Genomic DNA, 56,710 nt, shown 5'->3' on the forward strand with positions numbered 1-56,710 from the left:
GTCCAGGGACTGAGCGAAGCCCGCATCTGCAAGGGTGGCAGAAAGACCAAGGGAGACTTCCTGAACAGCTTCGCCCTCTGTGATATTGGCAAGGGTAGAGCTTTCCACATCCGCATACTCGTCCAGCACCGCATCAACGATAATTGAGCTGGTTGTAGATGATGAATTGGTGTCAATGTGGGTATCCCCAAAACAATTTACGCCTGTGTCTTCCACATAGACAGCTACACCCAATTGGGAGAGGTCATAATCACTGTCTTCTGGTGGAGTGACAGAAATAGAAGATGTAGAGAATGTTTCTACACCATCAACAAATGTGATGGTGAGCGTAGCACCATTGAAATCAATAGTGTCAATATCAGGATTGCCGTTCAATTCAGTTGTGTTGACATCCCAGCCTTTCAGGCCCGTGATAACAACAGATGTGAGGTTTTCAGAACCGTCCGCATCTTCACCACTTTTCGCATATTCACCTGTGGAGGCTTTAAAGCCAATATCAACAGAGTTGTCTTCTTTAACTAGATAAACACCAGATTGAAGATCTACAGTTGTCGTACCAGTGAGTTCAATCACCGGAGTGTCTGCAACTACAGTTATATTGAGGTCAATATTTTCTTGAACAACGGCTTGGTTGTTGGAAAGTGAGAGTTCTTCGTCAGAAGCAGTTTCAGAGGCTGTCGCAGTAACAGTAACCGTCTCAGAACCGGAGTAGTCTTCTGGTGCGGATAGAACAGGAGAGACATTAAGGGCACCTGTTTCGCCAACACCAACTGCAACGTCATATGTTAAAGTGCCGCCAGTACCATCCCCGCCAGGTGTCCAAACACCGCCTTGTGAGTCCACTACAGTCCAACCAGCGGGAACTGTCGCCGTGACAACATGCGTTTCTGAGCCATCAACATTGTCGCCAAACTGAACGTTGATGTCGAAACTAATGTTGGTATCTTCAGGAGTACAAGAGATGTTCATCTCAGGATATTGAATAAGGCGTTCTTCTTGTGAGAAGTCACTTTCAATATCGTCACCATACATGAAGTTGCCATCTACATCGAGATCCGGGCGGTCTGCTGCCGCATCGATGATTGCAGTACCACTTCCAGAAATAACACCGTCACCGCCCTCAGGGTCAGTGATATCTGCTTGAATGTTTAAGGTGATATCGTTGTCTGAATCTGCCGGAGGTAGCAGGAAGAGATCAGGAAGGACGCCGCCCGGTGCCAAGATGGTGATTTCACCATCAATTATGGTACCTTCATTGGCTGCCCCTGTGCCGCCGATGAAGATTTTAGCGCCTTCAGGAATATTTGAGATAGTGATGAAGTTTAATACTTCATTGTCATCAGGCGTAAACTCAACAACCATCTGCATGGGGACAGTATAACTGCTGCCTTCATTTTGATATGGTTGCCAGTCTTCATAACCACCTTCGATTGGGCCCAGTTCCCCTTCAGGATCGTCTGAGATAAATGTAACTGTGATTGTGCCGTCCGGTGTGTCGCCGGAGCGTTCTTCGAGTTCTTCAGGTTCTGTGAATTCCAGGTCAGTAGGAGGGAGCAGATCTTCGATGCCGATGCCATCACCGATACCATCGTCAGCATATGGGTCAAATGACGCGCCGCCGCCGTCACCGCCACCAGCACCACCAGCAGCAGGAGCGATTGCCGCTGGATCAAAGTTTTCCAGATTTGCGATGATTTCTTCGACAGACAGGAGAGTACCATTTTCCGAGAACTGAATTGATGAGCCTGCGTCTCCCTCCTCACGTACGAAGAAGTTTTCTAGCACAATCTGGTTGTCCCCTCCCAACGGGGTTATAACCAGATTGCCAGCGTTTTGAGTGAAGATGACTTCCTCTGCTCCAGAGTAGGGGAGTTGGACAATTGCTCCAGCTTCAACGCTCACTGTTGAGTTTGAATTTGATACTGTGATGAGTTGCTTGTTGCTATCACTAGCCATCTTAGTCGCTCCTGACTTAATCACTCCAACCACACATTATGGGAATTTCACTGGTACTTATTCAAATGTGGTAGATCTCTATCTCAGAATTTTAGCGCTTCGGAATAAAAGGCTTCATCACCTATATGTATGACGAAGAGAACATCCAATTTGCTTAAAATCCTCTGATATCGCTCAAATAGACTATGGCACGTTAAAGAACGCATAAAATGTATAGTAAACAAATACTTAACGATTGTTTTGTTAAGGGTTTATTAACCTTATTTGGCTTTCTGGGGAGGCTTTTTTCTGCCATTTTCAGGATTTTGGGAAGTTGATACGAATCACAGAAAATTTTAAAAAAATTGACCGGGAATTTGCGATTAGAAGGCTTCAAAAGTTACGGACACAGTGTATATTCATCTGCATGTTTTTGAGGCAGGATTTTTCTGGGAGTTAGCAATGTCAAATCAAAATCAACTGGAATTGGAAGCAGCAGCCTTTAGAAGGCTTGTAGCCCATCTTCAAGATAGGACAGATGTACAAAATATAGACCTCATGAACTTATCGGGATTTTGTAGAAACTGCTTGTCCCGCTGGTATCAGGAAGCGGCAGACGAGAGAGGGATACCAATGGATAAGGAAGCGGCTAGAGAAGTAGTGTATGGAATGCCCTATGATGACTGGAAAGAAAAATACCAAATAGAGGCGTCAACAGAGCAGATGGAAAAGTTCAAAGAAAGCCATCCAGATCACAAATAAGACTTTACCATTTATGTGTTGGGCAGGCGGATTTTTGACCTCTGGTGAAAGTTGTGGTTGGAAATTGCCAAGAATGTCTAGTTTCCACTGAAAAATAGTGGAGATTTTTGCAAAATAAGGCTACACGATAGCCAATCATTTACTAACCTGAATTCATGAGGTGACTTATGCCCGACGTTGGTGGCGTCGCTGCAGATCATTTGCGCTCCTACATTGAGCGGATCGAGCGCTTGGAAGAAGAAAAAAAGGCTATTGCTGACGATATTAAAGAAATCTTTGCGGAAGCAAAAGGGACGGGTTTCGATGTCAAGGCGATGCGGGCCATCCTCCGTCTTAGAAAAATGGACAAGGCGGATTACCAGGAGCAGGAATATATGATCGACTTGTATAAGCACGCTCTGGGGATGCTGGAAGAAGCCGGGCCATCAGAACAGGATGACATGCCTCCAGAAGGTGATGCCTTTTAACGAAGATTTTGGAGTCCTCCTGCGCTAGACAAGAGGCATTGACAGTTTTTCAGTTTGAATGAGATATGCAAAAACACCCCGTATCAGATCAATTACAGATATTTGTAATTAATCGCAAAAAAGATGCTGAACGGCGTGCAAACATGTCCAAACGATTGGGGGACTTAGGTCTTGAATTCGAATTTTTCGAGGCTGTTGATGGTCATCAAATAGACGCTTATTCTGTTCCAGAATATGATGGGGAAAAGCGCAGACTTTATTTTGGGCGAGATTTGTCTATTGGCGAGATCGGCTGCATACTCTCCCATCGTGCAATCTATAGAAAAATAACCGATGAGCGAATACCTCTAACGCTCATATTGGAAGATGATACTCACTTTAAAGAAGATTTTCCGGACGTTTTAGAAGCGCTAGTTCGAGAATCCAAGAAATGGGATATGATCCGATTTCTTGATAGAAAGAAGATTTTCAAGGCTCCGTATCGCATTCTCAAACAGTTGACAGAGACTTATTCACTGGCGAGAGTGAGGGGGATCCCCGGGGGAGCGTACGCTTATCTGGTAACAAGCAGAGCAGCTGAAGTTCTCTATAACAATACGAAACGCAACTCTGTTCAGATAGATATTATACACGGAAGACATTGGGAGACGGGTCTTGATGTGCTCGTGACAAAACCGTCTCCGGTCTCCCCAGATTTGGAAATCCCTTCCACGATCGGAGAAACGAGATTTGACAAAGAAATAACAGTGTCAGGCTTTAAACGGTTAATATTTCCGGTTTTCCGGTTTTGTTTCAAAGTTAATTCATCCATTCGCTCGAGGTGGTATTTTGCTAAAAAGAAGCAAGCAGATCGTCGAAACTGGAGAATATGAATTCTGACAGTGGACCTTTTTAGAGAAAATGATTAGAAAAGGGCAAATTTCTTTAAATTGACGATGACCTGTGACAGCTCTATTGCCTGCTGAGAAGCAAGTATAAGTCACTAGATAGCTGCGGCGACTGCCGAAAAACTAAAATATTTAGCGCACCCGTTTGGTTGATGCGCATTCAGTTGTGAGAAGAAGAGGATTAGAAACGTGAGCTTGAAATTACCTGCTGGTGTGGTTTTTGGTGAAGAATATCAAAAGCTTGTCAAGAACTGTAAAGACAATAACTTCGCGTTGCCTGCCGTTAACGTTGTGGGCACAGATTCCATCAACGCCGTGATGGAAGCAGCCGCGAAAAACGGTGGTGATGTTATCATCCAGCTTTCCAATGGTGGTGCTGGTTTCTACGCAGGTAAGGGCGCTCCAGATGCTAACGAAGCGATGATCCTGGGTGCAGTTTCTGCCGCGCAGCATGTTCACTTGCTCGCAAAGCATTACGGCATTTGTGCTGTTCTACACACTGACCATGCTAATCGTAAACTTATCCCTTGGGTGGATGCGTTGATCGACCGCGGTGCAGATTACAAAAAGAAAAACGGTGTACCACTGTTCAGTTCTCACATGGTCGATCTGTCTGAAGAACCACTTGAAGAAAATCTTGCAGAATCTGCGCGCCTCCTTAAACGTGCCGTTGAACTCGACATGAGCATTGAAATTGAGCTTGGTATCACTGGCGGTGAAGAAGATGGTGTGGGTAGCGATATCGACACTATTGATAACAGCAAACTCTACACGCAGCCAGAAGACGTGCTGGCTGCATATGACGCGCTTAATGAAATTGGTCATTTCTCGGTAGCGGCCTCTTTCGGCAATGTCCATGGCGTCTACAAACCCGGTAATGTCAAACTTCGCCCAGAGATTTTGAAATCTTCTCAGGAGATGGTCGCAAAAGAGCGTGGCCTTGGGGATAAGCCACTTGATCTTGTTTTCCACGGTGGATCTGGATCCGAGCTTTCTGCGATCCGTGATGCGATTGAGTATGGCGTGTTCAAAATGAATATCGATACAGATACTCAGTTTGCTTTTGCGGAAGGCGTTGGCAAGTTTGCCGAAGAAAATATGGTGGCTTTCAAGCACCAGATTCACCCTGAAACAGAACAGCCGCTGAAGAAGCTTTATGACCCTCGTAAATGGCTGCGCATGGGTGAAGAAAGCATGGTCACGCGCCTTACTCAAGCATTTGAGGAGCTCAACGCAACTGGCAAGTCTGTCGCTGAGTAAATCTGTTTTTGGTAAAAATTTGAAAAGGGGTGCGAGATGTGCCCCTTTTTTTATTGGTATTAACTTTACTGTAAAACTTGGGGCGCTATATGGATGCTAATCCAATAGCTAACAGCGGAGTTTGAAATGGCTAAAAAAGCCCCAGAAGGGATTGCTGATCGGCAGGCACAGCTTGCGAGGGCACCTTATGAAGACATGCTTTCTTTCTTTGATTATAAGCATCTGCCAGAAGGGCTGCAGGGCATAAGTATGCCGTTTAATAAGCTGGCAAATTCTCTGGTTGAGCAATTACCACATCACCCACAGAAAATGGTGGCCCTTCAAAAACTGCTGGAGGCGAAAGATGCAGCAGTGCGGATCGCTGTCGCGAAAACCCGTATTCGCCGCAAGGAAATTCAAAACCTGATTTTGGAATGTCATGGAAATGGGGATAACGCAGAGCAGATCCTAGAGAAAGTACAAGGTGAGTTCCCTTCCTCTCGGATTACTCTGGAGATTTTGAAAGACTTTTTGGAAACCGTAAAGGCTGAAGCAGAAGCCTAATCCATTGTCCAGATGAAATTAAAGCCCGTCATTCTTTGGCGGGCTTTTGTTTTTTGAACTCAGCGGGTGTGTGGCCGGTAATCTGCTTGAACGCACGTGAGTAGGTGGGGGCATCATGATATCCAATCAGCTCCGCTATGTCGGCAATAGAAAGTGGTGTGTTCGCCAAATACTCTTTTGAGATGTGAACCAGTAACTCTTTTTGAATGTGCCTGAAACTGGTCCCAAGGGTGGTTAAGTGTCGCCGCATGGTACGACTGCTCATCCCAAATTCTGTCGCAATTGTTTCAAGGTCTGCCCTGCCGGAATGGCCCAAGAGGCTATGCCTGACCTTCTCAACGAGGGTGCTTTCTTTTTTCATACCGCCAAGCAAGACATCGCAATGGGAGTAAAAAGAGGGAGAATGAAAAAGATGCGTGTCAGGAAAGGTTTCTCTTACTGTTTCCTTCTGCAAAATTAACAAATCCGTTTCTGAGTTTCCAATAACTTCAATTCCCAGTTTTTTTGAATAGGTGGGAGGAATGTGTTCCGCTGGGCGTTTCAAATATAATACGGCACCATCAAGGTTTTTTCTTGAGAGTTCTCGCGATTGGTGGAGAAGAGCGGAGAAGAATAGGTCTATGTAGAAGTAAGGGACTTCAGGCCAGTGAGGAGGGTTCTCGTAAGAGATTACATATCGACCTTCAGGTTGTGACAATTTCAATGCGTTCTTTTCTGTTGGGTCAAGCACCCACATGTTTTTTTTGACCTGTATATATAGCTCCTCAAGGCTTCGGCTTTGCATGAAGCTGTAACCCAAAATACCATAGGAGGCGAGTGAAACGAGCTGACCTGTGTCTATTGCAAGGCATGGATCGTCGGTCAGTTTTACAGCTATTCCAGCGAGATAGCGTAGTCTTTCCAACCGATTGGGGGATATGTGCTTCAGATGTCTCCTGATCTTACCTCCATCCTCCCCACGAGAGACAAGCACCTGAAAAAGCCTATGTTCAAACGCTAAATATTTAATTTTGTCCGTTTTTGCCAACAATTTTGTCCGTAAATGCCCTGTTATTTTAAGAAGTATATGAAGAAACTATTTTTAAAAACAAGAGGGAGAGGAAAATGTCATTCATCAATCTGGTGGAACCATTAGCCGAAGAAATAAAAACAAGGGCTGGGGAGTTTGAAAAGCAGGGCTATGTCTCTCAGGATATCGTTCGTAAGCTCGCCGAGCAGGGTCTGTATCGTTTATGTAATGAAGAGGCTTACGGCGGTCTTTCAGGGACTGCAGAAGATTATGCGCAGCTAACTGAATATGTGGCGACCCTTGATGGGTCTACCGCATGGGTTTTGTTTATCGGGATCACTTCAGCCCTCTCCTACATGAACCTACCGACGGAAGAAGTAAATGTTGTTTTCAAAGAACAAACAGATATAACGGCCGGAGTCTTTGCCCCGATGGGCCGGGCTTTTCCTGATCAGAAAGACGGAGTGAAAGGATATCGCCTGTCAGGGCGTTGGCAGTGGGGATCCGGTATCCGCAATTCCACTTTCATTTCGGCTGGCGGGTTCGTTGTTGACCTGGACGGAAGAATACAGAAAACGCCACAAGGTCTGCCGGACCAGAGAATGTTCCTGTTAGATGTGAAGGATGTGGATGTTCTTGATACTTGGCACGTGTCTGGTTTGAAAGGAACCGGATCTACGGACTTTCAAACTAAAGATTTATTTGTATCAGAAAGCCGCGCCTTTACACTTTTTTCAAAGCACACACCGGATACACCGGTACATCGCTTTCCAGCCTTTGGTTTCCTCGCCATTGGGATTGCAGCCGTAGCTCTTGGGCTTGCAAAAGCGTCGCTTGATGAACTGACAGACATCGCAATCGCCAAAACCCCGCAAGGCAGCCGCAAACCTCTTGCCATGAGGTCCAGCACGCAGATTAGGATGGCGCTTGCAACGGCGAAATATCGGGCGGCCCGCAGCTTGATGTATGAGGAAATTCGAAAAATCTGGAGCGAAGCAGAAACCTCATCTGAGCTTTCCGTAGAAGCGCGAAGAGATCTGCGTTTGGCGCTGACGTACACGGTCATGCAATGCGTAGAGGTCGTCACTGAAATGTATACATTGGCCGGGGGAAGTTCTGTCTACGAGACAAGTCCGCTACAGCGATATTTCAGGGATATTCACGTAGCACAGCAGCATATGATGGTGGGGGAGATGACATTGGAACTTACAGGGCGATTGTTCCTTGATGTGGAAACAGATACGTCACAGCTTTAATACATAATATTTCTGTTTAAATGTTTGGCTTCAAATGTTAGTCATGACATCGAATTTTGGCTGCTTGTGCGGTCCTATTTAAGTTTTGAGGTTAGACATGACACGTGAAGTAAAATCCGTCGCGGTACTCGGTGGCGGTACTATGGGTCTTGGTATTGCGGCAGCATCTGCTGATGCGGGTGCTGATGTTCTGTTGTTGGATGTTACAATGGAAGCCGCAAAAGCATCTCTGGATCGTATGAAAAATATTCGTCCGCCGGCATTTGAAAATCCTGAATCTGCTAATCGTATCAAATTGGGTAGCTTTGGCGATGATTTGGCGAAAATCGCGGATTATGATTGGATCTGCGAAGCCATTATCGAAGATGTAGACACTAAACGTGATTTGTTTGCCAAACTGGAACCCCTTCGCAGCGAGGGTTCTGTTGTCTCCACAAATACATCCGGTATCCCACTGAAAGATATTAGCGAAGGTATGCCAGAGCGTCTTCGCAAAGACATTGTAGTTACGCACTTCTTTAACCCAGTAAAAATCATGCGCCTGATGGAACTTATTCCGGGTGAAGATACGACGGAAGACGTGACAACAGCACTGGCAGATTTCTGCGCTCAGAAGCTGGGCAAAGGTGTTGTTTATGCCAAAGACACTGTAAATTTCATCGGTAACCGGATCGGCTGTTTCTTTATGTTGTCCGGCCTGCATAAATCCCGTGCGGCGCTCCAGTCTGGTATGCAGATGGAAAAAGTTGATGCGCTTCTCAGCAAACCTGTGGGCCTTCCGCCAACCGGTCTTTATGGTCTGATCGATTTGATTGGTTTGGATATCATGGACCTGGTCGGCAAAAACCTTGAAGTAAACCTGCCAGAGGGTGACGTTGGACGTGGCTTTACCTCTTTCCCACCGGAAGAGCAGGCAATGCTGGAACGCAAGCAGCTTGGCCGTAAAGTTAAAGGTGGTTTCTACCGTTTGAATATTGCCGAAGATGGCACCAAAAGCAAAGAGATCTTTGATCTGGTGAAGCAGGACTGGCGCCCTCAGGAAGCTGTCGAATTGACTACTGAGCAACAAACAACTGAACAGGTATTCTTCGGCGATGATGCTGAAAGCAAGCTTGTTTGGGATGTTATGGGCGGAACATTATTGTATGCAGCGGATCTGATCCCTGAAATTGCAGATGATGTTGTGAACATCGACCGCGCTATGCGTTGGGGCTTTGGATGGGCGAAAGGTCCATTTGAACTTCTTGATCAACTTTCACCAGCAAAAGTTATTGCGAAACTTGAAGCAGAAGGCAGTGAATTGCCAGCTATGCTGAAAGTACTGAAAGATGCAGGTGCTGAAAGTTTCTACCGCAATGATGGATCTGAATATCTGACATTGGATGGTAAATGGGAAGCTGTTCCTGCAGAGTAGTTCTTGAAATTATTTCTGCAACTATTAAGTGAAGAAGGTCGCCTCTTAAGGGCGGCCTTTTTTATTGACCGACATGCAGAAATTTTCAGTTGATACAACCGGCTTTGCCGCATTGACCATCACCGAACTCCTACTGCAGGAGTGTGTGATGAAAGGCGTGTTGAGCGAAAAGGATGTGAAGCGACTACTGAAAGCTGCGGCTAGGCGTCATGAAGATGCCGCCACAGGAAATCTGGATCGGATCCAGATGAATATGGAAACAGCCCGTCTTATCCGCAGCTTATCTGTTGGGTTGGAGCCATTGTTCAAAAAACAAAGGAAGAAAAAGAAGAAGGCCAAGAAAAAAGCGGCGCAAGCACAAATCAGTGAATAGCACTTTGGCTTTGATAAACCTTTGGGCTGACCCCTACCTTTTTCTTGAACAGCCTGGAGAAATACTGCGGGTATTCAAAACCGAGTTGATAGGCCACTTGAGAGACAGAGATATTGGGTTGTAGCAATAGGTTCTTCGCTTCATCCAGCAGGTATAAGTGAATATGTTCCTGCGCGGCCATTCCAGTTACAGATTTCAACGTATCACTTAAATAGCGTGATGAAATTCCCATTCGGCTTGCGATATCATCAATTTTAGGAACAGCAACTTGAGAACTTGATGTGGGTTCAAACAGCTCAGCCAATACCTGCTCGAAGCTCACCAATATCTCGTTAGATAACTCCTTGCGGTTTAGGAACTGACGGGAGTAATAGCGCTTTGCATATTTTAACAATGTATCCAATTGAGACAGGATAAGGTCCTTACTATATTCATCCTGATTATTTTGATACTCATCATTAATCCCATGCATCAACATGCGAATTTGGCTCTCTTCTCGCGGTGATAGGTGCAAAGCTTCGTTGACGGCATAAGAGAAAAATCCGGCGTTTTTGAACACATCCCGCATTTTGTGTCCTTGAAGATAGTCTTCATGCACCAGGATCATTCCCATATGAGAGGAGATCACCACGTTGGACATTTTCAGTCTTTGACGGGGGGCCAGAAACATCATTGATCCGTTAGAGAAGTCGTATTTGGTGCGCCCATAATAGACATCACCCGCAATAATGTTTTTTACCGCGATCATATAGAAGTCAGTGGAATAACTCACCTCTCCCATGCAGCCCACTTGACACGCAACATTGGATACTTGCTCGTCCTGAAATTTGACGAACAGATGCGGGTTCTCTGGTTTGTTGCCCCCCATAAACTCACAGAAATCTGCGATATTGTGGAAATGAAAATGCTGATCGGACATGGCTACCTCTGCATGAGTAACTTTGAACACTGTATATGGTGACGGGCGCGGTGTAAGCCACGTCCGTCACAAAAGGCCTAAATAAACTCGAAGCCAGCCTTGGCAAATGGTAGCTCCGTAATCCGTTTGCCAGTGATTGCGTAAATAGCATTCGCGACTGCCGGGCCAGTAGGTGGCACGGCAGGTTCGCCCACGCCGGTCGGTGCCTCCGTAGAAGGAACGATATGCACGATAATTTCAGGCATTTCGTTAATGCGAAGGGTTGGATAGTCCGGGAAGTTACTTTGATCTACTTCTCCGTCACTTAAGGTGATTTCACTGTGGAAGATCGCCCCCAGGCCATAACCAACGCCGCCTTCCATCTGTGCTTTAATCACATCAGGATTGATGGCAGTGCCGCAATCGACGGCGACATGGATACGGTCCACATGAACCTGATTATCCGTAACGGTTACATCGGCCACAGCAGCCACATAGCTGTTGAACGAGAAATGAGCTGCAAAACCTCGTTTGTTTCCTGAAACCCACCCTGATTTCTCTTTCAGTGTTTCGATGACATTTGCAAATCGCGCCTGCTTAGGGTCTTGCTTATTCAGAAGTGACAGACGCAGATCAATTGGATCTCTCCCGGTTTTCTCCGCGACCATATCCATCAGGCTTTCCATAGCGTAGGCTGTATGGGTATGGCCTACTGATCTCCACCAAAGCGTTGAGACTTGAGATTTCACATCACTGAGGCCGACAGCAAAATCAGGGATCTGGTAAAGGGAATCTGCAATGCCCTCGACTGATGTATGATCAACGCCTTCGTGGACCAACGCGGCTTCAAAAGCAGTACCTTTCACGACAGATTTGCAGGCGACCCGATGACTCCATCCTTTGAGACTACCGTCTTTATTCAATGCAATCTTTGCTTCGTGGCGCGCGACAGGGCGATAGTAACCACCGCGGATATCGTCTTCTCTGCTCCACACAAGTTTAACTGGCGTAGTTTGCCCCAAAAGCGCGAAGGCCAACGCAGCTTCCATATGATAATCCGACGTTGGGTTTGCGCGGCGCCCGAAGGAACCACCGGCATAGACAGTGTTAATTTCAACCTGTTCAGGTTTCAGCCCCAGAACCTGCGCGACAACTGGCTGAGTAAGGGCAGGGAATTGGCACCCATCATGGATAAGAACACCATTGTCAGTTGGTTCAATCACACAATTTTCCGGCTCCATTGGTGCATGGGCAAGGAAAGGAAATTCAAAGGATGCTTCGATAATGTCGTCTTCGCCAGTAAAACCGGCTTCCACCTGATCGTTCGTCATGCCTTTGCGGACATTATATTCTGGTGTCGCCGTCAGTTTTTTCATGTCGGCGGAAATAGCGTCACTGCTGCGGGTTTCTGCGTTTGAAAAATCCCACTCCACAGTTAGGGCATCTCTGCCTTGAAACGCTGCCCAGGTATTTTTCGCGAAAACGACAACACCCGCTTTGTTTGGAAGTTCTTTCGCGTCAATGAAACCGCCAACAGATTTTGCCTCGTTGTGGTCAAATGATTTGACGGTGCCCCCAAATTTGGGACTTCTTTTAATGGCAGCGTAAACCATGCCTGGAACTTTTACATCAATGGCAAAAGTCGCGGTGCCGTTTGTTTTTGAGTGGGAATCTTTCCGACCAAGATTGGGGTTTCCAATCAGTTTGAAGTCAGCGCTACTTTTCAGAGTAGGCTTTTCCGGGGCAGTCATTTGCGCTGCCATACCGGCAAACTCACCAAAATGGGCTTTATGATTACCATGCATCAAGATGCTGTTTTCAATGCGCACTTCAGCAGGGTTTACTTTCCACATTTTCGCTACGGCTTCGATCAGCAAGTGGCGCGCCGCAGCCCCGGCTTGGCGATATTGCATGTAGGAGTTGGCAATCGCTGTAGATCCGCCAGTACCTTGCATACCGAAAAACAGATTTGCGTATTTTGTATTATCCGCAGGGGCAAACTCAGTTTTCACCTTACTCCAGTCAGCGTTCAACTCTTCTGCAACTAGTGTGGTTAATCCTGTTGTCGTACCTTGACCCATTTCAAAATGTTTTAGAAGAACGGTAATTGTTCCATCCCCGTTTATTTTGACGAACGGGTTTATGTCAGTTGTTTCATTTCCTGCCGCCAGAAGACCTTTGGCATTCAGGCCAACAACAAGAACAGCGGAACCGGTTGCAGCAGATTTCAGAAAGCCGCGACGTGAAATATTTGTTTTCATGACTTAAGCCTCCAATTTCTGTGATGCGCGTTCAATAGCTCGGGTAATGCGAACATATGTAGCGCAGCGACAGGCGTTGCCGTTCATATACTCGTTGATGTCGTCTTTTGACGGTGAAGGGTTTTCGGTTAGCAACCCAATGGCGGACATAATCTGTCCTGATTGGCAGTAACCACATTGAACAACATCTTCCTCACGCCATGCGTCTTGAACAGCTTTTGCAACTTTACTGTTTACGCCTTCAATTGTTGTTACTGATTGTTCGGAGACATCTTCGATCGCGGTTTGGCAGGATCGCACGGGCTCCCCATCCAGATGAACAGTGCAAGATCCACAAGATGCAACACCACACCCAAATTTTGTACCCGTGAGATCCAGTTCATCCCGGATCACCCACAGAAGCGGCGTGCCTGGCTCGGCCTCAACCTTCTTCTTTTCCCCGTTTATTTTTATCTCGTATTGCATACCATCCTCGCAGTCTCAGACAAATTAGTATGCATTAGAATGTGGAGAGGAGACCGCCGTAAAGGAATAGACGATTTTACATATTACGAACACTTTTTGACGAGGCGCGTCAAAAATGAACCCGCAGCTTAGTTGGTCTGTGGGTTGTTTTCCATGTATTTGCCCGGACGAGTGGGGCGGAGGACCAAGTTACCACCGCAGTTGGGGCAAATCCCTTTATGTTGGTTTTCTGTGCAAGGCGCACAGAAGGTGCATTCAAAGGTACAGATGTAAGCATCCGCTTCCCCATTGATCAGTGGGGTTTCACATGTCTCGCAATTTGGTTTTAGTTTCAGCATAAAAAAATCCTCCGCCGTCACTATAGGACAGCGAAGGATTTTGCTTTAGATCCAATTGTCGTTAGATCTCAGGTCCAATTTACTCAGCAGCTTTTGCGAGCAACGATGGATTGTTAAACTGCTCCATCATGTGCTGGCGCTGTTTGTGGAAACTATCGACAGCTTTTTCTTTCACATGACCATAACCGCGAACCTTCATTGGTAGTTCTGCGATTTCAACGGCAATGGCGTAGTTGTCTTCGTTCAGGCCATCCAAAAGTTTTGTCAGATCACCTTCAAATTCTTGAATGAGGCGGCGCTCTTCTTTGCGCTCTTCCAAATATCCAAACGGGTCAAAGGGCGTGCCGCGCAGGAACTTGAATTTTGAAAGATGTTTAAAGGCTTTCAGCATCCAAGGTCCATATTCAGATTTCACCATGTGACCTGTATTTGCGTCTTTTTTGGCAAATAGAGGTGGTGCCAGATTGAACTTTAGGGTGTAATCCCCCTCCATCATCTGTTCAACCCGCTTGGTGAAGCTGGTGTCCGCATAAAGACGTGCAACTTCATACTCATCCTTGTAGGCCATCAGCTTGAACAGGGACTTGGCAACGGCTTCTGTTAGTGCTTTGTCATCGCCAAACTGCTCATCTTTAGAGATCACTTTGTTTAAAAGATCACGATAGCGTTTTGCGTAAGCCGCATTTTGGTAATCTGTTAAAAATGCTTCTCTGCGGGCGATCATTTCATCCAGATTTTCCGTTGGTGGAGTGATGAATTTTGGCCCTGACAAACGGTTTACTTCTTCTAAGACGCCCTCTGGATCAAACGCCATCTTACGTCCCCAAGCAAAGGCCTGTTTGTTGAAGTCGATAGCTACACCGTTAAGTTCAATGGCTTTCAGCAAAGCTTCCATGGAAAGCGGAATAAAACCTTTCTGGAAGGCATACCCGACCATAAACAGGTTCGTCGCAATGGAGTCGCCCATTAGTGTCGTTGCAATCTCGTTGGCATCTACAAGGTGACATGCCTGATCACCAACCGCATCTTTAATGGTCTGGATCGTATCAGCAACCGGGAAAGGGGCATCCGGGTTCAGTGTGAAGTCCATTGTTGGCGCTGGATGTGCGTTTACCACTGCGTTTGCAACACCGCGATCCAGTTTTGCAAGAGAATCGTAGGATCCTGCAACCACCATGTCACAACCGATCAGAAGGTCTGCACGGCCCGCTGGAATGCGAACGGCGCTGATATTTTCTGGCTCAGGTGCAATGTGAACGTGGCTGGTCACTGCACCGCCTTTTTGGGCGAGGCCAGCCTGATCCAGAACCGTGACGCCTTTACCTTCCAAATGTGCCGCCATTGACATCAGTGCACCGATGGTCACAACACCTGTACCACCAATACCAGTGATCAGAATGCGATACGGGTTTTTAAGCTCAATGGGTTGCGGCATTGGCAGATCCGCCGATGGATCTGCATTTTCACTTCCTGCAGGTTTGCGAAGTTCACCGCCTTCGATGGTGACAAAGCTAGGGCAGAAACCGTTCACACAGGAAAAGTCCTTGTTACATGTGGATTGGTTGATGATCCGTTTGCGGCCAAACTCAGTTTCCAGCGGTTCCACAGAGATACAGTTGGACTGAACTGAACAGTCACCGCACCCTTCACAGACAAGATCGTTGATGATCACGCGTTTCGCTGGGTCCGGGAACTGCCCCCGTTTACGACGACGGCGTTTCTCAGCTGCGCATGTCTGATCGTAGAGGAGAATGGTAACTCCTTCGATTTCACGAAGTTCTTTTTGGACAGCATCCAGATCATCGCGGTGATCAAAAGTCGTGCCTTTTGGCCATTCAATATCAGAGCTGTATTTGTTTGGCTCGTCGGAAACCACTTTGATTTTCTTGACACCTTCACCAGCAACCTGCTGGGCGATTTGCCATGGTGTCAGTTGGTCATCAAGTGGCTGGCCACCTGTCATGGCAACGGCATCGTTGTATAGAATTTTGTATGTGATGTTGGCTTTTGCCGCAATCGCCTGACGAATAGCAAGCAAGCCGGAGTGATGATACGTGCCATCACCAAGGTTTGCAAAGATATGCGTTTCGTCTGTGAAATGTTGCTGACCAACCCAAGGGACACCTTCGCCGCCCATCTGGGTAAACTCGGTGGTCTTACGATCCATCCACGTCACCATATAGTGACAACCAATGCCGGCAACAGCACGGCTGCCATCTGGAACAACAGTTGAGCGGTTATGCGGGCAACCCGAACAGTAGAAAGGTGTACGGGTTAGCTTCGCAGGAGTTTGATTGAGTTGCTCTTCTTTTCGGTCCAGAAATTTCAAGCGGTTCTGGATGGATTCAGAAGTGTAGAACTTATCAATACGGGCGGCGATAACACGAGCAACACTTGCAGGAGTTAGTTCCCCAGCTGAAGAAAAAATAACATTTCCAAGATCATCGAATTTACCAATTATCCTAGGACGCACAGCCGTATCCCAGTTGTAAAGCTGTTCCTTCATCTGGTTTTCAACAAGCGCGCGCTTTTCTTCGACGACCAGAACCTCTTCCAGCCCTTCAGCAAACTGACGGATACCAGTAGGGTCCATTGGCCAAGGCATCCCAACTTTATAAACGGTAAGTCCAATATCTGCAGCTTGAGCATCGTCAATACCAAGGTCACGAAGGGCCTGACGGACATCCAGGTAGGCTTTACCTGTAGTGACAATACCAAAACGGCGTTTTGGCGAATCCATGACGACCTTATCAAGGCCGTTCACCCGGGCAAATTCCCGGGCAGCATAGATTTTATGTTTGGTGAGGCGTTCTTCCTGCTCGAACCGGTTATCATTTGGTCGAATGTTGAGGCCGCCTGCTGGAAGCTCAATATCTGGAAGTTTCACATTGACGCGATCTGGTCCTACATAAACGGACGCGCCGCCTTCGATGGTTTCTGAAATACACTTAAAACCAACCCAAAGGCCTGAATAGCGGGACATCGCAATGCCAAGAAGACCATAATCCAGAACTTCCTGAACACTGGCAGGATGCAATACTGGCATCATCCAACTCATGAAGCCATGTTCACTTTGGTGCGCAACGGTAGACGATACGATTCCGTGGTCATCACCTGCGAGCGCCAATACACCGCCAAACTTAGATGTGCCATTGGAGTTTGCGTGGCGGAACACATCACCAGTCCGGTCAACACCTGGGCCTTTGCCGTACCACATGCTGAAGACGCCATCATACTGGGCTCCTTTGTACATGTTCAGCTGCTGGCTACCCCATACAGCTGTTGCAGCCAGATCTTCATTGATCCCGGGTTCAAAATGGATGTCATTCTCTTTCAGGTATGGGCGAATTTTCCAAAGCGCCTGATCGTACCCACCCAAAGGAGAGCCACGGTAACCTGAAATAAAACCTGCAGTATTCAGACCAGCGGCACGATCCCGCTCTTTCTGCATCAAGGGTAAGCGAACCAGAGCCTGAATACCGGTCAGGAAAACACGACCTTCTTCCAGCTTGTACTTGTCATCCAGCGAGACGTTAGCAAGCGCCATAACATCAACTCCCAAAGCTCAGATTTGTATTATGTAATATATGAAAAATAGCACCATTTTCAATTAAGGTCAACATTGCTGACATTTCGAAAGAAAATTACTCGTAATAAAATTTTGACTTTTGCGTGGAATAAGGGTTTCTGAATAGAAAATTCATCTCAATTATCACGGAAAAACGATGGCAATTCTCGTTACAGGTGCAGCAGGGTTCGTAGGAATGCATGTCTGCGAATATCTTTTGCGCGCCGGTGAGGTCGTGGTTGGGGTGGATAATTTGACGGATTACTATGATGTCCGGTTGAAGGAAGCTCGCTTAGGGCGGATTCAAGAATATGAAAACTTCAGTTTCCACAAAATTGATATCAGCGATTCTGAGACCTTTCTAACGGAAATGAACACGATACCGGACATTAGCAAAGTGGCCCATATGGCGGCTCAGGCTGGTGTCCGATACAGTTTGGAAAATCCGTTTTCTTATGCACGATCCAATCTGGATGGTTTCCTCACTATTCTTGAATATTGCCGTCATAACAAGAAGCTGGAGCATTTGGTTTATGCAAGTTCCAGCTCTGTTTATGGGGGGAACAAGGTTCTTCCCTATTCGACAGATCAACAGGTGGATCATCCGGTCTCCCTGTATGCGGCGACAAAGAAATCCAATGAATTGATGGCTCACTCCTATAGCCATTTATATCGTTTTCCGACCACAGGTCTTCGGTTCTTTACCGTTTACGGACCGTGGGGGCGGCCTGATATGGCTTACTGGTCATTTACAGAAGCCCTGCTTGCTGGAAAGACACTAAAGATATTTAACAATGGGGAAATGAAGCGCGACTTTACCTATATTGACGATATTGTCAGTGGGGTTGTAAAGGTGCTAAGTAACCCACCAAAAGACGAAGGCGAGAGCGGCGCGCCCTACCGGATTTACAATATTGGAAACCATCGTTCCGAGCCTTTAATGGAACTGGTCCATAATCTGGAAAAGGCCTTGAACGTGACAGCCAATCTGGAGTTTCTACCCATGCAACCGGGTGATGTTAAGGAAACTTTTGCAGATATTGATCCATTATCACGGGATGTTGGTTATGCCCCGACAACGAAATTGTCTGACGGTATTCCCAAATTTGTGGAATGGTACAAAACATATTTTAAGGACAAGTTCTGATGTCATTGCCATTTGATGTGAAGCAGATACAGCATATCATCGACACCGGTATCCCGCATTGTTCGGATATCGGCATTAAACTGGAAGAAATTGATGGTTCCGCTGTTGTTATGCGATTGCCATATGATACACGCTTTGTTGGAAATCCTGTATCAGGGGTCTTGCATGGCGGAATTATCACCACACTGATTGATACTGCGTCCGGCATGTGTGTTTATGCAAAAAAACAGGCATATCTTCCAATTGCGACATTGGATCTCAGGATTGATTATCTAAAAGCCGCGGAACCAGAACGTGATGTTTTGACGCGTGCAGAATGTTATCGTCTTACCAGACAGATTGCTTTTGTAAAAGCGGTTGCTTATCACGATGATGTGGAAGATCCGATCGCAAATAGCGTAAGTACTTTTATGCTGCAATCCACCCCAACACCGCCCCTCAGCGAAATGACAAAGAAGGTGGGTTAATCATGGCGACAGTTGATCAAGAAAAATTCCTGAACGCGATTTTGGAAGCTAAAGCCAATAACGATTATGCTTCCATCGCTGATTCCATTCCGTATCTAAAATATCTAGGGATGACCGTTGAAGAGGATGAAAACGGTCAGATGATCTGCCATCTTCCTCAAAATAAAAAATTCACAGGAAACCCTGTACTTCCTGCGATCCATGGCGGGGTTGTCGGTGCATTTATGGAGAGTACCGCACTGATCCATGTGATTGTCAGTCAGGACATAAAAACACTTCCTAAAATTATCACATTTACAACAGATTATCTCCGCTCTGCCAAGGTAACTGATCTCTATGCAGAGGCTGTGATCACAAAACCTGGTCGCCGCGTGATGAATATTCGCGTGCGTGCCTGGCAGGATGATCGCAGCAAGCCGGTTGCCACAGCAAATGCGAACTTTCTTGTGAGTGAATAAAAACTACATATCTATAAATCTCCGACACATGATGGAGCGAAAAATCAATGTCTGAACAGGGATTAGCAAATCTGCCTGAGTGGGATTTGTCCGACCTATATCCGGGGCGCGATAGCACGGAACTTAAAACTGACCTTTCAAGCGCTGCGGATGACGCTGGTGTTTTCCAAGAAGAGTTTAAAGGAAAACTGGGGTCACTGGACGGTGAAGCGCTTGGCGCTGCAATTGTCCGCTATGAACAAATCGAAGAGGTTTTGGGACGGATTATGTCATACGCCTACCTTGTGTATGCGGGGGACATGGCAGACCCGGAAATCGGTAAGTTTTTCCAGAACTTGCAGGAGAAGGTCAATGACATCTCCACTGATTTGTTGTTCTTTACGCTGGAAATAAATAAGCTGGAAGAAGACGCACTTCAGAAGGCGTATGAGGCTTCAAGCCTTCTTCAAAAATACCAGCCTTGGGTTGAGAATATCCGTGTGCTCAAGCCATATCAGCTGGATGACAATATCGAAAAACTCCTTCACGAAAAGTCGGTTTCCGGACGCGGCTCCTGGGTTCGTTTGTTTGACGAAACCATGGCGGGGTTGAAGTTTGATCTTGATGGTCAGCAATTGGCATCACAGGAAGTTTTGCATCTGCTGTCGGACAAGGATGGTGCTGTCCGCAAAAAAGCCGCGAAAAGCCTTGGTAAGGTTTTCGCTGAAAATGTCCGTCTTTTCGCTCTGATCACCAATACCCTAGCAAAAGATAAATCCATTGAAGATGAATGGCGGAAAGCTGAAAGCCCGATGACCATGCGGCACTTGTCCAATCAAGTTGAAGCAGAAGTTGTTGAAGCATTGACGGATGCAGTGAAAGCCTCCTATCCGAAACTTTCTCATCGCTATTACAAGCTCAAAGCCAAGTGGATGGGGCAGGAGAAACTGGATTACTGGGATCGTAATGCGCCACTCCCGGAAGATGATGATCGCCTGATCACATGGGATGAGGCGCGGGACACAGTGCTTGAAGCTTACGGTCGTTTTTCACCCGAGCTTGCGACAATGGGTCAGGAGTTTTTTGACAAACCCTGGATTGATGCCTCGGTTCGCCCAGGAAAATCACCGGGTGCTTTCGCCCATCCAACGGTTCCAAGTGCCCACCCGTATCTGCTGGTAAATTATCAGGGTAAAGTCCGTGATGTGATGACACTTGCTCATGAGCTTGGGCATGGAGTGCATCAGGTTTTGGCCGCGCCTCAAGGGGCGCTTTTGTCGGACACACCGCTCACACTTGCGGAAACGGCCAGCGTCTTTGGGGAACAACTTACCTTCCGGGCATTGCTTGAAAAAGAGACAGATCCAACCCGTCGCCGTGTCATGTTGGCCGGTAAGGTTGAGGATATGATCAACACGGTTGTACGCCAAATTGCCTTCTACGAGTTTGAAGTTCGCCTGCATAAGGCGCGCCGCAAAGAAGAACTTTCACCGGATCAAATCGGTGAGATTTGGATGGATGTTCAAAAAGAAAGTCTGGGCCCAGCCATTAAAATGCATGATGAGTATCAGTATTTCTGGTCCTACATTCCACATTTCATCCATTCACCCTTTTATGTCTATGCCTACGCCTTTGGTGATTGTCTGGTAAATGCCCTTTATGCGGTTTATCAGGATAGTAATGAAGGTTTCCAGGCCAAATATTTTGATATGCTTCGTGCTGGTGGAACGTTGCGTCACAAAGAACTTCTAGCCCCATTTGGGCTGGATGCCTCTGATCCTTCCTTCTGGTCAAAAGGTCTTGGCGTCATAGAAGGATTTATCGATGAGTTGGAGGAATTATAAGCTCTAACATCTTAGGATAAGAACATTTACGAGCCCGGTTCTGTTGTAAACAGAGCCGGGTTTTTCTATGGCTATTTTCGGATTAACTACATTTTGTTGCCCTGATCGCTGGTTTTGCTATATTGCGATGCAACGTGGAGATTAACTTTATTAAAGGTAGAGGAAATATGCAGGAACACGGCAACATGAATATTGAAGCTCAGCAAAGCTCTTATGCATCCTTTGTTAAGCTGACAACATGGGGCACAATTTTAGCCGCAGCCATCACAGTTGTGGTGGTACTGGTCATTACCTGATTTAAGGTTTGATCTTTCACCGCTTTCAGGCGCAGTTGAAAGCGGTACTTTTTGTTTGACGTAGACAGGGGCGTCAGCAAACCCACTTAAAACATATAACGATAAGAGGATCTAATATGCAGATCGCTATCCCGAAGGAGTTGAGGGAACACGAAAAACGTGTTGCAGCATCTCCGGAGACTGTAAAGAAGTTTGTGGGTCTGGGAGCTGAAGTCGTAGTAGAGACGGGGGCAGGTCGCCTCAGTACCTTCTCCGACCAGGAATATATCGACGCAGGTGCGAAAATCGCCGGAGATGCCGCAGCAACTCTGAAAGACGCCGATGTAATCTTGAAAGTGCAGCGCCCTTTGACCGAGGCCGAAGGCGGGCCAGATGAACTATCCCTGATGAAAAAAGGGGCAACCCTGATTTCTGTACTGGCACCTGTTCAGAATCCTGATCAGGTGAAGGCGTATGCCGATGCCGGTATTGAAGCCCACGCAATGGAACTTGTACCGCGTATCAGCCGTGCACAGTCCATGGACGTTCTTTCTTCCCAATCCAACCTTGCGGGCTATAAAGCGGTTATTGATGCCGCTGCTGAGTATGGCAAGGCGATGCCAATGATGATGACGGCGGCGGGTACAATTGCACCTGCTAAAGCCTTTATCATGGGTGTTGGTGTTGCGGGCCTTCAGGCTATTGCGACAGCCAAGCGCCTGGGTGCCGTTGTAACGGCGACCGACGTGCGTGCGGCAACTAAAGAACAGGTGGAAAGCCTTGGTGGTAAATTCATCATGGTTGAAAGTGATGAAAGCGGTGACGGTGAAGGCGGTTACGCCAAGGAAATGTCCGATGAATATAAGAAAAAACAGGCAGAGCTTGTTTTTGAACATATCAAAAAGCAGGACATCGTCATTACAACGGCCCTTATTCCGGGGCGCGAAGCACCTATTCTGATCTCAGATGAAATGCTCGCGGTTATGAAGCCGGGCTCAGTAATTATCGACCTTGCTGTTGAAGCTGGCGGTAACGTGACGCAGTCTAAAGTCGGCGAAATCGTTGTCACAGATAACGGTGTGAAAATCGTTGGTCACATTAACGTTCCAAGCCGCCTGGCAAGTGACGCATCCAGCCTTTATGCCAAAAATCTTTTCAATTTCCTGCAGCCTATGATCAATAAAGAAAATGGTGCGCTGGAAATGAATTGGGAAGATGAAATTATCCTGGGTACGGGCCTCACACGTGATGGAAAAGTTGTCCATCCACTTCTGACTGAAGGGGGGAATTAATCATGGAATCAGTAGATCCTACAGTTTTCCGGTTGGCAATTTTCGTTCTTGCGATCTTTGTCGGCTACTACGTGGTCTGGAGCGTGACACCCGCCCTGCATACCCCACTGATGGCGGTTACAAACGCCATTTCGTCTGTGATTATCGTTGGTGCATTGATCGCGGCCGGTCCGGCTGAGGTTAATCTTGCTAAAATCTTTGGCTTCGTTGCCATCGTTTTGGCCTCGGTAAACATTTTTGGTGGCTTCCTTGTGACGCAACGGATGCTCGCCATGTACAAGAAAAAACAGAAATAAGGGGGGCGAGACGTGTCAGCTAATTTAACGGCGCTTGCCTATCTGGTTTCCGCTATTCTTTTCGTTTTGTCCCTTCGCGGACTGTCTTCTCCTGAGAGCTCCCGCCGTGGTAACTTGATGGGTATGCTGGGTATGGGGATTGCCATCGTCGTGACCATTCTGAACCCAACGGTTTTGTCATATGAATGGATTATCGGCGGTATTGTTGTTGGTGGTGCCATCGGTGCAGTTATTGCGCAGCGTATTGCCATGACAGCCATGCCACAGCTTGTGGCGGCCTTCCACTCACTAGTTGGTCTGGCAGCGGTTCTCGTGGCTGCAGCGGCTTTCTACAACCCGGAAGCTTATGGTATTGTCGGCGAAGGCGGCGAACTTACTGTTCTCAGCCGTATTGAGATGGCCATCGGTATCGTTGTTGGTGCCATTACCTTCTCAGGCTCCGTGATTGCATTTACCAAGTTGCAGGGCCTTGTGTCAGGTAACCCGGTTGTCTTCCCAGGTCAGCATATGTTGAACCTTCTGATTGGTGTGACGATCGTTGGTTTGATCATCTGGTTCTGTATTGATCTGAACCCAACTATCTTCTGGGGAATGACAGCATTGGCTTTCCTGATCGGTTTCCTGATCATCATTCCAATTGGTGGTGCGGATATGCCGGTGGTTGTGTCCATGCTGAACTCCTATTCTGGTTGGGCGGCAGCAGGTATCGGCTTTACCCTTGAAAACACCGCGTTGATCATTGTGGGTGCTCTCGTGGGCTCCTCTGGTGCGATCCTCTCTTACATCATGTGTAAGGCGATGAACCGCTCCTTCTTCAGCGTTATCCTTGGTGGTTTCGGTGGTGATGATGCGGCGGCTTCAGGTGGTCAACAGGTTGACCGTCCTTACAAAGCAGGTTCCGCTGATGACGCGGCCTTCATTATGAAGAACGCGGGTAAAGTGATCATCGTTCCAGGTTACGGCCTTGCTGTGGCGCAAGCTCAGCACGCGCTTCGTGAAATGGTGGACGAGCTTAAAGCCGAAGGTGTTGAAGTGGCTTACGCCATTCACCCGGTTGCGGGCCGTATGCCAGGTCACATGAACGTTCTTCTGGCCGAAGCAAATGTGCCATATGATGAAGTGTTCGAACTGGAAGAGATCAACTCTGACTTTACAACTGCCGATGTGGCGCTTGTGGTAGGTGCGAACGACGTGACCAACCCAGCCGCCCGTGATGATCCGCAAAGCCCGATTTACGGTATGCCGATCCTCGACGTGGATAAAGCCGGAACCGTTCTTTTCGTAAAACGTTCCATGTCTTCCGGTTATGCCGGTATCGACAACGAACTGTTCTACAAAGACAACACAATGATGCTTCTGGCCGACGCCAAGAAGATGGTGGAAGATGTGGTGAAAGCCCTCTAATCCACCGGTCATTACGATCTAACGAAGCCGCCGCAGGTCAAACTGCGGCGGCTTTTTTTATGCATAAAAACCATCTGAACTAGGCAGGATTGAAGCTGTCCTGTAAATAGAAGAAAGCCCATGTAGTATTTAATGAAGGAGCCTTCTGTGTCTGATCTAGTCCGTGAATTGCAAAAAATCGTTGGGGAGGCTCATGTTCTGACGGGGGAGGAGATAACTGACAGGCACAGCCCATATTGCCACGAAGCTTATGATGCTGGATTGCTGGTGCGTCCCGAAACTGTTGAAGAGGTGTCTGCTGTTTGTAAGGCAGCGAAGGACGCCGGTGTTGCGCTGGTCCCTCATGGTGGTCTCACCGGGTTGGTTGAGGGAACTGTTAGTCACGCTGGTGATGTGATCATCAGTTTTGAGCGCATGAACAAAGTTCTGCGGCTTGATCCCGACCAAATGGTGATGGTGGTAGAAGCTGGGGTGACCCTTCAAAACGCGATTGAGGCTGCGGCTGAGGTTGGGATGATGCCTGGCGTTGATATTCCCTCCCGCGGCTCCGCGACCATTGGCGGCATGACATCGACAAATGCGGGCGGTGTTCGTGTTCTTCGCTATGGGATGATGCGGGAAAATATTCTGGGGCTGGAAGCCGTCCTTTCGGATGGAACCATTATTTCCTCCCTCAATACGTTGATGAAAAATAACGCAGGTTTTGACCTCAAACAGTTGTTCATTGGCAGCGAAGGGAAAATGGGGTTGGTGACTAAGGTTGCCCTTAAACTCCATCCAAAGCCTGCGAAAGAAGACACGGCGCTGGTCGCTACAAACAGTTTCGAAGATTTGGTAAAGCTTCTGGGTAGGGCGCGGACCGCACTTGGGTCTGACCTTTTGTCATTTGAGGCGATGTGGGCGGATTATTATCGGGTGACAACGGGGCAGCCGGGATTTGGGGCGGTGCCGTTGCCATATGATTATCCGCTTTATGGAATCATAGAAACAGCGGCCGATGTCGACAGAGAGGATAGCCGCCTTCAATCCTTCCTGGAAAAAGCGTTTGAAGATGAATTGGTTGTTGATGCTGTCTTCGCAAACTCAGTCGCGGAACAGCAGCGTATCTGGCGATCCCGCGAGGATAGCGATGCCTTGATGGGAAGTTTCCCTGTCAGTTTGACTTATGATATCGGGTTCGAGCTTAAAGACATGGATGCTTACGCCAAGGAACTGACCTCCAATATTAACGAAGCGTATCCGCAAGTTTCCATTTTCTTCTTTGGCCATATGGGGGACGGGAACCTTCACATTATGGTGGGGGCCGATCAGGAGACAGGCGCAAAGAGGGAGAGCATTGATCAAATTGTGTATGCATGTGCTGCGGACTACCAAAACAGCACATTGTCGGCGGAACATGGTATTGGCCTTGAGAAAAAAGCCTTTCTTCACACATCAAGGTCCCCGGAAGAGATTGCCTTGATGCATCAACTGGTGAAGGCGATGGGCGGGAACATCAATGCCGGTAAAGTTATTTAACTGCTTTGTGCCGTAGGTGTCTGCTTTTGACGGTCAGCTTTACCGCTGGCCCGTCCACCTAGCACATATCCAGCGATGCCGCTTAATATGGTGATGACGGCTTCCCCTTCGATAATTTTCAGAAGGGCCAGGAAGGTGACGGCGACAATGATCAAAACGATTGTCGCCAATTTAGGGATTTCTGTTCGCTCGATGATTTTTGCAAGGCTTTCACCGGACAAACGGTGACCCTTGAAGGTAATCCAGACGATTACCATGGCGACCATGAAGACAGTAAAGGCGATGGTGGTGTACATGACCATCTGCCGAATGAAATCGAGTGTAATTTCCATCTGAACCCCTCCAGAGTATTTCATGATAAAATGATATACAGAAAGCGGAAGTTCAGCGAGTTGAATTTACACAAACACCGAAAGCCGCTATCTGGCGAACCAGAGCGGCTTTGAGAATCTTCTTTTAAGGGAAATCCCTTAAGGGAAGTGGCTTAACCTTCGCGCAGTGCGCGTTTACGAGCCAGTTTGCGAGCGCGGCGAATTGCTTCAGCCTTTTGGCGAGCGCGCTTCTCGGATGGCTTTTCGTATGCGCCACGGAGTTTCAGCTCACGGAAGATACCTTCGCGTTGCATTTTCTTTTTCAGGGCGCGAAGCGCTTGGTCGACATTGTTGTCGCGAACATGTACCTGCACAGTAACAGTGCTCCTATCTAGTAATGTGGTTAAGTCAGTTCACAAAGTGGCGTGTCTAGTAACACGGCAGGGCACACTTGTGAAGGCGTAATCCAAGAAAAATATGGAAAACGCGAAAATGAAGGGTCAATATAGCACATCAGAGCGATTATAGGGACCAAAAAATGACAGCAATGCCCATCCTGAAAATGGGAAACCCGAAACTTAGGGAAAAGGCCCGTCCAATTGAGTTACCCATTCCCCATGAGATTCGGGATTTGGTGGAGGTGATGAAGGAGAGTATGGCAGCCGCGGGTGGTGTGGGACTGGCAGCACCGCAGATCGGTATTTCCAAGCAACTTGTGATCTTTTCGGTACCCGAAGCGCGTATGAAGCAAGAGGATGGCAATGACGCACTTGGGATAGACCAAACGGTGCTCATTAATCCTGTCATCGAGCCTTTAAGTAATGAGCAGGTGAAAGGCTGGGAAGGGTGCTTGTCTGTACCGGGGCTTAGAGGTCTCGTCCCGCGATACACCCATATCCGGTATTCTGGGTATGATCTGGATGGCAACAAAATGACAAGAGAGGCAAAAGGCTTTCATGCACGCGTTGTTCAACATGAGTGCGACCATTTGACCGGAATATTATATCTGGAACGCATGACAGATATGACTGAACTGGTGTATGAAAGTGAAATGAAGACCTATATGGAGAACTATGGTCTGAATAATGATTAATGAGGTTAGAAATGCTGTCTGATCAGGAACAGAGACAACGTCTGCTGGATGCGACGCTTCCCCACGTCATGTTTGATGGCTGGTCAGCGAAGGCTATGAAAGAAGCAGCTAAAGACCTTGGTGAGGATTACTTTACCTTCGAGCGCTATTTTCCGGGCGGGCCAATTGATCTGATTAGCTTCTTTGTCGAGCAGGCTGATGACAAAATGGAAGAAGAACTGATCAAGAGAGATGTTCTTTCCATGAAGATCAGGGACCGTATTACGCTCGCCGTTCGGCTTCGCCTTGAAATGTATACCCCGTACCGTGAAGAAATTCGCAAAGCACTGACCTTGCTTGCTTTGCCTCAAAATACGGCCAAAGGGATTAAACTTACTGCGGAAACTGTAAGTCGCATGTGGTACGCAACAGGCGATACCTCAACTGACTATAATTATTATACAAAACGCATGACACTTTCTGCTGTCTATAGTTCAACTCTGCTTTATTGGTTGGATGATCACTCAGAGAATTTTGAACAGACTTGGGAGTTTCTGGATCGACGTATTGAAAATGCCATGCAGTTTGAAACGGCGAAGTTCAAGGCCAAACAGTTCTTTTCAAAGAAGCCTGCTGGGCCTGATATTTTTTCTCCGGCCCGCTTTATGAGACATCTTCGGGTGCGGTAACGCTGCTTCGCCTAAACCAATAATAACAATAAAGGGAGGCGTAAATGCTTCAAAACAAGGTTATCCTGATTACGGATGCGACGCATTTTCTTGGAAAGCCAGGAACTTCGGTTTTAATCCGCGAAGGGGCAACTGTTTATGCACAGGATGCAAGCTTTACGAATGATGGCGCCCGCGCTGATTACGAAAAGCTGGTGCCAGGTGTTAAAACATTAACCGAACAGATCCCGGAAGATGTGGTAGCCAAGGTTGTTGAGTTGGAAGGCCATCTTGATGTGATGGTCAACAACGACGCTTACCCTGCTGTGAAATCTTCAATTGATGAGGCGGATGTGGAAGAGTTTCGCCGTGCTCTGGATGGCTTGCTCGTCCGTGGTTTTAGTTATGCAAAGCTCGCCAGTGCTCAGATGAAGAAGCAGGGCCACGGGAAAATCCTGTTTATCTCTTCCGCTGTTCCTAAACATGGTTTACCGAATTATTCCATGTATGTAGCGGGAAGGGGCGGTGCGAACGCGCTGGCGGTGTCTTTGGCTAAAGAATTGGGGCCATTTGGCATCCGAGTAAATGCGTTGGCGCCAAATTTCATTGAAAGTCCGACTTATTTTCCGAAAGAACTTCTGGAAAATGAGGAAATATACAAGAAGATCACTAAGCCCATTCCCCTTGGTCGCCTAGGAAAACCTGAGGAGGCTGGTGAGTATCTTGCGTTCCTGTCCTCTGACAAATCTGATTATATCACAGGACAGGTTTTGTATTTTGCAGGTGGTTGGGCTTAATATCAGCCCAATTCATTTATGCTGTTGGCAGGGTATCCAAGGAAAAGAGGCGCGTGACATGACCCATTTTGCGGCCGGCACGCGCTTCCGCTTTGCCGTACATATGTAGACTCATGTCTGGATGAGCTAAAATTTCCTGCCAATGTTCTACATCATCCCCGATCAAGTTGCGCATTACAGCGTTTGAGTGACGTTCTGGGTTGCCCAGTGGCAAACCCGCCGCGGCGCGAATACTTTGTTTGAACTGGCTAGTAGCGCAGGCTTCAATTGTCCAATGACCGGAATTATGGGGGCGCGGCGCCATTTCATTAACCAGAACACTCCCATCGGCGGTCACAAACATCTCAACAGCAATCAAGCCGACAAGTTCCAGTCGATCTGCGATACGCTGAGCGAGGTCCTCGGCATGTTCGGAAACACTTTCCAAAATGTTCGCAGGGGCAAGTGTAATGTCCAGAATGTGGTTCTTGTGAATATTCTCAACCGGGACATAGCTTTGAACATTGCCGTTGATATCGCGAGCGGCAATCACAGAAATCTCTAACTCGAACGGGACAAATCCTTCCAGAATTGAAGGTTGTTCGCCAACCTGTTTCCACGCTTCGTCAATTTCTGTCGCGCTGTCGATTTTTACCTGACCTTTGCCGTCATACCCGAAGCGGCGGGTTTTCAATATGCAGGGGGTACCAATCCGCTCAATTCCTTTTTGCAGATCTTCAAGACTTTCAACATTGCAGAATTGGGCCGTTCCAGCCCCAAGGCTATTCAGGAAAGTTTTTTCTACAAACCGGTCCTGGGTGATTTCCAGAACTTTTCTGCCAGGGCGAACTGGGACTTTGCTTTCGAGAAAACTAAGCGTTTCGCTTGGGATGTTTTCAAATTCCAAAGTGACCACATCCACATCCTCAGCAAATGCGTCGAGGGCCTGTTGGTCAGTATAGGGGGCAACGGTCATCTTTGTGCAGATTTGCGCAGCTGGCCCGTCTGCATCCTGACCAAACACATGGGTTTTGTAACCCAATTCAGCGGCAGCGATTGCCATCATCCGTCCAAGTTGTCCATCGCCTAGAATTCCGATGGTTCCGCCAGGGGCAACTGTGGTCATTTATTTATCCTTCAGGATTGTCGACAGGAATTTCTGCTACAGCACTTGTTTGCTTTTCACGCCATGCGTCAATTGCTTTGGCGATCTCATCGTCATGTAATGCTAGAATTTGTGCAGCAAAGAGGGCCGCGTTGATGGCACCTGCTTTACCAATGGCCAGTGTTCCGACAGGAACCCCGCCCGGCATTTGAACGATTGAAAGAAGACTATCCATCCCTTTAAGGGCTTTGCTTTCAACTGGAACACCCAATACTGGAACAGGTGTCATTGAAGCTGTCATGCCGGGGAGGTGAGCTGCCCCACCTGCACCTGCAATAATGGCTTTCAGTCCGCGTTCCTTTGCTGACTTTGCATAGTCATATAAACGATCTGGTGTTCTATGGGCGGAGACAATTCTGCTTTCGAACTTCACACCCAATTCTTCGAGTGTGTCAGCGGCATGTTTCATGATCGGCCAGTCAGACTGACTGCCCATGATAATTCCAACATCTACTTTTTCATTTGTCATCGCTGAAATAGGCCCCAAATCATATGTAATATCGGTCGCGCGGATTATATGCGGGTGCCGCTAATAATCAAGGAAAGCGTGAAAGTGACACTTTTTGTTTAAATTTTAGATTTTTGGATAGCTGTTTTGTAATTCTTTAAGAAATGCCGTACAAGATTCCGAAGATAGTATTCTTTTCAGGTTAGCTTATGAAAATCGGACCAACCGGCCGTCCCACTGTAACGGCGCCAACACGTAAAACCAGCCCGTCTGCTGCCAGCGCAGCATACTCAGGTGTGTCTGCGCCAAGGCAAATTCAGGATACCAGTTCTGTAATGGGTATTCCTGAGACTGAATTTACGCCGAAAGTGAAAGAAGCCATCATGACATTGATGGCGGAAGTGGACAATCTCCGTCAAAATATCGAAGGTCTGAACAAGCGCCTTGAAGAAGCAGAACGCCTCGCCGATCAGGATGCTTTGCTTCCCATTTACAATCGACGTGCTTTCGTGCGTGAATTGACACGTATTCAGGCCTCCGTCGAACGTTACGGGGAACATGCCAGCCTGATCTATATCGACCTTAATGGTTTTAAAGGCGTGAATGACAATTTTGGCCATCAGGCCGGTGACTATGTGTTGGGTGAATTTGCAAACCGTCTTGTTCGCAGCGTTCGTGAAACGGACGTTGTTGGCCGTTTGGGCGGCGATGAATTTGGTCTAATTCTGTCCCAGACGACAGTTGACTCTGCAATGGTATTGGCGTCACGGTTGCCGCAACATCTGGAGGCCAACCCTATTTTTTGGGAAGGACAGAAGATGGATGTAGGGATGGCTTATGGTGTGGTGGCTATTGAGGCTGGCGTGCATCCGGAAGAAGCGCTTACAGAAGCAGACAGCAAAATGTATGCGCAGAAGAAAATTTCCAAACAACAAAGAGAAAGCTGACGTTTCTTGAGCTTACTGATCAGGCAATAATGTCTGGGGTCAGTGCATTTTCTGTCAGGAAAATCTGGTCTTTTAAGGTCAGTTTTCGTTTTTTCAGCCGTTGTAGCTGCAGGCTATTGTAATTTCCCGAATTGATAAGCGCATCAATGGCGATGTCTAGGTCCCGGTGCTCTGTCTTTAATTCAGCAAGACGCTGCCGCAGGGCTTCCTGTTCATCAATCACTGTCATTTAATTACGATCCTAAATCCTGGCTGTTCAGCCGCAATGAGCTCTGTGCTCTTTTATCGGAAGGTGCGTATTATATCACTTAATGACTGTTCAAACTACCTTTTTGCATCTTAAATAGTGTTCGGTTTTGCGAACATTTTAAGCGGGAGTACCTTTATGTCAGAACGACAGTCTTTCTGGGATTTTGCCTGTGAAGTATATGACAATCCATCTGTTCAAAAGGTATGTTTGGAACTTCAAAATGAAGAAAGTTTGGATGTAAATTGCCTTCTTTTTTGCCTATGGATCGCTGCGAGTGGGAGAGGGATCTGCGAAGATAGGTTTTGGGCAGATCTGGTGTCGAAATGCGATCTTTGGCAAAAAGAAATATTGGCACCACTTCGTGCGGTTAGAGACTCATTGAGATCCAAAAGTTTTTTGACGCAGGATTTTTCCAGTAGTGAATTGCGCACGGGCATATTGGAAAAAGAACTAGTTGCTGAAAAACACCAAATTCTGTGGATGGAGTCTCAGCATTCAGCGGAAATAGAAAAACATGAAGCTTTCACGGCGGAAGAATGTCTGCAAGCCTACTTAGACGCACTGCCATTTAGAATAACAGCCGCGGGGCGGAAGAAAGTTTTGTCTCTCTCAACGATCGGTTTTTAGCCCTGCCCACCGTTCTGCCAGGTTATTCTCAAATTGCAGCAGATCCAGAACCCGGCCAACAGTGTGGGTGACCATCTCGTCTATGCTTTTGGGGTGGGTGTAAAAGGCTGGTACAGGCGGAGCAATAATAGCTCCCATATCTGACAGATTTGCCAAGTTTCTTAAATGGCCGCTGTGAAGAGGAGTTTCACGAAGCATTAGGACGAGCTTTCGGCGCTCTTTCAAGGCGACATCAGCGGCACGTGTTAAGAGGCTGCTTGTTGTACCTGTTGCAATTTCAGACATTGTCCTGACGGAGCAGGGGGCAATTACCATTCCAGCGTTTTGAAAAGAACCGGAGGCAATAGCGGCACCAATATCCGCCGACTTGTATGTTTCCGTTGCCAGTTCCCTCAGTTTGGATGCGGGTTCGCCAGTTTCATGCAAAATGGTAATTTCAGCAGCTCTACTGATTACCAGATGAGTATCGATATCTAAATCGAGACAAGCTTCAAGTAGTCGTTTTCCATAGATAGCACCCGAAGCACCTGATATTCCTATAATAAGTTTCCGGTTGTTACTCATAGCTTGCCATATTTTGAAAAAAAATTTCGTTTGATGCGTTGATTTATATCATTTTGCTTCATATTTGTGTAACATACACTTTTGTAAGGCCGAGTTATCGGCTCCCACAATACCTTTCTAGAGGAGACATGAAATGAGCACAACTGAGTATGTTGCCCAGCTGACTGAAAAACATCACCGCCTAGATGAAGAAATTCGTTCAGAAATGAACCACCCGGCGGCAGATCAGCTTCATATCTCAGAGCTTAAGAAAGAGAAACTCCGACTTAAGGAGAAAATAAGGGAGCTTTCACCGCATTAACTTGAGCAAACAGGTTTGTTCATTAAAGCGCCAGCAAATTTCTGGCGCTTTTTTTGTGTGAAGTCTCAAGTTGTTTCTTCTAATGCATGAAATTTAATCGAAAAAATTGAGCGGTTGGTCAGAAACTGAGCGTGTTTTATGAACTAAATGAGCAAAGTTATTGAAACAGCGTCAAAAATGAAAAAAATGAAAAAGGTCAAGTGATTTTTTTGCGAAAAAAAATCTACAACTTGTTGACGGGTGGCCCCTCCTTCTACAATATATAGTGGTTCCGGCGCGCTGTGCGGGGGTGCTGGAGCTTACAACTAAATTACTGCGAATATTGAATTTTTAGCCCTGTAGAGGCGCTGTTTTGGCGACTTGCGGGTGGGTAATTTGCTGGATTTAAGTCGGGCAAGGGGATGTCTTATGTTGGATGCGGTTGACAGGTTAACGGATGTTGTTCAGGTAAAGGGAGGTGCCCGGGTTCATATCGATCATAGTCGGGACCAATACCTGACTGACTTCGGTAGAGCCGTCCTTGAAGACCGCTACCTATTACCTGGTGAGAGCTTTCAGGATCTTTTTGGCCGTGTTGCCAGCGCTTATGGTGAAGGCGATGGGCACGCCCAACGTATCTACAATTACATCAGTAAACTGTGGTTCATGCCTTCTACGCCTGTTCTCAGCAATGGTGGTAGCTCCCGTGGTTTGCCAATTTCCTGCTTTTTGAATGAATCTAACGATAGCCTTCATAGTATTGTGGATCTTTGGACGGAAAATGTCTGGCTGGCCTCAAAAGGTGGTGGTATCGGAAGTTACTGGGGTAATCTACGTTCTATTGGTGAAGGTGTCGGTGCCGTTGGTAAAACATCGGGTGTTGTCCCGTTCATTCGTGTGATGGACAGCCTGACACTGGCGATTAGCCAAGGGTCTCTTCGTCGTGGTTCTGCAGCGGTCTACTTGCCGGTAACGCACCCGGAAATAGAAGAGTTTGTTGAAATTCGTCGCCCAACCGGTGGTGATCCGAACCGTAAAACGCCAAACCTGCATCATGGTATTCTGGTTTCCGACGATTTTATGCGTGCTGTTGAAAATGACGAAGAGTGGGGGCTGACTAGCCCGAAAGATGGCTCTGTAATCCGTAAAATCAGCGCGCGCAGCCTATGGATTCGAATCCTGACAGCGCGAGTGGAGACCGGTGAGCCATATATCATTTTCAATGATCGTGTGAACAGCCTGATCCCTGAGCATCACAAGTTGGCTGGTTTGAGTGTGAAGACCTCTAACTTATGCGCTGAGATTACGTTGCCGACAGGTAAGGACCATCTTGGTAATGACCGAACTGCGGTTTGTTGTCTGTCTTCTTTGAATTTGGAGAAATATGACGAATGGGAAGGTGATGAAACCTTCATTGATGACGTCATGCTGTTCCTTGACAACGTTCTGCAGGACTTTATCGATCGCGCGCCTGACCAGATGGAGCGGGCGAAATACGCCGCAATGCGTGAGCGTAGCGTCGGCCTTGGCGTGATGGGTTTCCATTCCTTCCTTCAGGCAAAGCGTATTCCAATGGAATCCGTCATGGCAAAGGTATGGAATAACCGTATCTTCAAACACATCCAGAAAGGTGTGGATGCAGCATCTAAAACACTAGCTGACCTTCGGGGCCCTTGCCCGGATGCCGCTGATTACGGTTTCCATGAACGCTTCTCCAACAAAACGGCGATCGCGCCAACGGCTTCAATTTCCATTATTTGTGGCGGTGCAAGCCCGGGAATTGAACCTACTGCCGCCAATAGCTACACCCACAAAACACTGTCTGGATCTTTCAATGTACGCAATCCGCATCTGAAAGCATTGCTTGCAGAAAAAGGACATGATGATGAGGAAACCTGGTCCTCCATTACGGTGAATGAGGGATCAGTGCAGCACCTTGATTTTCTGGATGATCTTGAAAAAGATGTGTTTAAAACGGCGTTTGAACTTGATCAGCGCTGGATTATTGAACATGCGGCTGACCGTACACCAATGATCGACCAGTCTCAGTCTGTGAATATCTTCTTGCCAGCTAACGTTCATAAACGTGACTTGCATCAAATCCATTTCCAAGCCTGGAAACAGGGTGTGAAGAGCCTTTACTACTGCCGTTCCAAGTCCATGCAACGTGCCGAAGTGGTGGCAACCAAGGGTGATGTGCCGGATAGCCTCAAGGAATTGCTTAAAAATGCGGAAGCGGGTAAGAAGCCGCAGTTGGAAGTTGTGGGCAGCGGTTCTACAACAGATTATGAAGAATGTCTGGCCTGCCAATAAGCAGGCCCTCAAAACCATAACAAAGATCAGAGTTTATTATGTCACTGCTTGATGCGAAGCCGGTTTACAAACCTTTCTCCTATCCTTGGTGTTATGATGCATGGTTGATGCAGCAACAGATCCATTGGTTGCCAGAGGAAGTGCCCCTTGCAGATGATGTAAAAGACTGGCACCAAAATCTATCTGAAGATGAGCAGCACCTGCTCACCCAAATTTTCCGCTTCTTTACGCAATCTGACATCGAAGTGAATAACTGCTACATGCGTCACTACACACGTGTGTTTCAGCCTACAGAAGTGCAGATGATGTTGGCGGCGTTTTCCAATATGGAAACAGTGCATATTGCCGCTTATTCCCATCTTCTGGATACCATTGGTATGCCAGAAACCGAATATTCTGCGTTCCTTCACTATAAAGAGATGAAGGATAAATATGATTACATGCAGCAGTTCAATGTGGACAATAAGGCCGAAGTTGCAAAGACATTGGCAGTGTTTGGCGCCTTTACAGAAGGTCTGCAACTTTTCGCAAGTTTTGCGATCCTGCTGAACTTCCCGCGTCATGGAAAGATGAAGGGGATGGGCCAGATTGTAACCTGGTCTGTGCGTGATGAAACGCTTCACTGCAATTCTATTGTGAAGCTGTTCCGGACTTTTGTGAGTGAAAATCCTGAAATCTGGACGGATGAGCTGGAAGCAGAGCTATATCAGGCCTGTAAAGATATCGTCTCCCACGAAGATGCGTTTATTGATCTGGCTTTTGGCGCTGGTGATATCGAAGGTATTACCGCGGACGAGATCAAAACCTATATTCGCTATATCGCGGATCGTCGTTTGGGGCAGCTCGGTCTCGAAGAGATTTATCACGTTGAGAAAAATCCACTTCCGTGGTTGGATGCGATTTTGAACGCAGTTGAGCACACAAATTTCTTTGAAAACCGTTCAACAGAGTATTCCAAAGCAGCGACACAAGGTGATTGGGAAGACGCGTTTAACTAGGCTCTATTCCGCCATTTTTACAAGTTGCTGGATCGTGGATTTTAAAATATCAGAGTCTTGTTGACTGACGGCGAGGGCCATACTGCCCTGCAGTGATCCAATAATGAAGGTGGCTCCCAGAGGGCTGTCTTTTCTCTTGTCCAATACGGTCTCAGTCCATCCAGATACTTTCTTATAAAAAGACTGTATGTGAGGGCGTAACTCTTCAGGCAGGCTTGGGCTTTCCGAACCTAACATACATGCAAGGCATACGCTGTTCGCTTGCTTTAGGCTGGCAAGGTACGCATCGCCTAGTGCTTGAACACCTTCTTTGATACTTGAAAATCGTTTGGGGTCACCAAGCGCCTCTAAAAAACGATCTCCGTACCGTTCGATAACAGCTTTTCCAAGATCTGATTTCTGTGGGAAATGATAGTGAACGCTTGAGCTTTTGATATCCACTGCCTTGGCAATATCCCTAAAGCTCACCGCGTCATATCCACCGCGGCGCATCTCTTCCTCCGCGAAGTCGAGGATAGCGTCAATCCGTTCTTTTGTTTTTGCATGAACCATTTTTTTAATATCTATCACCTGATAGGTATTGACAAGAGGGTTTTGTTAGCTAAATCTATCTATCAGTAGATAGAGAAAAGGAACTACTCGATGAAAATTTACGAATTTAATGGCTTTCCCAATCCTGCCCGTGTTCGCATTGCTCTGAAGGAAAAGGGATTATTGGACAATGTTGAGTTTATTCAGGTGAACGTCCCGGAAGGGGAACACCGCACGCCAGAGTTTCTGAAAAAGAACCCTTCAGGTGCGGTACCGGTATTGGAATTGGAGGACGGTACTTTCATTTCTGAAAGCAATGCGATCACCGAATATCTGGATCACTTAACTGGTGAGACAACATTAACCGGGGCAACTGCAAAGCAGCGTGCCATTATTTCAATGTTGAACCGTAAAGTGGAAGCAGGTCTTCTTGAAGGCATTGGTGCTTTCTTCCATCATGCGACAGATGGTTTGGGTCCAGTGCTTGAAACATACCAGAATAAAGAATGGGGTGAAAAACAGAAGGAGCGCGCTCTTGAAACGCTTCGTTGGATGGAAACGGTTCTTGAAGGACAGGATTATCTGGCGGGTGATAAGATTTCGGTCGCGGATATTACGGCGAGAGCTGGGTTTCTTTTTGCTGGATTTGTCGGCATTGACATCCCTGAGGATTGTCCAAATGTAAAAGCTTATGCAAATCGGTTAAGCGATCGGACAGATGCCGCGCTTGCAGCCTGATAAATAGGTGAGATATGGAAATTAACGCTGATTTTACGAAAATAGCCACCGAAAAAACTAACGAACTTCCTTGGATCCCTTCACCAATGAAGGGTGTGGATCGGCGTATGCTTGATCGAATTGGAGGTGAAGTTGCCAGAGCGACGACGATTGTGCGATATGCCGTTGGCTCTGCTTTCAGCTCCCACACCCACATAGGTGGGGAGGAGTTCATTGTCCTGGAAGGCGTCTTTCAGGATGAGCATGGTGATTACCCTGCGGGGACTTATGTGCGAAATCCCATTGGGACAGCGCATACCCCGAGGTCTGATGATGGATGTACTATTTTTGTAAAACTCTGGCAGTTCCGTGATGATGACAAACTGCAATTTGCCAAAAACCTGGATGAAGTTGAGTTATTCAGCGTAAACGATCGGTTCTCTTCCGCTGTTCTTTTTGAAAATGAGGAGGAGAAGGTGGAATTGCAGCAATGGTCAAAAGGGATTGTTGAATTAGGGTCTGATGGCGGCGTTGAGCTACTGATTCTGGACGGCGGTTTTGAAATGAACGGAACCCAATATCAAAAAAATGATTGGGTTCGGCTGCCGGATGGGAAAGTGGTGCAAGCCAATGTGACTGATGCCGGGGTCAGATTCTGGATGAAGTCAGGCCACCTCTCTCACGTTAAGGTTCCAAATCAAAAATAGTCTCCACTGAAAAGGCAGCGCTTCGGCGCTGCCTTTTTGGTTTAGGAACTTTGACGGCGACGACGCCAACCCATAAACCCAAGTAGACCAACCCCAGCGGCGTAAAGTGGGAGAGCTGCGGGAAGGGGAACAGCGGAGGGCGTGGTTACATCCATGGAGACGATTGAGTAACCAAAATCAGAGAAAGGTACGGTGAATAAGGTTATGATGTAGCTCCAATTGAGAAATATGACTGGATTAGCGGCGGATGTCAGCGTGATTGTTTCATCAGTTGCACCGTTGGCATCCCATTTTACTAATTCGACTGAGTTCAGGACTACGGGTTCAAAAAAAACGAAAGAAAAATTGTCGTCTTCTTTGAAGCCTCTTTCTTTTGGTTGGAGCCAGTGGAGGTAGAAAACATGTAGTCCGTGTTCCTTCGACAAGTCAAATACGTGGGTGAGGCCTTTAGGCGATCCTTCCAGAGTAAAGGGAAGAAACTCGTCTCCTTCATCGGCAATGCAACCCTTTGGAATTTCAAGAAACTGGCATGAATCAGGGTTTGAAAAATCAAAACTGAAAGTGGCGGCGTTTGCTGTTGATGTGAAAAGCAAAGAGGCCAATAGCAGAACAAAAATGCGCATCGTCATGTCCTTTTAAAATTGGTTAGCTCCCCTTAGACCGCTTCATGCTCTTTCATGTGATTTGCTCCAGCACACAGGGGTATGTATTATATTGAGTTGAGCTCAATATAATAATTTGCTATAGAAGTGGCGTTGCGGAGAAGGAGCAAACATGACTGAAGCAAAGCGCAAGCGTCGATCAGCTAAGGAAACACGTAGTTTGATTGTCCAAACAGCCGTTAAAGAACTTGTTTCAGGAGGTGGCACGCTTGAGATGGCGGCACTTGCCAAGAAAGCGGGTTTGTCCGAGGGGTTGGCGTATCACTATTTTGGTAACCGGGGAGGCGTAGTCGCCGCGGTTGTTGATGATTTTTATGACCGCTTTGAAGAGAGGGTTATTGATATCCGCTTTGAAGGGGAGGCATGGCAGCAGCGTGAAGAAAAACGGGTCTCCGCGCTGATCGACTTCTATTTCGAAGAGCCTCTCACCCCTATCATTTTTAATAGCCTTGGAAGTGAAGCAGAAGTGATTGAGGTCGAGGCGCGGCGTTTCAAACGACAGATTGATCTGGCTGAGCAGAATATTAGAGACGCGCAGGAAACTGGTGATATTCCAGATGAGCGGGATGCCCGAATGCTGGGTGCCATGATGCTCGGCGCAATTAGGTGGGGGGTAATGGCGAACCTTGAAATTTCAAAAGATCTCGACCGTACCCATTTGAAGACGGAAATTTGGATGGCTGTGAAAGCCATGTCCACCAGTGTGAAGTGAAAGAAATAATAATGAAAAGAGAAACTGAGCTGGAATTGATTGAGCGCTGCGCGGAACTTGCTAAATCCAATACGCGTGAAATGACAGATGAAAGGGGAAGTGATGCCACCCAATATACTGACCCTGAAAAATTTAAAGCCGAATTGGCCTATATGAAGACGTTGCCGCAAATGGTGGCTCACAGTTCAGAACTTCCAGAATTTGGGAGTTTTAGGGCGCTCGACTGGTTTGACAATTTTCCATTGCTCTTGGTGAGAGATGCTGAGGGGAAAGTTCACGCTTTTGCAAATGCCTGCCGTCATCGCGGTAGTAGGTTGGAAGCTAACGGAAGTGGGTGTAAGAAGCGTTTTATCTGTCCCTACCACGCTTGGAGTTATGACCTGTCAGGACAGCTTAAGAATATCCCCCATAAAGAAGGTTTTCCGTCAATTGATTTGGATGATATCAAGTTGAAGGAGCTTCCTTCTGAAGAGTTTGGCGGTTTTATCTGGGTCCGTCTTCAAGGAGAGGAGTCGATTGATATGGAGGCGTCTCTTGCGGGGCTTGGAGCAGATTTTGACTGGTTTGATAGCGAAAACCATGTGCTATTTGCCGAAGAAGAAAAAGTCTGGAAAACAAACTGGAAAATCTTGGTGGAAGGGGGGATTGAATCCTACCACTTCAAGATGGCTCATAAAAACACCATTGCGCCGCTGTTTCGCGATACTTTATCTGTTTTTGATGAATTTGGACCCCACTTTCGTTCAGTGCTTGCGAAAAACACGATCAAGAGAGCGATGGGCGATCCTGAAGAGGAGCGTGAGATCAGGAATTATGCCAATATCCTCTACAGTTTCTTTCCGATGAGTTCGGTCCTGGTGCAACCTGATCACTTCGCTGTCGTGCAAAATATACCGCTTTCTGAAGGTGAATGCCGCGTGAAAGTACAGACCTTTGTTCCGAAGGGTTCAGTGGAAACGGATAAACAAAAAGCCCATTGGCAGGCTAATTTCGAATTTACCAGAGACACGCTTTTGGAAGACTTTGTGTTGGCTGAAGAGATTTATCACGGGATGAAAACGGGTGCGACGGATCGCATTTATTTTGGTCGCTTTGAAAATGCGCTGACCCGGCTGCATGAGATAAATGAGGCTCATATCGAGGCAATGAATTCCGCTTGAGGATTGACGAAGCAGGGGCGGGTCTTTAGCCTGTTGGGATGATGTGGGTAGAAAATTAATAACAACCCTGATCCTGAGGAGGTCGCCCCAATGTCTAAGATCGAGTTCTTCTTCGATTGTTCCAGCCCATGGACCTATCTGGCGTTTGAGCAGATGGAACAATTTTCGGAACGTCATCCAGATGTAGAAATTGACTACCGCCCTATTCTGGTCGGTGGAGTGTTTAACACTGTTAATCCTTCGGTCTACCAGAACCGGGATAACCCAGTCCCAGCAAAAGCCGCCTATGCGCAGAAAGATATGCAGGATTGGGCACGTGTTGTTGGGATCGAAATCGGTCAGCCACCTGTCTTCCCGGTGAATAGTGTTAAAGCAATGCGGGGAGCTTTTGTGGCGCTGGAAGAGGGATGCCTTGTTCCGTATGCGAGGGCTGTCTTCAAACGTTACTGGACAGATCTTGAAGATATCTCTCAAGCGAAAGTTCTTGCGCCCATCGTAAAATCAGTTGGTTTGAATGAAGACGAGTTCTTTCAAAAGATTGCAGACCAGAAATATAAGGATCTTCTGCGAGACACTACCGAAGAGCTGATCAAGCGCGGTGGTTTTGGATCACCCACCATGTACCTGGATGGAGAGGACATGTATTTTGGGAATGATCGCATTACTCTCATCGAACAAAAAATTGCAGGGTAAGCCATGATTGATCTGTATTATTGGCCGACACCAAACGGCTGGAAAATCTCAATCGCTCTTGAGGAAATGGAGCTCCCTTACAACGTTATCCCTGTGAATATCGGGCGCGGTGATCAATTCAAGGAAGACTTCCTTAAAATCAGTCCTAACAATCGGATGCCGGCAATTGTGGATCAGGATCCAGAAGATGGCGGGGAACCGGTGTCGGTGTTTGAGACAGGTGCGATTTTGATATACCTCGCTGAAAAAACGGGAAAGTTCCTGCCCAAAGATTTGCGGGGCAGAAATGAAGTGATCGAGTGGGTGATGTGGCAGATGGGCGGTCTGGGGCCGATGCTGGGCCAAAATGGACACTTTAAATTCTATGCGCCTGAACAGATCCCTTATGCGCAGGAAAGATATACCAACGAAGCCCTTCGTCTTTTTGGAGTTCTGGACCGCCGACTTGAAGGGCGTGATTATATTTGCGGAGAGTACTCCATTGCAGATATGGCATGCTGGCCATGGATCATTACGTATAAGCAGCAGGAAATTGATCTTGATAAATTCCCCAACCTAAGGCGTTGGTATGATTTATGTAAAACGCGTCCCGCCTTGCGCCGTGGCTATGTGGTTGGCAGGGAATTTGGCAAACCCAAAGGAAAGTGGGATGACGAAGCCCGGAAGTATTTGATGGCTCAGGCAGAGGCTCCAAAATAATATGATTTTAGATTGTGAAAAATCTTCAAAAGCCGTTTGTTTTTAATTTTCTAAATCACTAGAATGAAATCTCACGGTAAGTTGAAAATTTGCCACTTGTATTATTTTAAGTATGTGTGAAGCGGTCATTAAAAATGGCATCCGTTTTAGAAAGCCTGTCCGATCAGGCCCAAAATAGCAATGAAGCCGGTACTGCTGAGAAGCTGTTAAAAGCCTTGTCAGTTATGCAGGCGTGTCGTGGGACCCGACAATTTTGCAATATTACGCTTCAGCAACTCACACATATTTACCCCCATATTGAATTTTCTGCTTTTTTGCGATCACCCGAAGAAGGACGTCCTTTTGAGGTTGTTGCAAGACTTGGCGGCCTTGGCGGTAGCTTGCAGAAATCGCAACTTGAACTACTCCGGAAGGCTTTAAGTGAAGGAGCAACTTTATACAAGGGCGGTGATGCTGCTATCTGCTTAATGCGGGAAGAAATCGTTTTGGGGGCGCTCTTTCTGACTTCTTCTGAGGTGTGGAAAGAAGAAGATAAGTCCTTACTTGAGCAGTTTTCAATAAATGCCTCACGTGGCTTCGAGACCACCAATATCCTTCAGGAAGCCGAAAATCTTGCGTTTCATGATGCTCTTACACAGCTGGATAATCGTGTGAGTTTTAAGAAGACGCTGGCCCGGGAGATTTCTAGATTTGCACAAGGTGAAGAGCAACCTTTAGCGGTCGTCCAATTTGTCCTTGATAACTTGCCAGAGCTTAATATCGCTCTTGGGTATTCAGTTGGAGATGATTTGCTCCGCATTACTGCACAGAAATTGCATGAACTTTTCCCAATGGCGTTGTCCATTGCTCGTTCGTCTGGAAACGGTTTCGCAATTTGTATTCCGGTAAGCGAAAACACAAATCTTGCTGATATTCCTCGCAGGATAAATGAGCTCTTTGACGTAATTTTGCCGGAAGATTATCAGATGCCACATTTGGCGTTGAGAATGGGAATTTCATATTTTCCCGATGACGGCAAAACTGCTGATAGGTTATGGAAAAACACCAGTACAGCGCTTGCAAATACACGGCGTATGCATAACGGCAACTACTGTTTTTATGATAGTGAAATTGAACAGGAAATTCATGGCCGTGTAACGCTTAATAAAGCGCTGCGTGATGGCATGAATCAGCAAGAACTTTCCCTCAATTATCAGCCTCAGATTTGCCTTCAAACTGGTGAAATGATTGGGGTGGAAGCCTTGCTTCGTTGGGAAAAGGAAGAAGGTAAATATATTCCAGCAGATGTGTTTATTCCAATTGCGGAAGCTTCTGGCTTATTAGGGCCTATCAGTGAATGGGTGCTGCGTGAAGCGTGCCTACAGCGCATGGAATGGACGAAAGCTGGTGTACCGGAGTTTCCAGTGGCGGTGAATATATCACTTAACGAATTTCAGGCAGAAGATTTTGTGCCGCAGGTAAGTAGGGCATTGTCAGAAACAGGGTTACCGGCTTCTCTTTTGCATATTGAGCTGACTGAAAGCGTCATCATGCATGACAGTGGTCAAACTCGTAAGAATATGTTGAAGTTGAAAGAACTTGGTATCAGCCTCTGCATTGATGATTTTGGAACAGGTTATTCATCCCTCAGCTACTTAAGCCAACTGCCTGCGTCCATTTTGAAAATTGACAAAAGCTTCATTGATGGCGTTATTTCCAACGAAAATGATGCGGCAATTGCCATGACTATTATTTCCCTTGGATTTAACCTTGGAATGCGAGTTCTGGCTGAAGGTGTAGAAAGCTCTGATCAGGTAAGGTTCCTGAAAAAAGCAGGATGCCACGACGCGCAAGGTTATGTGTTTTCAAAACCGGTTATCGCTGAAAAAATTCCGGCCATCGCTAGTGTTCAGAACCATCTGCTGACAATCGCCTAACAGTTTACTCATCAGGTAGAAGTTTACCTGGGTTCATGATGTTTGCCGGGTCGATGACTGACTTTATTTTTCGCATCAAATCCAGTTCGGCCGCTGATTTATAACGCGCCATTTCGTTTTTCTTCATGCGGCCAATGCCGTGTTCTGCGCTGATACTGCCGTTCATGTCATGAACAATATCGTGAACCACGCGATTAACACTTTCCCATTTGGCTAGATATTCGGCTTTGTCGGCGCCTTCAGGTTGTAGCGGATTATAATGAAGGTTCCCATCTCCGATATGGCCAAATGTGACAGGGCGGAAACCGGGGATCACTTCTTGTAATGCGGCATCTGCGCGCTGGATAAACTCCGGAATATCTGCAACGGGTACAGAAATGTCATGCTTTATACTGCCGCCTTCTGGCTTTTGTGCACCCGAGATTTCCTCCCGTAAGGCCCAAAGTTTTTGTTGCTGGGTGTCACTTGCCGGAACAATGGCATCCAAAATGATCTCATCTTCAAAACCGCGTTCCAGAATTTCCTGCATCAAATCATGGAGATTGTCGCTGGCGCTGGAGGAAAGCTCAACAAGGACCTGCCAATCGTACCTATCCGGCATGGGATCGCTGAAACCGTCAACATGTTTAACAACAAGATCAATGGCGATCCGGGGGATGATTTCCATGGCGGTCACCTGATCACCGCTCATTTCGCGAGCAAGACCTAACAACTCAACCGCAGCGGTTGGATCAGGCACTGCAATCATGGCCAGCTGTTGATATTTCGGTCGTGGATACATCTTGACAACGGCTGCAGTTACGATCCCCAAAGTGCCTTCGCCGCCAATGAAAAGATGCTTTAGATCGTAGCCGGTATTGTTTTTCCGAAGATTGGTAAGACCATCCCAGATCTGTCCATCTGGTAAAACGACTTCCAGTCCAAGGATTTGTTCACGGGTATTGCCATAATGCAAGACCTGTACGCCACCGGCATTGGTGGAAATGTTGCCGCCAATCTGACAACTTCCCTCTGATCCAATACGAAGTGGGAACATATATCCCAACTCTTCCGCTTTGTTCTGCAGGTCCGCTAAGATGCAGCCCGCTTCAACGGTTAGCGTCCCGCCTTTAGTATCTACAGTGCGGATATTATTCATGCGTTTCAGGGAGATGATAATCTCGTCACCTGCATCAAAAGGAATGCTGCCGCCCACAAGGCTGGTATTGCCACCTTGTGGGACAATTGGGGTTTTGGTGTCGGCGCAGATTTTTACGACTTTTGAGACTTCTTCCGTTGTTTTGGGAAGGACTACCGCCCTTGACCTCCCGACATATTTATCGCGCCATTCAACTAAAAACCCCTGCATGTCGGTTTCGTCAGTGATGACGTTTTTTTCTCCGACAACTTCTGTGATGGATTCAATAACTGACATGGTTTTTCTCATTTTTATTCTTTTGGTGCGGCAGCGCGGTTAAGGCGATCATTGATCGCGATCCCAATTCCTTCATTTGGAATGGGGGTAACAGCGATAACCGTTGGCTTCATCTTATCCAGCTTATGAAGCGCTGAAAACAGGTTGGCGGCGGCTTCTTTTAAGTCCCCTTCAGCGCTCAAATTTAAATCTTCAATTTCTTCAAAGCCTGAACCGAAAGACAGAAAAGCTTCCCCGTCGTTTTTCTGCATGGCGTTGAGCCTCACTGAGCAGCCCGGTGCGTAGTGACTTAAAAGCATCCCGGGACTTGAAATTTCGGCGTCGGCTTCGGCTTCTTCCACAGGATATCCAAATGGCAATAAATCTTCGCGGGAGATGCCGCCCGGTCTCAGGATCGTAATCTTGTTATCCGCCAAAGAAATAACGGTGCTTTCCAGACCAACGGCGCAGGATCCTCCATCCAGAATACAGGCGACTTTATCGCCGAGGTCATCTGCAACATGTTGGGCTTCTGTGGGGCTGATTTTACCGGAAAGGTTTGCGCTAGGGGCCGCGACAGGAATACCTGCCTCTTTTAGAAGTGTTCTCGCCAAAGGGTTTGCTGGAATGCGGATGGCCAAGGTTGGCAGGCCAGCGCTTGCCAACTCAGAAATACTGCAATCCTCAACGCGTGGCAGAACCATAGTGATAGGACCAGGCCAGAGTTTTACGGCGAGCTCCTCTGCCAGCTTGTTAAAGGTTACGTATCGTTTTGCGGTCTCAATGTCCGGCACATGTACAATTAGCGGATTAAAACTTGGACGGCCCTTTGCTTCAAAGATATTGGCAACGGCGTTGCCTTTCGTTGCATCTGCACCAAGTCCATAAACAGTTTCTGTTGGGAAGGAGACAAGCGCGCCGGACCGCAACGCCCTTGCGGCGAGGGCAATGTTTTCCTGATTAATCGGTAATATCATTGAATTATCTGTCATCTGGAAGAGGCTATGGGTCGTATATTGGGGCTGTACATAAAATTTCATTTTTTTGCGCGGCTCAATATGGCATAAGAGCAGCAATATAGATAAGTAAAAATATTAGAAGGACTATCCTAATGGGCGAATATAACGCACCACTGAAAGATATGCGCTTTGTTCTCAATCATGTCATTGGGCTTGATGAACTAAACAGCATGGAAGCGTTTGCACATGCTGAGAGTGATGTCGTGGATGCTGTTTTGGAAGAGGCTTCCAAACTGGCGACCAACGTCCTCTCTCCTCTGAATAAAGCCGGTGATCTGGCAGGTACTTCTGTGACAGATGGTGTTGTTAAATCTCCTGAAGGCTGGAGTGATGCCTATAAACAGTTTGCTGAAGGCGGTTGGAATGGTGTTTCTGGTCCGGAAGATTATGACGGCGGTGCAATGCCTCAGGCGGTCACGCTTGCAACTGTCGAAATGTGGAACTCCTCCAACATGGCTTTTGCCCTTTGCCCATTGCTGACACAGGGTGCGATTGAGTCTCTGATTGCCCATGGCACGGATGAGCAGAAAGAAACTTATCTGCAGAAGCTGGTCACGGGTGAGTGGACAGCTACAATGAACCTGACAGAAAGCCATGCAGGTTCTGATGTGGGCGCACTTCGTACAAAAGCTGAGCCTGCTGACGATGGGTCCTGGAGAATTAAAGGTCAGAAGATTTTCATCACCTATGGTGAACATGAAATGGCTGACAATATTATTCACCTTGTACTGGCTCGCACTCCAGGTTCGCCAGCGGGTACAAAAGGCATTTCCCTTTTCATCGTACCGAAATTCCTTGTGAACGAAGATGGATCTTTAGGCGCGCGTAACGACTTGAAATGCGTATCTGTTGAAGAGAAAATTGGTATTCACGCCAGCCCAACCTGTGTCATGTCCTATGGCGATAACGATGAGTGCGTAGGTTACCTGATCGGCGGTGAAAACAAAGGTATGGCCTGCATGTTCACAATGATGAACAATGCCCGCCTGAATGTTGGCCTGCAAGGTTTGGCAATTGCTGAACGGGCGTATCAGCAGTCTGTAGAATACGCGCTGGATCGTAAACAGGGCCGGGCGATCGGTGCTGAAAAAGGTGAAAGCTCTTCAATTGTTAAGCACGCGGATGTTCGCCGCAACCTGATGAGCATGCGTTCGCAGATCGAAGCAATGCGCTGCCTTGTATATCTGAACGGTGCTGCACTTGATAAAGGGCACAACCATCCTGACGAAGACGTCCGCAAAGAAGCAATGGGCCTTGCGGAACTTTTGACACCACTATCAAAAGCATGGTGTACAGATCTGGGTGTTGAGCTGTCATCAACTGCTGTCCAAATCCACGGCGGTATGGGCTTTATCGAAGAAACCGGTGTTGGTCAATATTACCGCGATGCCCGTATTCTTCCTATTTATGAAGGTACAAACGGCATTCAGGCGCTGGATCTGATCGGCCGTAAACTTTCCATGCAAGGCGGTGAGCCTGTTCGCAAACTAATGACGGAAATGGAAGAACTGTCCCATCAGATGAACAGCAGTGATGATGAAGACCTGCAGGGCATTTCCCGTCATCTTGGTGTGGCTGTGACTGCGCTTAAAGACGCAACGGACTGGATGTACACAAATGCACCAAATGATCCAAACTCCGCCCCAGCAGGTGCAACGCCTTACCTGCGTATGTTCGCGACAACTGTCGGCGGATATCTGATGGCGAAATCAGCTGTGAAAGCGAAAGAATTACTTGGCGCTGCGGATGCTGATACGAAATTCCTGAACAGCAAAGTGACGACAGCCCGCTACTTCGCGGCACAAATCCTGCCGCAGGTGGCTGCATTGCTTGGCCCTGTTACAGAAGGCCCTGAATTGCTGTTTGCAATCGACGAGGATGACCTTGTTGCGTAACACAGCTTATCAACAAAGTTGACGTGCACGTTAACTGCGCTAATATTGATATATTAGATTTTGTGGCGGCTTTGGCCGCCACATTTTTTGCGTGGAAGCATAATGAATAATAAAAAAGAACTGACTTACCCCCTCGGCACGCGCCCTGAACCTGGTGATGTTATCGAAGTCTCCGAAGGTGTTTTATGGACAAGAATACCTATTCCTTTCGCAGGGCTTGATTTTATCAACGTCTATTTACTGGAAGGAAAGGATGGTTGGACAATTATCGATTCCGGTGTAAACACCAGTAAAGTCCGCGCCATCTGGGAAAGTGTTTTTGAAAAACATCTGAAGGGTAAACCTGTTACCCAGATGATTTGCACCCATTTCCATCCTGATCATGTAGGCGCAGCCACATGGATCACTGAAAAATGGGGCATTGATCTGACCATGAGTATGGGGGAATGGTCATTTGGCCGGATGCTTTTCCTGGAAGCGCAGCCGGAAGTTCCAGAGTCCGTGATCGCTTTTTATCGGAAGGTCGGACTGCCGGAGAAGATGATCGATGCCATGCGTGAACGTGGTTACGACAATATCCGCAAAATCATTCACGGGTACGGAAACAGTATTATACGCCTTGACGAAGGGCAGGTACTGGAAATTGGTGACAATAAATGGGAAGTGATTGTCGGGCAAGGACACTCGCCGGAACATGTATGTCTTTACTGTGAAGAAAAAGGTCTTCTGATTTCAGGGGATCAGGTTCTTCCTAAGATCAGCCCACATATCGGGGTCTACCCAACTGAACCACTGGCAAATCCACTTGGGAAGTTTTTGGGATCCATTGATAAGTTCCGCCATCTACCTGAAGATACGTTGGTGCTGCCTTCACATAATGATGTATTTGTCGGCTTGCATAACCAGCTGGATTACTATGAAAGTCATCATATAAAACGACTTGAACAGTTGAAATTGGCTTGTTCGTCTCCAAAGACGGTACAAGATATTCTTCCCGTTCTTTTTGAACGCAAACTGGATGAAAACAATATGGGCTTGGCCATGGCAGAAGCACTAGCCCATTGCCATTATCTTGTCGGAACGGGTGAATTAAATCGCCTCGTTGGTGATGACGGCGTGTGGCGCTTTCAAATGCAAAAGAATGTCCAAACCGCCGTTGCGTAACATGTCAAACCTTGAAAAATAAATAACATAAAAAGGGAGGGAGCTATGACAGATCATCTACTTATTGAGAAAAATGGAAGCATCGCAACGCTGACGATGAACCGGCCTGACAGTCGAAACGCTTTATCGCTGGAAATGAGAGCAAAGCTGAACGAAGCTGTTATCGATCTGGAAGCGGATGATAGTATTCGATGTGTTGTTATTAAAGGTGCAGGCGAGCATTTCATGGCAGGTGGCGATGTGAAATCCTTCAAGGATTTTGTGGAACTGGACCCTGATAATCGCCGGAAAACCTTTGAGGCCCGTATTCATAATCTGACTCCAACACTTGTCGCCCTTCGACGCATGAAGAAGCCAGTTATCGCCAGTGTTCAAGGGGCTGCAGCTGGTTTCGGCCTGTCTCTTGCAATGGCCTGCGATATTGTAATCGCAGGTGAAAGCTCTTTCTACACAATGGGTTATATCGGCATCGGTGCGACACCAGATGGATCTGGATCTTATTCACTGCCACGAATTGTTGGCCTGAAAAAAGCCATGGAAATTGCCATGCTTGGTGACCGCTTTGGCGCAGAAGCAGCAAAAGAATATGGATTGATCAATTTCATTGTACCTGATGATGAATTGGAAGCTGAAACCAAGAAACTGGCTGAGCGCCTTGCAAGTGGTCCAACATTTGCCCTTGGCAAAACGAAAGAGCTGATGCACGCGTCTATGGTCAACGGGCTTGAACAGCAGCTTGCGTTGGAGGCTGAAAGCTTCTCGCAATGTGCCGCTACGGAAGACTGGGCGGAAGCCATTGTTGCCTTTTCAGAAAAAAGAAAACCTTCGTTCAAGGGTAAGTAATTAATTTCAGGCCTTGTTCAGTAATTCGAGCAGGGCCAAAATTTTTTCTTGATATAATACCTTTTGGTATTATTTATATGAAACCAAACGGTATTATTTTGGAGTGAGTTACATGAATACTGGAAACCAAGGGGTGTTTCGTGCTCTGTCAGATCCAACACGACGTGAAATTCTGATGCATCTCAGCCGACGAGATATGACTATAGGTGAGGTGTCGGAGAAGTTCGATATGACACGTGCAGCGGTGAAAAAACACCTGACAATCCTTGAAGAAGGTAAGTTGATTTCCGTAAATCCTCATGGAAGAGAAAGAATTAATCACCTGGAACCTCAAGGACTTCAATCTGTTTCGGATTGGGTAAGTTATTTCAGTCGCTTCTGGGATGACCGTTTGGCTGATCTTGGGAAGGCCATTGAAATGGAAGGAAAAGGAAGTGATGACTGAAACCAAAATTGTAAAAACTGTATTTTTTAAAGCGCCAGCCAATACGGTTTGGTCATTCCTCACAGACAAAGAGAAGCTAGGCAAATGGTATCATCCAGCTGAAGAGGATCTTGAAGCAGGACAGGAATATACGCTACTCGAACAAAATGATGATGGATCCTATCGGAAAATAGTTTGGGGAAAAGTTCTGGAAATGAACGCTCCATACCACATGGTTCAGACCTTCTGCATAAATCCGTTTCAAGGGAAAGAGACAACAGTTACCTGGCAACTTGAAGAAACATTTGGTGGAACCGTGCTTACATTAACCCATGAAGGTGTTGCCGAAGCTGCAGGGGAAGGGGCGCTCGGCATTTTCTGTGCTTTGGATATGGGATGGGACTCTCATTTTGGACGCTTGAGAAACAATGTTAATCATTAGGATAATTACACTTCACAAAAAAAAAGGCGACCATTTGGTCGCCTTTTTCTCGGGGTTGTCCTCCCAGATTAGAATGGGAAGATGATATCGAATAGTTGTTGTCCGTAACGGGCTTGCTGAACATCTGTCAGGTGGCCACGTCCGCCATAGGCAACTCTTGCCTCTGCGATTTTTGAACTGTCTATAGTGTTGCCAGAGGATATATCTTCTGGGCGGATAACGCCGGTTACATAAAGGTCGCGGCTTTCAAAATTGACACGAACTTCCTGTTTGCCGGAAATCACCATATTTCCGTTTGGCAGTACCTGTGTAACGATCGCGGCAATCTCCAGTTCAATAGTCTCGTTGCGGGTAACCGCACCGGTTCCGTTCACAGAATGCTCGCTGCCCAGATCCGCCAAGGAGGCAGGGTTTACAGCTTCGGGCAGAACTTTGGCAAGTTGGCTTTCAAGGCCCAACAAGGCGGTTGTGTTCGCCGTTTCTGCTGTAGAACGGCTTGTGGATGTTGAATTGTTCAAAGTTGCTTTGTCTTCAATCTTCACATTAACTGTCAAGATGTCGCCGATACGACTGGCGCGCTGATCTTTAAAGAAGGCGCGGGAGCCAGGCCGCCAAAGGGAATTGGCTTGTTTCAGGACCGGCTCAGGGCGTGGCATTGGCAGCGAGACCGGTTGATAGTTTTTAGATGTCATTGGGTTTTCAATTTGGGACAGCGGAGGTTCCGATCCAATTGAAGCGATACGGCTATACGCGTTACAGCCGGCAAGAGTGGCGACCAATCCAAGAAGGGCTGTTGAGCGAACTATTTTTTTAAGTGCTGTGTGGTTCATTTTTAATCTCCACTATTGGATTGTTGCCAGGCGTTGCTGGGCGGTAATGATGCGGACTTGCTGGTCATCAATGACTTCTGCCTGAATGACTTTACGGCTGTGAGCGTTTTCAACACGGATTATGTCACCTTCTGAGCCGTTCTCCAGGGCTCTTCCTGTCATGGTGAGGGCGATTCCGCCGCGTTTGAAGATCACAGAGATGATTTTGCCTTTAGCGATGGTCACAGGATCACCAAGGTTGTTGAGGTGGAAGGTGCCGCCTGCTCGCATAGAGCGGCGGGGGGACTTACCTACTAGTTCGTCAACATCTAGAACGATATTACGTCCAACTCGGTTTTTACGAACCAGTTGAAATTCCACATCTTGCTCACGGATTTTTTCTCCAGTCCGAATAAGGCGGGTGCTTACGGGAACCATTGCTTGTGGGTAAAATTTGCCTACAACACGGTAGTTAGTCGCGTTATCTGAATTTGCAGGCGCAGAAATTATCGCGCTAAAGCTGTTTTTCCGCTCGTTATAGGATAGGCTCTCCACAACAATTTCAGGCTCGTCCAGAACGCTAATCTGAATTTTTGTAAAACGGCTCGGCATATCCAACTCAAACTGATCTGTGGCCAGTTCCATTTCCAAGGCTGCACGAATATGCTCCTCGACCCGTTCTTGCGGAATGATCTGGCCTTTGCGAAGAACAGAAATCATGGAAACAGATCGTGTAGGTTGCCAATCCAGACCGTGTTTTTGCGCGACAAAGGCGACCGATGACGCTTTAAAAGAAACGGTTTTTCCGGGCGCAGGGGAAGCGGCAATCACGTAGTCAGATTTTTCACCTACTCCTGTAAATATATCACCAAAGGTAATGTTTTCCCCTTCCACAACCGGCTTGGATTTAAGCGTAACGGTGTTTGCCGCAGAGGCCGTCATAGCCCCCATAAGACAGGAAATGAAAAGGATAAAGATGCCGATATGTTTCATAACTGGACCTCTATTCTAGGGTTCAAGCTTATCTAAGCTGGTTGGTTACAGACATCATTTCGTCTGCTGTGGTGATGACTTTTGAATTCATCTCGTATGCCCGTTGCGCGCTGATCAAAGAAGTGATCTCACCAACTGCATTAACATTGGATGTTTCAAGGTAACCCTGACGAACGGTACCAAAACCAACAGATCCCGGAACACCAACACTTGGGGCGCCGGATGCTGGACTCTCGGTATAAAGGTTGTCACCCATTGGCTGTAGACCTGCTTCGTTGAAGAAAATCGCCAAGTCAATCTGTCCAACTGTTTGAAGGGCGACCTGTCCATCAAGTTGAACCTGCACTTCACCGCTTGTGTTGACTTCAACGCTAATGGCGTCTTGCGGAACTGTGATGCTTGGCAGAACGGTATAACCGTCTTGCGTTACAATCTCGCCGGTTGGACTTACCTGGAAGGAGCCTGCACGAGTGTAGGCTTCATCACCGCTTGGCAAAAGAACGCGGAAGTAACCTTCGCCTTGAATGGCAAGATCGTAGGTGTTCTGGGTTGCTTCCATGCCACCTTGGTCGGTGATGCGGTATACGGATGCAGTTTTCACACCAACACCGATCTGAATACCTGAGGGAACGATGGTTCCGGCATCCGATGAGGAAGCACCTGCACGGCGCATATCCTGATATAGAAGGTCCTGAAATTCTGCCCGTTGGCGTTTGAAGCCAGTTGTGGTCATGTTCGCGATGTTATTGGAGATGACATCAACATTAAGCTGTTGAGCCAACATACCTGTGGAAGCTGTTCCTAGTGCACGCATTACTTAATCCTCTCCTAATTCATCGCCGGTAGTTCTTCGATGGCTTTCATCTGCATTTCGTGTTCTGCATCCAAAAGTTTCTGCGCGGCTTGATAGGTCCGCATAATTTCGATCATGGTTGTCATTTCCAAAACGGGTGTGACATTGGAGCCTTCAAGAGACCCCTGCATGATACGGCTTTCTTCAGCGGGGATTGGGGCGGCACCATTTGGATTATAGTAACCGTTACCTTCCTGCTTCATGATCTGTTCGTTGTCGAAACGGTATAGTTGGATTTTTACAGTATCTTCTGTCCCGAGGTTGACCGTGCCGTCACTTGCAATTTCGATATTGGGGTTGGAGAGTTCTACCTGAATACGATCATTCCGATCGTCAACCAGATAATCACCAGCGGCAGTGATGACATTGCCTTCAGTATCGAATTTGAAGTTACCGTTTCGCGTATAACGAATACCCTGATCGGTTTGGATGGAGAAGTACCCATCCCCGCTAATTGCCAGATCAAGCGGACGACCAGTTTCCGTAAATGTACCTTCTGTACGATCGTGGTAAACACCGTAATCCTGTACGAACGCCATCTTGTCCTTAAATGGTTCGTCAACCAGATATTCCTGAAATACTGGACGAACAACCTTGTAGGCTGTGGTGTTCATATTGGCGATGTTGTTGGCAACAATATCAAGGTGCCGTTTTAGCGCCATTTGTTGCGACAATCCGATGTAGACTGCATTTTCCATTTACGTCTCCGCCCTTTTGGCAAATAAATCGATGCCATACCATATGCACGTATCGTGCCAAATAAATTATGCAGTTAAATCATATATTTATGGGTATTCGGCAATATTGGGGAGGCGGCTGAATAGGTATAATCAGCCGAAAGGGCGGAAAAAAATTCCATTGCTGTTACTTCCGGTTGAATTTATGGTTAACGGAACGAAAAAAATGTGAGAAAAGCTAATTCGTGCAACCTCTTGTTAACCAAGTTTTCATAGACTGAACAAAATTTTTGCATGAGTTTTCATTCTAGAGGCCTTTATGTCAGACGAAAATGAAGCACCAGAAGGTGAAGATGGTGAAGAGAAGGTCAAGAAGAAGGGCTTAAGTGGTAAGGCGCTTATTCTCTTTATTGTTCTACCAATTCTGCTGATAGGTGGCGGCGTAGGCGGTGCTTTTTTCGCAGGCGTGTTCGATAGCGAAGAGACAACTGAGGAAGTTGTCGAAGAGGAAGTCGTTGAGGAAGTTGACAAGGTTGTCGTTTTTTACGATATGCCTGAGCTTCTCGTAAACTTAAGTGTGTCTGGTAACAAAACTGCATTTCTCAAGCTGGGCGTCTCACTTGAGCTGGACGATGAGACTGTTCTTCCAGAACTTGAAAAGCTGTTGCCTCGGGTTATGGATAATTTTCAGGTCTACCTTCGCGAGTTGCGCCCATCAGACCTTCAGGGGTCAGCGGGCATCTATAGACTTAAAGAAGAGTTGCTGTATCGCATAAACAGCTCGGTTAAACCTATACAGGTCAAGGATGTCCTGTTTAAGGAAATGTTGGTTCAGTAGGAGTATCCATGACTGACGAAGAAGAAATGGATATGGCTGCTGCCATGGCAGCCGAAGAAGACGGCGAGATGGACATGGCCGCGGCTATGGCTGCGGACGAAGAAATGGATATGGCTGCCGCTATGGGCGGGGGCGGCGATGACATGGACATGGCCGCAGCCATGGGCGGTGAAGCCGAAGCAGAAGAAGAGGCGCCTGGCGGTGCCAGCATCAATGAAGCTGCAAGTGGTGGCGCAACCCGTGTTCTGAACCAGGACGAAATTGATAGCCTTCTCGGTTTTGATATGGACGGTGATGGCGGTGGCGATAAGTCCGGCATTAAAGCCATTATCAACTCTGCCCTTGTCAACTATGAACGTCTTCCAATGCTTGAGGTGGTCTTTGACCGCCTTGTCCGTATGATGACGACATCTCTTCGCAACTTTACGTCCGATAATGTGGAAGTCAGCCTCGACAATATTACATCCATTCGTTTCGGTGATTATCTGAACTCAATCCCTTTGCCTGCGATCCTTAGTGTGTTCAGAGCGGAAGAGTGGGATAACTATGGACTGATCATGGTCGACAGTTCATTGATTTACTCAATCGTGGATGTGTTGCTCGGCGGGCGCCGAGGAACTGCGGCTATGAGAATTGAAGGCCGACCTTATACGACAATTGAACGAAATCTTGTAGAGCGGATGGTCAGTGTTATCCTCGCCGATATGTCCGCTGCATTTGAGCCTTTGAGCCCGGTAAGTTTCAGGCAGGAACGTGTGGAGACCAACCCACGTTTTGCAACAATCGCGCGTCCAGCGAACGCTGCCATTTTAATCAAGCTACGGATTGATATGGAAGATCGCGGTGGTCGTTTGGAACTCTTGTTGCCATACGCCACACTCGAGCCCGTTCGTGAACTTCTGCTGCAAATGTTCATGGGTGAGAAATTTGGTCGTGACAGTATTTGGGAAAACCATCTGGCGACGGAACTATGGGCGACTGAGGTTGATATTCTGGCTGTCCTTGATGAGCAGGAATTGTCACTCAAT

59 protein-coding genes and 1 pseudogene (1 of these 60 cut by a window edge) are annotated in these 56,710 nt (G+C 47.2%); 39 read left to right on the forward strand and 21 right to left on the reverse strand.

Annotated features, from left to right (window positions below; all coding sequences use genetic code 11):
• Positions 1-1,956 (reverse strand): hypothetical protein (locus GUA87_RS15440; RefSeq protein WP_193717521.1); only part of this gene is annotated, 1,956 nt, incomplete at its 3' end.
• Positions 1,957-2,397: 441 nt separating this feature from the next.
• Between GUA87_RS15440 and GUA87_RS15445 the strand changes: the two genes are divergently transcribed.
• The 5 genes from GUA87_RS15445 (at position 2,398) to GUA87_RS15465 (ending at position 5,854) form a co-directional block, all read left to right on the forward strand.
• A complete protein-coding gene (locus tag GUA87_RS15445; protein ID WP_193717522.1) occupies positions 2,398-2,697 on the forward strand; it encodes a DUF1244 domain-containing protein in 300 nt (99 codons plus the stop codon).
• A gap of 167 nt (positions 2,698-2,864) precedes the next feature.
• The gene (locus GUA87_RS15450; protein ID WP_193717523.1) at positions 2,865-3,164 is read left to right on the forward strand and encodes a DUF2312 domain-containing protein; all 300 of its coding nucleotides are present in this window, start codon (positions 2,865-2,867) and stop codon (positions 3,162-3,164) included.
• Positions 3,165-3,229: 65 nt separating this feature from the next.
• A complete protein-coding gene (locus GUA87_RS15455; RefSeq protein WP_193717524.1) occupies positions 3,230-4,036 on the forward strand; it encodes a glycosyltransferase family 25 protein in 807 nt (268 codons plus the stop codon).
• 204 nt (positions 4,037-4,240) lie between these two features.
• Positions 4,241-5,311, forward strand: a complete 1,071-nt coding sequence (gene fbaA / locus GUA87_RS15460) for a class II fructose-bisphosphate aldolase (RefSeq protein ID WP_321575924.1) — start codon at positions 4,241-4,243, stop codon at positions 5,309-5,311.
• Between the two features lie 126 nt (positions 5,312-5,437).
• Positions 5,438-5,854 carry a hypothetical protein gene (locus tag GUA87_RS15465; protein ID WP_193717717.1) on the forward strand — a complete coding sequence of 139 codons (417 nt, stop codon included), beginning with the start codon at positions 5,438-5,440 and terminating at the stop codon, positions 5,852-5,854.
• A 28-nt stretch (positions 5,855-5,882) separates the two neighbouring features.
• On the opposite strand, the gene GUA87_RS15470 is transcribed toward GUA87_RS15465, so the two are convergent.
• Entirely contained in the window at positions 5,883-6,827 is a 945-nt protein-coding gene (locus GUA87_RS15470) for an AraC family transcriptional regulator (protein ID WP_193717525.1), read from the reverse strand.
• 131 nt (positions 6,828-6,958) lie between these two features.
• Between GUA87_RS15470 and GUA87_RS15475 the strand changes: the two genes are divergently transcribed.
• The 3 genes from GUA87_RS15475 to GUA87_RS15485 all read left to right on the forward strand — a co-directional run bounded on the left by GUA87_RS15475 (position 6,959) and on the right by GUA87_RS15485 (position 9,906).
• A complete protein-coding gene (locus GUA87_RS15475) occupies positions 6,959-8,119 on the forward strand; it encodes an acyl-CoA dehydrogenase family protein (RefSeq protein ID WP_193717526.1) in 1,161 nt (386 codons plus the stop codon).
• A 97-nt stretch (positions 8,120-8,216) separates the two neighbouring features.
• On the forward strand, positions 8,217-9,533 hold the full coding sequence (locus GUA87_RS15480; RefSeq protein ID WP_193717527.1) for a 3-hydroxyacyl-CoA dehydrogenase family protein: 1,317 nt from the start codon (positions 8,217-8,219) through the stop codon (positions 9,531-9,533).
• A gap of 64 nt (positions 9,534-9,597) precedes the next feature.
• On the forward strand, positions 9,598-9,906 hold the full coding sequence (locus tag GUA87_RS15485; RefSeq protein WP_193717528.1) for a hypothetical protein: 309 nt from the start codon (positions 9,598-9,600) through the stop codon (positions 9,904-9,906).
• On the opposite strand, the gene GUA87_RS15490 is transcribed toward GUA87_RS15485, so the two are convergent.
• The 5 genes from GUA87_RS15490 to GUA87_RS15510 form a co-directional block, all read right to left on the reverse strand.
• The gene (locus GUA87_RS15490; RefSeq protein ID WP_193717529.1) at positions 9,896-10,825 is read right to left on the reverse strand and encodes a helix-turn-helix domain-containing protein; all 930 of its coding nucleotides are present in this window, start codon (positions 10,823-10,825) and stop codon (positions 9,896-9,898) included. The two genes, GUA87_RS15485 and GUA87_RS15490, sit on opposite strands and share 11 nt — an antisense overlap.
• 77 nt (positions 10,826-10,902) lie before the next feature.
• Positions 10,903-13,065 carry a xanthine dehydrogenase family protein molybdopterin-binding subunit gene (locus GUA87_RS15495; RefSeq protein ID WP_193717530.1) on the reverse strand — a complete coding sequence of 721 codons (2,163 nt, stop codon included), beginning with the start codon at positions 13,063-13,065 and terminating at the stop codon, positions 10,903-10,905.
• 3 nt (positions 13,066-13,068) lie between these two features.
• Positions 13,069-13,530, reverse strand: coding sequence for a (2Fe-2S)-binding protein (locus GUA87_RS15500; protein ID WP_193717531.1), 462 nt, complete (start codon positions 13,528-13,530; stop codon positions 13,069-13,071).
• A 128-nt stretch (positions 13,531-13,658) separates the two neighbouring features.
• On the reverse strand, positions 13,659-13,868 hold the full coding sequence (locus GUA87_RS18340) for a DUF1272 domain-containing protein (RefSeq protein ID WP_193717532.1): 210 nt from the start codon (positions 13,866-13,868) through the stop codon (positions 13,659-13,661).
• Between the two features lie 79 nt (positions 13,869-13,947).
• On the reverse strand, positions 13,948-17,415 hold the full coding sequence (locus GUA87_RS15510) for an indolepyruvate ferredoxin oxidoreductase family protein (protein ID WP_193717533.1): 3,468 nt from the start codon (positions 17,413-17,415) through the stop codon (positions 13,948-13,950).
• A gap of 178 nt (positions 17,416-17,593) precedes the next feature.
• Here GUA87_RS15510 and GUA87_RS15515 point away from each other — a divergent pair, with 178 nt between their 5' ends.
• The 9 genes and pseudogenes from GUA87_RS15515 (at position 17,594) to GUA87_RS15555 (ending at position 26,116) form a co-directional block, all read left to right on the forward strand.
• Positions 17,594-18,583, forward strand: a complete 990-nt coding sequence (locus tag GUA87_RS15515) for an NAD-dependent epimerase/dehydratase family protein (protein WP_193717534.1) — start codon at positions 17,594-17,596, stop codon at positions 18,581-18,583.
• Entirely contained in the window at positions 18,583-19,050 is a 468-nt protein-coding gene (locus GUA87_RS15520; RefSeq protein ID WP_193717535.1) for a PaaI family thioesterase, read from the forward strand. The genes GUA87_RS15515 and GUA87_RS15520 overlap by 1 nt, the downstream gene beginning before the upstream one ends.
• Before the next feature lie 2 nt (positions 19,051-19,052).
• The gene (locus GUA87_RS15525; protein ID WP_193717536.1) at positions 19,053-19,508 is read left to right on the forward strand and encodes a PaaI family thioesterase; all 456 of its coding nucleotides are present in this window, start codon (positions 19,053-19,055) and stop codon (positions 19,506-19,508) included.
• Between the two features lie 47 nt (positions 19,509-19,555).
• Positions 19,556-21,331, forward strand: a complete 1,776-nt coding sequence (locus GUA87_RS15530) for a M3 family oligoendopeptidase (protein ID WP_193717537.1) — start codon at positions 19,556-19,558, stop codon at positions 21,329-21,331.
• 167 nt (positions 21,332-21,498) lie between these two features.
• Positions 21,499-21,627: an aa3-type cytochrome c oxidase subunit IV gene (locus GUA87_RS15535; RefSeq protein ID WP_193717538.1), complete on the forward strand. Its 129-nt coding sequence runs from the start codon at positions 21,499-21,501 to the stop codon at positions 21,625-21,627.
• A gap of 116 nt (positions 21,628-21,743) precedes the next feature.
• Positions 21,744-22,898 carry a Re/Si-specific NAD(P)(+) transhydrogenase subunit alpha gene (locus tag GUA87_RS15540; RefSeq protein ID WP_193717539.1) on the forward strand — a complete coding sequence of 385 codons (1,155 nt, stop codon included), beginning with the start codon at positions 21,744-21,746 and terminating at the stop codon, positions 22,896-22,898.
• An 8-nt stretch (positions 22,899-22,906) separates the two neighbouring features.
• Positions 22,907-23,194: pseudogene (locus GUA87_RS15545) on the forward strand (NAD(P) transhydrogenase subunit alpha); the annotation flags it as partial.
• A gap of 12 nt (positions 23,195-23,206) precedes the next feature.
• Positions 23,207-24,598 (forward strand): NAD(P)(+) transhydrogenase (Re/Si-specific) subunit beta, encoded by a 1,392-nt coding sequence (locus GUA87_RS15550; RefSeq protein WP_193717541.1) that lies wholly within the window; start codon positions 23,207-23,209, stop codon positions 24,596-24,598.
• A 147-nt stretch (positions 24,599-24,745) separates the two neighbouring features.
• Positions 24,746-26,116, forward strand: coding sequence for an FAD-binding oxidoreductase (locus GUA87_RS15555; RefSeq protein ID WP_193717542.1), 1,371 nt, complete (start codon positions 24,746-24,748; stop codon positions 26,114-26,116).
• Here GUA87_RS15555 and GUA87_RS15560 read toward each other — a convergent pair.
• Both GUA87_RS15560 and rpsU read right to left on the reverse strand, forming a co-directional pair.
• Positions 26,113-26,448, reverse strand: coding sequence for a hypothetical protein (locus tag GUA87_RS15560; RefSeq protein WP_193717543.1), 336 nt, complete (start codon positions 26,446-26,448; stop codon positions 26,113-26,115). The two genes, GUA87_RS15555 and GUA87_RS15560, sit on opposite strands and share 4 nt — an antisense overlap.
• A gap of 152 nt (positions 26,449-26,600) precedes the next feature.
• Positions 26,601-26,801 carry a 30S ribosomal protein S21 gene (rpsU, locus tag GUA87_RS15565; RefSeq protein ID WP_037493599.1) on the reverse strand — a complete coding sequence of 67 codons (201 nt, stop codon included), beginning with the start codon at positions 26,799-26,801 and terminating at the stop codon, positions 26,601-26,603.
• Positions 26,802-26,965: 164 nt separating this feature from the next.
• Here rpsU and def point away from each other — a divergent pair, with 164 nt between their 5' ends.
• From def to GUA87_RS15580, 3 genes are read left to right on the forward strand one after another with little or no spacing between them, the layout of a single operon-like run.
• A complete protein-coding gene (gene def, locus GUA87_RS15570; protein ID WP_193717544.1) occupies positions 26,966-27,520 on the forward strand; it encodes a peptide deformylase in 555 nt (184 codons plus the stop codon).
• An 11-nt stretch (positions 27,521-27,531) separates the two neighbouring features.
• Complete coding sequence (locus GUA87_RS15575) at positions 27,532-28,188, forward strand: COQ9 family protein (protein WP_193717545.1); 657 nt, start codon at positions 27,532-27,534, stop codon at positions 28,186-28,188.
• Positions 28,189-28,232: 44 nt separating this feature from the next.
• Positions 28,233-28,964, forward strand: a complete 732-nt coding sequence (locus GUA87_RS15580) for an SDR family oxidoreductase (protein ID WP_193717546.1) — start codon at positions 28,233-28,235, stop codon at positions 28,962-28,964.
• A 16-nt stretch (positions 28,965-28,980) separates the two neighbouring features.
• On the opposite strand, the gene GUA87_RS15585 is transcribed toward GUA87_RS15580, so the two are convergent.
• Both GUA87_RS15585 and purE read right to left on the reverse strand, forming a co-directional pair.
• Positions 28,981-30,069 carry a 5-(carboxyamino)imidazole ribonucleotide synthase gene (locus GUA87_RS15585; RefSeq protein ID WP_193717547.1) on the reverse strand — a complete coding sequence of 363 codons (1,089 nt, stop codon included), beginning with the start codon at positions 30,067-30,069 and terminating at the stop codon, positions 28,981-28,983.
• A 4-nt stretch (positions 30,070-30,073) separates the two neighbouring features.
• Positions 30,074-30,577 (reverse strand): 5-(carboxyamino)imidazole ribonucleotide mutase, encoded by a 504-nt coding sequence (purE, locus tag GUA87_RS15590; protein ID WP_193717548.1) that lies wholly within the window; start codon positions 30,575-30,577, stop codon positions 30,074-30,076.
• Positions 30,578-30,765: 188 nt separating this feature from the next.
• Here purE and GUA87_RS15595 point away from each other — a divergent pair, with 188 nt between their 5' ends.
• A complete protein-coding gene (locus GUA87_RS15595; RefSeq protein WP_227712093.1) occupies positions 30,766-31,503 on the forward strand; it encodes a GGDEF domain-containing protein in 738 nt (245 codons plus the stop codon).
• 19 nt (positions 31,504-31,522) lie between these two features.
• Here the strand turns inward: GUA87_RS15595 and GUA87_RS15600 are convergent, their stop codons facing one another.
• Entirely contained in the window at positions 31,523-31,732 is a 210-nt protein-coding gene (locus GUA87_RS15600; RefSeq protein WP_193717549.1) for a YdcH family protein, read from the reverse strand.
• Between the two features lie 117 nt (positions 31,733-31,849).
• On the opposite strand from GUA87_RS15600, the gene GUA87_RS15605 reads away from it, so the two are divergent.
• Entirely contained in the window at positions 31,850-32,380 is a 531-nt protein-coding gene (locus GUA87_RS15605; protein WP_193717550.1) for a TIGR02444 family protein, read from the forward strand.
• Here the strand turns inward: GUA87_RS15605 and GUA87_RS15610 are convergent.
• Positions 32,363-32,944 (reverse strand): UbiX family flavin prenyltransferase, encoded by a 582-nt coding sequence (locus tag GUA87_RS15610; protein ID WP_193717551.1) that lies wholly within the window; start codon positions 32,942-32,944, stop codon positions 32,363-32,365. The two genes, GUA87_RS15605 and GUA87_RS15610, sit on opposite strands and share 18 nt — an antisense overlap.
• A gap of 133 nt (positions 32,945-33,077) precedes the next feature.
• Between GUA87_RS15610 and GUA87_RS15615 the strand changes: the two genes are divergently transcribed.
• From GUA87_RS15615 to GUA87_RS15625, 3 genes are all read left to right on the forward strand, one after another.
• Entirely contained in the window at positions 33,078-33,245 is a 168-nt protein-coding gene (locus GUA87_RS15615) for a DUF465 domain-containing protein (RefSeq protein WP_193717552.1), read from the forward strand.
• 408 nt (positions 33,246-33,653) lie between these two features.
• Positions 33,654-35,537 carry a ribonucleoside-diphosphate reductase subunit alpha gene (locus GUA87_RS15620; RefSeq protein WP_193717553.1) on the forward strand — a complete coding sequence of 628 codons (1,884 nt, stop codon included), beginning with the start codon at positions 33,654-33,656 and terminating at the stop codon, positions 35,535-35,537.
• A gap of 38 nt (positions 35,538-35,575) precedes the next feature.
• Positions 35,576-36,535 carry a ribonucleotide-diphosphate reductase subunit beta gene (locus tag GUA87_RS15625; protein WP_193717554.1) on the forward strand — a complete coding sequence of 320 codons (960 nt, stop codon included), beginning with the start codon at positions 35,576-35,578 and terminating at the stop codon, positions 36,533-36,535.
• A 3-nt stretch (positions 36,536-36,538) separates the two neighbouring features.
• On the opposite strand, the gene GUA87_RS15630 is transcribed toward GUA87_RS15625, so the two are convergent.
• A complete protein-coding gene (locus GUA87_RS15630) occupies positions 36,539-37,087 on the reverse strand; it encodes a TetR/AcrR family transcriptional regulator (protein WP_193717555.1) in 549 nt (182 codons plus the stop codon).
• Positions 37,088-37,177: 90 nt separating this feature from the next.
• Here GUA87_RS15630 and GUA87_RS15635 point away from each other — a divergent pair, with 90 nt between their 5' ends.
• The gene (locus tag GUA87_RS15635; protein WP_193717556.1) at positions 37,178-37,804 is read left to right on the forward strand and encodes a glutathione S-transferase family protein; all 627 of its coding nucleotides are present in this window, start codon (positions 37,178-37,180) and stop codon (positions 37,802-37,804) included.
• 14 nt (positions 37,805-37,818) lie between these two features.
• Positions 37,819-38,490, forward strand: a complete 672-nt coding sequence (locus GUA87_RS15640) for a cupin domain-containing protein (RefSeq protein WP_193717557.1) — start codon at positions 37,819-37,821, stop codon at positions 38,488-38,490.
• Between the two features lie 41 nt (positions 38,491-38,531).
• On the opposite strand, the gene GUA87_RS15645 is transcribed toward GUA87_RS15640, so the two are convergent.
• The gene (locus GUA87_RS15645) at positions 38,532-39,113 is read right to left on the reverse strand and encodes a VPLPA-CTERM sorting domain-containing protein (protein WP_193717558.1); all 582 of its coding nucleotides are present in this window, start codon (positions 39,111-39,113) and stop codon (positions 38,532-38,534) included.
• A gap of 151 nt (positions 39,114-39,264) precedes the next feature.
• On the opposite strand from GUA87_RS15645, the gene GUA87_RS15650 reads away from it, so the two are divergent.
• The 5 genes from GUA87_RS15650 (at position 39,265) to GUA87_RS15670 (ending at position 44,332) form a co-directional block, all read left to right on the forward strand.
• The gene (locus GUA87_RS15650; protein ID WP_193717559.1) at positions 39,265-39,864 is read left to right on the forward strand and encodes a TetR/AcrR family transcriptional regulator; all 600 of its coding nucleotides are present in this window, start codon (positions 39,265-39,267) and stop codon (positions 39,862-39,864) included.
• Positions 39,865-39,875: 11 nt separating this feature from the next.
• On the forward strand, positions 39,876-41,024 hold the full coding sequence (locus GUA87_RS15655; protein ID WP_193717560.1) for an aromatic ring-hydroxylating oxygenase subunit alpha: 1,149 nt from the start codon (positions 39,876-39,878) through the stop codon (positions 41,022-41,024).
• Positions 41,025-41,114: 90 nt separating this feature from the next.
• Entirely contained in the window at positions 41,115-41,717 is a 603-nt protein-coding gene (locus GUA87_RS15660) for a 2-hydroxychromene-2-carboxylate isomerase (protein WP_193717561.1), read from the forward strand.
• Between the two features lie 3 nt (positions 41,718-41,720).
• Positions 41,721-42,416, forward strand: coding sequence for a glutathione S-transferase N-terminal domain-containing protein (locus tag GUA87_RS15665; protein WP_193717562.1), 696 nt, complete (start codon positions 41,721-41,723; stop codon positions 42,414-42,416).
• A gap of 134 nt (positions 42,417-42,550) precedes the next feature.
• On the forward strand, positions 42,551-44,332 hold the full coding sequence (locus tag GUA87_RS15670; protein ID WP_193717563.1) for a putative bifunctional diguanylate cyclase/phosphodiesterase: 1,782 nt from the start codon (positions 42,551-42,553) through the stop codon (positions 44,330-44,332).
• Positions 44,333-44,336: 4 nt separating this feature from the next.
• Here the strand turns inward: GUA87_RS15670 and GUA87_RS15675 are convergent, their stop codons facing one another.
• Both GUA87_RS15675 and GUA87_RS15680 read right to left on the reverse strand, forming a co-directional pair.
• Positions 44,337-45,746, reverse strand: coding sequence for an FAD-binding oxidoreductase (locus GUA87_RS15675; RefSeq protein ID WP_227712094.1), 1,410 nt, complete (start codon positions 45,744-45,746; stop codon positions 44,337-44,339).
• A gap of 14 nt (positions 45,747-45,760) precedes the next feature.
• Positions 45,761-46,717 carry an L-threonylcarbamoyladenylate synthase gene (locus GUA87_RS15680; protein WP_193717565.1) on the reverse strand — a complete coding sequence of 319 codons (957 nt, stop codon included), beginning with the start codon at positions 46,715-46,717 and terminating at the stop codon, positions 45,761-45,763.
• A 119-nt stretch (positions 46,718-46,836) separates the two neighbouring features.
• On the opposite strand from GUA87_RS15680, the gene GUA87_RS15685 reads away from it, so the two are divergent.
• The 5 genes from GUA87_RS15685 (at position 46,837) to GUA87_RS15705 (ending at position 51,512) form a co-directional block, all read left to right on the forward strand.
• Complete coding sequence (locus GUA87_RS15685) at positions 46,837-48,639, forward strand: acyl-CoA dehydrogenase (protein WP_193717566.1); 1,803 nt, start codon at positions 46,837-46,839, stop codon at positions 48,637-48,639.
• A 102-nt stretch (positions 48,640-48,741) separates the two neighbouring features.
• On the forward strand, positions 48,742-49,803 hold the full coding sequence (locus GUA87_RS15690) for an MBL fold metallo-hydrolase (protein ID WP_193717567.1): 1,062 nt from the start codon (positions 48,742-48,744) through the stop codon (positions 49,801-49,803).
• A 45-nt stretch (positions 49,804-49,848) separates the two neighbouring features.
• Positions 49,849-50,646, forward strand: a complete 798-nt coding sequence (locus GUA87_RS15695) for an enoyl-CoA hydratase/isomerase family protein (protein ID WP_193717568.1) — start codon at positions 49,849-49,851, stop codon at positions 50,644-50,646.
• A 112-nt stretch (positions 50,647-50,758) separates the two neighbouring features.
• On the forward strand, positions 50,759-51,091 hold the full coding sequence (locus GUA87_RS15700; RefSeq protein WP_193717569.1) for an ArsR/SmtB family transcription factor: 333 nt from the start codon (positions 50,759-50,761) through the stop codon (positions 51,089-51,091).
• The gene (locus tag GUA87_RS15705; protein ID WP_193717570.1) at positions 51,084-51,512 is read left to right on the forward strand and encodes an SRPBCC family protein; all 429 of its coding nucleotides are present in this window, start codon (positions 51,084-51,086) and stop codon (positions 51,510-51,512) included. Before GUA87_RS15700 ends, GUA87_RS15705 begins: the two co-directional genes overlap by 8 nt.
• A gap of 68 nt (positions 51,513-51,580) precedes the next feature.
• Here the strand turns inward: GUA87_RS15705 and flgH are convergent, their stop codons facing one another.
• The 4 genes from flgH to flgF are packed head-to-tail and all read right to left on the reverse strand — an operon-like array spanning position 51,581 to position 54,865.
• Positions 51,581-52,342: a flagellar basal body L-ring protein FlgH gene (gene flgH / locus GUA87_RS15710; RefSeq protein WP_193717571.1), complete on the reverse strand. Its 762-nt coding sequence runs from the start codon at positions 52,340-52,342 to the stop codon at positions 51,581-51,583.
• A 12-nt stretch (positions 52,343-52,354) separates the two neighbouring features.
• Positions 52,355-53,314 (reverse strand): flagellar basal body P-ring formation chaperone FlgA, encoded by a 960-nt coding sequence (gene flgA / locus GUA87_RS15715; protein WP_193717572.1) that lies wholly within the window; start codon positions 53,312-53,314, stop codon positions 52,355-52,357.
• A 28-nt stretch (positions 53,315-53,342) separates the two neighbouring features.
• On the reverse strand, positions 53,343-54,128 hold the full coding sequence (gene flgG, locus GUA87_RS15720; RefSeq protein ID WP_193717573.1) for a flagellar basal-body rod protein FlgG: 786 nt from the start codon (positions 54,126-54,128) through the stop codon (positions 53,343-53,345).
• Positions 54,129-54,142: 14 nt separating this feature from the next.
• A complete protein-coding gene (gene flgF / locus GUA87_RS15725) occupies positions 54,143-54,865 on the reverse strand; it encodes a flagellar basal-body rod protein FlgF (protein WP_193717574.1) in 723 nt (240 codons plus the stop codon).
• A 298-nt stretch (positions 54,866-55,163) separates the two neighbouring features.
• Between flgF and GUA87_RS15730 the strand changes: the two genes are divergently transcribed.
• Positions 55,164-55,682, forward strand: a complete 519-nt coding sequence (locus GUA87_RS15730) for a flagellar basal body-associated FliL family protein (RefSeq protein ID WP_193717575.1) — start codon at positions 55,164-55,166, stop codon at positions 55,680-55,682.
• An 8-nt stretch (positions 55,683-55,690) separates the two neighbouring features.
• A protein-coding gene (gene fliM, locus GUA87_RS15735) for a flagellar motor switch protein FliM (RefSeq protein WP_227712095.1) crosses the window boundary here: on the forward strand, positions 55,691-56,710 show its 5' portion. Its footprint extends 165 nt past the window's final position; 1,020 of the gene's 1,185 nt are visible here — the first part of the coding sequence; the start codon lies at positions 55,691-55,693; its stop codon lies off the right edge, out of view.

It is taken from the genome of Sneathiella sp. P13V-1 (genome assembly GCF_015143595.1).
GTDB lineage: Bacteria > Pseudomonadota > Alphaproteobacteria > Sneathiellales > Sneathiellaceae > Sneathiella.

Coding starts and splice junctions, on each gene's coding strand:
- GUA87_RS15445 (WP_193717522.1), top strand. CDS start 2,398: ATGTCAAATCAAAATCAACTGGAATTGGAAGCAGCAGCCTTTAGAAGG.
- GUA87_RS15450 (WP_193717523.1), top strand. CDS start 2,865: ATGCCCGACGTTGGTGGCGTCGCTGCAGATCATTTGCGCTCCTACATT.
- GUA87_RS15455 (WP_193717524.1), top strand. CDS start 3,230: ATGCAAAAACACCCCGTATCAGATCAATTACAGATATTTGTAATTAAT.
- GUA87_RS15465 (WP_193717717.1), top strand. CDS start 5,438: ATGGCTAAAAAAGCCCCAGAAGGGATTGCTGATCGGCAGGCACAGCTT.
- GUA87_RS15475 (WP_193717526.1), top strand. CDS start 6,959: ATGTCATTCATCAATCTGGTGGAACCATTAGCCGAAGAAATAAAAACA.
- GUA87_RS15480 (WP_193717527.1), top strand. CDS start 8,217: ATGACACGTGAAGTAAAATCCGTCGCGGTACTCGGTGGCGGTACTATG.
- GUA87_RS15490 (WP_193717529.1), bottom strand. CDS start 10,825: ATGTCCGATCAGCATTTTCATTTCCACAATATCGCAGATTTCTGTGAG.
- GUA87_RS15495 (WP_193717530.1), bottom strand. CDS start 13,065: ATGAAAACAAATATTTCACGTCGCGGCTTTCTGAAATCTGCTGCAACC.
- GUA87_RS15500 (WP_193717531.1), bottom strand. CDS start 13,530: ATGCAATACGAGATAAAAATAAACGGGGAAAAGAAGAAGGTTGAGGCC.
- GUA87_RS18340 (WP_193717532.1), bottom strand. CDS start 13,868: ATGCTGAAACTAAAACCAAATTGCGAGACATGTGAAACCCCACTGATC.
- GUA87_RS15510 (WP_193717533.1), bottom strand. CDS start 17,415: ATGGCGCTTGCTAACGTCTCGCTGGATGACAAGTACAAGCTGGAAGAA.
- GUA87_RS15515 (WP_193717534.1), top strand. CDS start 17,594: ATGGCAATTCTCGTTACAGGTGCAGCAGGGTTCGTAGGAATGCATGTC.
- GUA87_RS15520 (WP_193717535.1), top strand. CDS start 18,583: ATGTCATTGCCATTTGATGTGAAGCAGATACAGCATATCATCGACACC.
- GUA87_RS15525 (WP_193717536.1), top strand. CDS start 19,053: ATGGCGACAGTTGATCAAGAAAAATTCCTGAACGCGATTTTGGAAGCT.
- GUA87_RS15530 (WP_193717537.1), top strand. CDS start 19,556: ATGTCTGAACAGGGATTAGCAAATCTGCCTGAGTGGGATTTGTCCGAC.
- GUA87_RS15535 (WP_193717538.1), top strand. CDS start 21,499: ATGCAGGAACACGGCAACATGAATATTGAAGCTCAGCAAAGCTCTTAT.
- GUA87_RS15540 (WP_193717539.1), top strand. CDS start 21,744: ATGCAGATCGCTATCCCGAAGGAGTTGAGGGAACACGAAAAACGTGTT.
- GUA87_RS15560 (WP_193717543.1), bottom strand. CDS start 26,448: ATGGAAATTACACTCGATTTCATTCGGCAGATGGTCATGTACACCACC.
- def (WP_193717544.1), top strand. CDS start 26,966: ATGACAGCAATGCCCATCCTGAAAATGGGAAACCCGAAACTTAGGGAA.
- GUA87_RS15575 (WP_193717545.1), top strand. CDS start 27,532: ATGCTGTCTGATCAGGAACAGAGACAACGTCTGCTGGATGCGACGCTT.
- GUA87_RS15580 (WP_193717546.1), top strand. CDS start 28,233: ATGCTTCAAAACAAGGTTATCCTGATTACGGATGCGACGCATTTTCTT.
- GUA87_RS15585 (WP_193717547.1), bottom strand. CDS start 30,069: ATGACCACAGTTGCCCCTGGCGGAACCATCGGAATTCTAGGCGATGGA.
- purE (WP_193717548.1), bottom strand. CDS start 30,577: ATGACAAATGAAAAAGTAGATGTTGGAATTATCATGGGCAGTCAGTCT.
- GUA87_RS15595 (WP_227712093.1), top strand. CDS start 30,766: ATGAAAATCGGACCAACCGGCCGTCCCACTGTAACGGCGCCAACACGT.
- GUA87_RS15600 (WP_193717549.1), bottom strand. CDS start 31,732: ATGACAGTGATTGATGAACAGGAAGCCCTGCGGCAGCGTCTTGCTGAA.
- GUA87_RS15610 (WP_193717551.1), bottom strand. CDS start 32,944: ATGAGTAACAACCGGAAACTTATTATAGGAATATCAGGTGCTTCGGGT.
- GUA87_RS15615 (WP_193717552.1), top strand. CDS start 33,078: ATGAGCACAACTGAGTATGTTGCCCAGCTGACTGAAAAACATCACCGC.
- GUA87_RS15620 (WP_193717553.1), top strand. CDS start 33,654: ATGTTGGATGCGGTTGACAGGTTAACGGATGTTGTTCAGGTAAAGGGA.
- GUA87_RS15625 (WP_193717554.1), top strand. CDS start 35,576: ATGTCACTGCTTGATGCGAAGCCGGTTTACAAACCTTTCTCCTATCCT.
- GUA87_RS15630 (WP_193717555.1), bottom strand. CDS start 37,087: ATGGTTCATGCAAAAACAAAAGAACGGATTGACGCTATCCTCGACTTC.
- GUA87_RS15635 (WP_193717556.1), top strand. CDS start 37,178: ATGAAAATTTACGAATTTAATGGCTTTCCCAATCCTGCCCGTGTTCGC.
- GUA87_RS15640 (WP_193717557.1), top strand. CDS start 37,819: ATGGAAATTAACGCTGATTTTACGAAAATAGCCACCGAAAAAACTAAC.
- GUA87_RS15645 (WP_193717558.1), bottom strand. CDS start 39,113: ATGCGCATTTTTGTTCTGCTATTGGCCTCTTTGCTTTTCACATCAACA.
- GUA87_RS15650 (WP_193717559.1), top strand. CDS start 39,265: ATGACTGAAGCAAAGCGCAAGCGTCGATCAGCTAAGGAAACACGTAGT.
- GUA87_RS15655 (WP_193717560.1), top strand. CDS start 39,876: ATGAAAAGAGAAACTGAGCTGGAATTGATTGAGCGCTGCGCGGAACTT.
- GUA87_RS15660 (WP_193717561.1), top strand. CDS start 41,115: ATGTCTAAGATCGAGTTCTTCTTCGATTGTTCCAGCCCATGGACCTAT.
- GUA87_RS15665 (WP_193717562.1), top strand. CDS start 41,721: ATGATTGATCTGTATTATTGGCCGACACCAAACGGCTGGAAAATCTCA.
- GUA87_RS15670 (WP_193717563.1), top strand. CDS start 42,551: ATGGCATCCGTTTTAGAAAGCCTGTCCGATCAGGCCCAAAATAGCAAT.
- GUA87_RS15675 (WP_227712094.1), bottom strand. CDS start 45,746: ATGTCAGTTATTGAATCCATCACAGAAGTTGTCGGAGAAAAAAACGTC.
- GUA87_RS15680 (WP_193717565.1), bottom strand. CDS start 46,717: ATGACAGATAATTCAATGATATTACCGATTAATCAGGAAAACATTGCC.
- GUA87_RS15685 (WP_193717566.1), top strand. CDS start 46,837: ATGGGCGAATATAACGCACCACTGAAAGATATGCGCTTTGTTCTCAAT.
- GUA87_RS15690 (WP_193717567.1), top strand. CDS start 48,742: ATGAATAATAAAAAAGAACTGACTTACCCCCTCGGCACGCGCCCTGAA.
- GUA87_RS15695 (WP_193717568.1), top strand. CDS start 49,849: ATGACAGATCATCTACTTATTGAGAAAAATGGAAGCATCGCAACGCTG.
- GUA87_RS15700 (WP_193717569.1), top strand. CDS start 50,759: ATGAATACTGGAAACCAAGGGGTGTTTCGTGCTCTGTCAGATCCAACA.
- GUA87_RS15705 (WP_193717570.1), top strand. CDS start 51,084: ATGACTGAAACCAAAATTGTAAAAACTGTATTTTTTAAAGCGCCAGCC.
- flgH (WP_193717571.1), bottom strand. CDS start 52,342: ATGAACCACACAGCACTTAAAAAAATAGTTCGCTCAACAGCCCTTCTT.
- flgA (WP_193717572.1), bottom strand. CDS start 53,314: ATGAAACATATCGGCATCTTTATCCTTTTCATTTCCTGTCTTATGGGG.
- flgG (WP_193717573.1), bottom strand. CDS start 54,128: ATGCGTGCACTAGGAACAGCTTCCACAGGTATGTTGGCTCAACAGCTT.
- flgF (WP_193717574.1), bottom strand. CDS start 54,865: ATGGAAAATGCAGTCTACATCGGATTGTCGCAACAAATGGCGCTAAAA.
- GUA87_RS15730 (WP_193717575.1), top strand. CDS start 55,164: ATGTCAGACGAAAATGAAGCACCAGAAGGTGAAGATGGTGAAGAGAAG.